38 protein-coding genes, 1 tRNA gene, 2 pseudogenes and 1 riboswitch (1 of these 42 running past the window's edge) are annotated in these 46,607 nt (G+C 55.2%); of the genes and pseudogenes, 23 read left to right on the top strand and 18 right to left on the bottom strand.

Features of this window, described 5'->3' with window-relative positions:
• Both KP707_RS12730 and KP707_RS12735 read left to right on the top strand, forming a co-directional pair.
• Positions 1-515: the final stretch of a PepSY-associated TM helix domain-containing protein gene (locus KP707_RS12730; RefSeq protein WP_211503222.1), read on the top strand. The gene continues 949 nt to the left of window position 1, outside the view; only the last 515 of its 1,464 coding nucleotides appear in the window; its start codon lies beyond the left edge, outside the window; it ends in the stop codon at positions 513-515.
• Entirely contained in the window at positions 512-805 is a 294-nt protein-coding gene (locus KP707_RS12735) for a hypothetical protein (RefSeq protein ID WP_211503221.1), read from the top strand. Before KP707_RS12730 ends, KP707_RS12735 begins: the two co-directional genes overlap by 4 nt.
• Before the next feature lie 2 nt (positions 806-807).
• On the opposite strand, the gene KP707_RS12740 is transcribed toward KP707_RS12735, so the two are convergent.
• Together KP707_RS12740 and KP707_RS12745 are read right to left on the bottom strand one after the other, a co-directional pair.
• Positions 808-2,124: a voltage-gated chloride channel family protein gene (locus KP707_RS12740; protein ID WP_249202958.1), complete on the bottom strand. Its 1,317-nt coding sequence runs from the start codon at positions 2,122-2,124 to the stop codon at positions 808-810.
• Between the two features lie 36 nt (positions 2,125-2,160).
• A riboswitch (Fluoride riboswitch) is annotated at positions 2,161-2,242 on the bottom strand.
• A gap of 105 nt (positions 2,243-2,347) precedes the next feature.
• Positions 2,348-4,732 carry a TonB-dependent receptor gene (locus tag KP707_RS12745; protein ID WP_211506885.1) on the bottom strand — a complete coding sequence of 795 codons (2,385 nt, stop codon included), beginning with the start codon at positions 4,730-4,732 and terminating at the stop codon, positions 2,348-2,350.
• A gap of 347 nt (positions 4,733-5,079) precedes the next feature.
• On the opposite strand from KP707_RS12745, the gene KP707_RS12750 reads away from it, so the two are divergent.
• The 4 genes from KP707_RS12750 (at position 5,080) to KP707_RS12765 (ending at position 9,287) form a co-directional block, all read left to right on the top strand.
• Positions 5,080-6,168, top strand: coding sequence for a purine nucleoside permease (locus KP707_RS12750; RefSeq protein ID WP_211503219.1), 1,089 nt, complete (start codon positions 5,080-5,082; stop codon positions 6,166-6,168).
• A 205-nt stretch (positions 6,169-6,373) separates the two neighbouring features.
• Entirely contained in the window at positions 6,374-6,853 is a 480-nt protein-coding gene (ybaK, locus tag KP707_RS12755; RefSeq protein ID WP_211503218.1) for a Cys-tRNA(Pro) deacylase, read from the top strand.
• Entirely contained in the window at positions 6,837-8,060 is a 1,224-nt protein-coding gene (locus tag KP707_RS12760; protein WP_211503217.1) for a DUF2075 domain-containing protein, read from the top strand. The genes ybaK and KP707_RS12760 overlap by 17 nt, the downstream gene beginning before the upstream one ends.
• Before the next feature lie 108 nt (positions 8,061-8,168).
• The gene (locus tag KP707_RS12765; protein WP_211503216.1) at positions 8,169-9,287 is read left to right on the top strand and encodes an SMP-30/gluconolactonase/LRE family protein; all 1,119 of its coding nucleotides are present in this window, start codon (positions 8,169-8,171) and stop codon (positions 9,285-9,287) included.
• A gap of 118 nt (positions 9,288-9,405) precedes the next feature.
• Here KP707_RS12765 and KP707_RS12770 read toward each other — a convergent pair whose 3' ends face one another.
• Complete coding sequence (locus KP707_RS12770; protein ID WP_211503368.1) at positions 9,406-9,657, bottom strand: hypothetical protein; 252 nt, start codon at positions 9,655-9,657, stop codon at positions 9,406-9,408.
• Positions 9,658-10,062: 405 nt separating this feature from the next.
• Positions 10,063-10,148 (bottom strand) — tRNA-Tyr (locus tag KP707_RS12775).
• A gap of 70 nt (positions 10,149-10,218) precedes the next feature.
• Between KP707_RS12775 and rlmB the strand changes: the two genes are divergently transcribed.
• Positions 10,219-11,025, top strand: coding sequence for a 23S rRNA (guanosine(2251)-2'-O)-methyltransferase RlmB (rlmB, locus tag KP707_RS12780; protein ID WP_244974466.1), 807 nt, complete (start codon positions 10,219-10,221; stop codon positions 11,023-11,025).
• 305 nt (positions 11,026-11,330) lie between these two features.
• The gene (locus tag KP707_RS12785) at positions 11,331-13,259 is read left to right on the top strand and encodes a Hint domain-containing protein (protein ID WP_211506868.1); all 1,929 of its coding nucleotides are present in this window, start codon (positions 11,331-11,333) and stop codon (positions 13,257-13,259) included.
• A gap of 59 nt (positions 13,260-13,318) precedes the next feature.
• Here KP707_RS12785 and KP707_RS12790 read toward each other — a convergent pair whose 3' ends face one another.
• A complete protein-coding gene (locus KP707_RS12790) occupies positions 13,319-14,392 on the bottom strand; it encodes an alkene reductase (RefSeq protein WP_086633970.1) in 1,074 nt (357 codons plus the stop codon).
• Positions 14,393-14,487: 95 nt separating this feature from the next.
• Here KP707_RS12790 and KP707_RS12795 point away from each other — a divergent pair, with 95 nt between their 5' ends.
• The gene (locus tag KP707_RS12795) at positions 14,488-14,820 is read left to right on the top strand and encodes a helix-turn-helix transcriptional regulator (protein ID WP_046900860.1); all 333 of its coding nucleotides are present in this window, start codon (positions 14,488-14,490) and stop codon (positions 14,818-14,820) included.
• On the opposite strand, the gene KP707_RS12800 is transcribed toward KP707_RS12795, so the two are convergent.
• The gene (locus tag KP707_RS12800) at positions 14,793-15,269 is read right to left on the bottom strand and encodes a TspO/MBR family protein (RefSeq protein WP_046900859.1); all 477 of its coding nucleotides are present in this window, start codon (positions 15,267-15,269) and stop codon (positions 14,793-14,795) included. The two genes, KP707_RS12795 and KP707_RS12800, sit on opposite strands and share 28 nt — an antisense overlap.
• 68 nt (positions 15,270-15,337) lie before the next feature.
• On the bottom strand, positions 15,338-15,706 hold the full coding sequence (locus tag KP707_RS12805) for a DUF6476 family protein (protein ID WP_211506870.1): 369 nt from the start codon (positions 15,704-15,706) through the stop codon (positions 15,338-15,340).
• On the opposite strand from KP707_RS12805, the gene KP707_RS12810 reads away from it, so the two are divergent.
• The 3 genes from KP707_RS12810 (at position 15,705) to KP707_RS12820 (ending at position 19,418) form a co-directional block, all read left to right on the top strand.
• Positions 15,705-16,691 carry an RluA family pseudouridine synthase gene (locus KP707_RS12810; RefSeq protein WP_211506871.1) on the top strand — a complete coding sequence of 329 codons (987 nt, stop codon included), beginning with the start codon at positions 15,705-15,707 and terminating at the stop codon, positions 16,689-16,691. The genes KP707_RS12805 and KP707_RS12810 overlap by 2 nt on opposite strands.
• A 224-nt stretch (positions 16,692-16,915) precedes the next feature.
• The gene (gene rpoH, locus KP707_RS12815; RefSeq protein ID WP_046900857.1) at positions 16,916-17,809 is read left to right on the top strand and encodes an RNA polymerase sigma factor RpoH; all 894 of its coding nucleotides are present in this window, start codon (positions 16,916-16,918) and stop codon (positions 17,807-17,809) included.
• Between the two features lie 172 nt (positions 17,810-17,981).
• Positions 17,982-19,418: a glycosyltransferase family 39 protein gene (locus tag KP707_RS12820; protein WP_211503214.1), complete on the top strand. Its 1,437-nt coding sequence runs from the start codon at positions 17,982-17,984 to the stop codon at positions 19,416-19,418.
• Positions 19,419-19,422: 4 nt separating this feature from the next.
• On the opposite strand, the gene KP707_RS12825 is transcribed toward KP707_RS12820, so the two are convergent.
• Positions 19,423-19,875: a hypothetical protein gene (locus KP707_RS12825; RefSeq protein ID WP_211503213.1), complete on the bottom strand. Its 453-nt coding sequence runs from the start codon at positions 19,873-19,875 to the stop codon at positions 19,423-19,425.
• A 197-nt stretch (positions 19,876-20,072) separates the two neighbouring features.
• Here KP707_RS12825 and KP707_RS12830 point away from each other — a divergent pair, with 197 nt between their 5' ends.
• Together KP707_RS12830 and KP707_RS12835 are read left to right on the top strand one after the other, a co-directional pair.
• Entirely contained in the window at positions 20,073-20,453 is a 381-nt protein-coding gene (locus KP707_RS12830; protein WP_211503212.1) for a hypothetical protein, read from the top strand.
• Complete coding sequence (locus tag KP707_RS12835; RefSeq protein WP_046900853.1) at positions 20,450-20,638, top strand: helix-turn-helix transcriptional regulator; 189 nt, start codon at positions 20,450-20,452, stop codon at positions 20,636-20,638. Before KP707_RS12830 ends, KP707_RS12835 begins: the two co-directional genes overlap by 4 nt.
• A 49-nt stretch (positions 20,639-20,687) precedes the next feature.
• On the opposite strand, the gene KP707_RS12840 is transcribed toward KP707_RS12835, so the two are convergent.
• Both KP707_RS12840 and gap read right to left on the bottom strand, forming a co-directional pair.
• Complete coding sequence (locus tag KP707_RS12840; RefSeq protein ID WP_046900852.1) at positions 20,688-21,902, bottom strand: phosphoglycerate kinase; 1,215 nt, start codon at positions 21,900-21,902, stop codon at positions 20,688-20,690.
• 3 nt (positions 21,903-21,905) lie between these two features.
• On the bottom strand, positions 21,906-22,925 hold the full coding sequence (gene gap / locus KP707_RS12845; RefSeq protein WP_086633965.1) for a type I glyceraldehyde-3-phosphate dehydrogenase: 1,020 nt from the start codon (positions 22,923-22,925) through the stop codon (positions 21,906-21,908).
• 144 nt (positions 22,926-23,069) lie between these two features.
• Here gap and KP707_RS12850 point away from each other — a divergent pair, with 144 nt between their 5' ends.
• Entirely contained in the window at positions 23,070-23,567 is a 498-nt protein-coding gene (locus KP707_RS12850; RefSeq protein ID WP_086633964.1) for a hypothetical protein, read from the top strand.
• A gap of 27 nt (positions 23,568-23,594) precedes the next feature.
• Positions 23,595-25,037, top strand: coding sequence for a glycosyltransferase family 2 protein (locus KP707_RS12855; RefSeq protein ID WP_211503211.1), 1,443 nt, complete (start codon positions 23,595-23,597; stop codon positions 25,035-25,037).
• Between the two features lie 3 nt (positions 25,038-25,040).
• On the opposite strand, the gene KP707_RS12860 is transcribed toward KP707_RS12855, so the two are convergent.
• Entirely contained in the window at positions 25,041-26,078 is a 1,038-nt protein-coding gene (locus tag KP707_RS12860) for an exodeoxyribonuclease VII large subunit (protein ID WP_211503210.1), read from the bottom strand.
• A 93-nt stretch (positions 26,079-26,171) separates the two neighbouring features.
• Here KP707_RS12860 and KP707_RS12865 point away from each other — a divergent pair, with 93 nt between their 5' ends.
• A complete protein-coding gene (locus KP707_RS12865; RefSeq protein WP_211506872.1) occupies positions 26,172-26,570 on the top strand; it encodes a DUF4186 domain-containing protein in 399 nt (132 codons plus the stop codon).
• Here KP707_RS12865 and KP707_RS12870 read toward each other — a convergent pair.
• Together KP707_RS12870 and KP707_RS12875 are read right to left on the bottom strand one after the other, a co-directional pair.
• Positions 26,552-27,865: an amino acid permease gene (locus KP707_RS12870; RefSeq protein ID WP_211503208.1), complete on the bottom strand. Its 1,314-nt coding sequence runs from the start codon at positions 27,863-27,865 to the stop codon at positions 26,552-26,554. The genes KP707_RS12865 and KP707_RS12870 overlap by 19 nt on opposite strands.
• A 25-nt stretch (positions 27,866-27,890) precedes the next feature.
• Entirely contained in the window at positions 27,891-28,352 is a 462-nt protein-coding gene (locus KP707_RS12875; protein WP_046900845.1) for an Lrp/AsnC family transcriptional regulator, read from the bottom strand.
• Positions 28,353-28,464: 112 nt separating this feature from the next.
• On the opposite strand from KP707_RS12875, the gene KP707_RS12880 reads away from it, so the two are divergent.
• The gene (locus KP707_RS12880) at positions 28,465-29,940 is read left to right on the top strand and encodes an aminotransferase class V-fold PLP-dependent enzyme (RefSeq protein ID WP_211503207.1); all 1,476 of its coding nucleotides are present in this window, start codon (positions 28,465-28,467) and stop codon (positions 29,938-29,940) included.
• 83 nt (positions 29,941-30,023) lie between these two features.
• A complete protein-coding gene (locus KP707_RS12885; RefSeq protein WP_211503206.1) occupies positions 30,024-30,923 on the top strand; it encodes a delta(1)-pyrroline-2-carboxylate reductase family protein in 900 nt (299 codons plus the stop codon).
• 49 nt (positions 30,924-30,972) lie between these two features.
• Here KP707_RS12885 and KP707_RS12890 read toward each other — a convergent pair whose 3' ends face one another.
• Positions 30,973-31,863 (bottom strand): transporter, encoded by an 891-nt coding sequence (locus tag KP707_RS12890; RefSeq protein ID WP_211503205.1) that lies wholly within the window; start codon positions 31,861-31,863, stop codon positions 30,973-30,975.
• A gap of 74 nt (positions 31,864-31,937) precedes the next feature.
• A complete protein-coding gene (locus KP707_RS12895; RefSeq protein WP_099213264.1) occupies positions 31,938-34,409 on the bottom strand; it encodes a membrane-bound PQQ-dependent dehydrogenase, glucose/quinate/shikimate family in 2,472 nt (823 codons plus the stop codon).
• A gap of 407 nt (positions 34,410-34,816) precedes the next feature.
• On the opposite strand from KP707_RS12895, the gene KP707_RS12900 reads away from it, so the two are divergent.
• Positions 34,817-35,722: a helix-turn-helix domain-containing protein gene (locus tag KP707_RS12900; protein ID WP_046900841.1), complete on the top strand. Its 906-nt coding sequence runs from the start codon at positions 34,817-34,819 to the stop codon at positions 35,720-35,722.
• 9 nt (positions 35,723-35,731) lie between these two features.
• Here the strand turns inward: KP707_RS12900 and KP707_RS12905 are convergent, their stop codons facing one another.
• A complete protein-coding gene (locus KP707_RS12905) occupies positions 35,732-36,091 on the bottom strand; it encodes an ArsC family reductase (protein WP_211503204.1) in 360 nt (119 codons plus the stop codon).
• A 394-nt stretch (positions 36,092-36,485) separates the two neighbouring features.
• Positions 36,486-37,598, bottom strand: coding sequence for a Fic family protein (locus KP707_RS12910; protein WP_211506874.1), 1,113 nt, complete (start codon positions 37,596-37,598; stop codon positions 36,486-36,488).
• Positions 37,599-37,973: 375 nt separating this feature from the next.
• Between KP707_RS12910 and KP707_RS12915 the strand changes: the two are divergent.
• The 3 genes and pseudogenes from KP707_RS12915 to KP707_RS12925 all read left to right on the top strand — a co-directional run bounded on the left by KP707_RS12915 (position 37,974) and on the right by KP707_RS12925 (position 45,981).
• Positions 37,974-38,821 (top strand): annotated as a pseudogene (locus tag KP707_RS12915) (tyrosine-type recombinase/integrase).
• 19 nt (positions 38,822-38,840) lie between these two features.
• Positions 38,841-40,031: an IS91 family transposase gene (locus tag KP707_RS12920; RefSeq protein WP_211506875.1), complete on the top strand. Its 1,191-nt coding sequence runs from the start codon at positions 38,841-38,843 to the stop codon at positions 40,029-40,031.
• A gap of 769 nt (positions 40,032-40,800) precedes the next feature.
• Entirely contained in the window at positions 40,801-45,981 is a 5,181-nt protein-coding gene (locus KP707_RS12925; RefSeq protein ID WP_215769420.1) for a DUF4011 domain-containing protein, read from the top strand.
• Between the two features lie 9 nt (positions 45,982-45,990).
• Here KP707_RS12925 and KP707_RS12930 read toward each other — a convergent pair.
• Positions 45,991-46,532 (bottom strand): annotated as a pseudogene (locus KP707_RS12930) (transposase).
• Positions 46,533-46,607: the final 75 nt, after the last annotated feature.

The raw sequence follows: 46,607 nt of genomic DNA on the forward strand, positions 1-46,607 counted from the left end.
CTTACACATTCCTGTATGGTCTTCACGTCGCACGTTTTGCGCCAAGTGTGACGCGTTGGCTTTATTTTGTATGCGGACTGATGCTGACGGCCGTCATCGGAAGCGGAATGCGCCTCTGGACGATCAAACGCCTGAGAAGCAACCCTCATCTCGGGCACGTGCTGACAGAACGCCTGAATGTGGGGGTTTTGGCAGGCCTTTCCCTGGCGTTTGCATCCTATTTCCTTGCAAACCGTATCCTCCCGGCTGGCCTTCCGGGACGAGAAAATCATGAAATTCAGTGCGTTTTCACCATCTGGGCTCTCGCCCTGATTTTTGCCCTGTTCCGTAAATCAGAAGCAGCCTGGACCGAACTTCTGGCTGCCTGCGCTTTGGCATGTCTGGCCGTAGCGGCATTGGGGGCGCCATGGCGTGATAGTGTCAGCGCCGCGACAAGTGTAACGGCCGCACTTTTTGCCGGGTCGTTCGCCTATGCCGCCATCAATACCTATCGCAAGAAAAGACTTTCCCCATGATGGGGGCGACGCTGCTGTGTGGGCAGATTTCCATTCTGTTGATGGCGGCGGGTTCTGCTCGTGGCAGCGGCATTTTCTTCAAAAAACACACGTCGGCGTCCTATCTGCTCGGCCTTAGACTGACAGGCTTCGCACTGCTAGGTTTAAGCCTGATGCTTCAGTTCCATGGATCGCAAACGCCCATCATTGATGTCATCACATGGCTTGGCCTGCTCAGCGTAGAAATGTTGCTGGCAGCCCTGCTCTGCACGACATTGAACGCCAAGAAAAATCCGCCGCGCCGGAAATAGCTTCAACGACTGCAGACATCTCGCAGCGACTGCCCCTGTTCTTTAGAGAAAAGAGCCAGTTTGGGCGTCCCGATCCTTTGGGAAAGATAGATGCCGGTATGGCCGGACACGAGATAGGCGATGAAACAACCAGTCGCGTAATAAATCACATCGGTCGCACCGAAGAGCTCCACCGCCATGAATGTACAAGCGAGAGGTGTATTGGCTGCTCCGGCAAACACGGCCACGAACCCCACCCCTGCCAGAAGATCAACCGGCACACCCAACAGAGGGGACAATGCGTTACCCAAGCCCGCCCCGATGAAAAAGAGGGGCGTCACTTCTCCGCCTTTGAAGCCGGTTGCCAAGGCGACAAGAGTGAACACCAATTTCCAGAGCCAGCTCCAGGGATAATATCCAGCCCCAAAGAAGTTCAGAATGCTCGCCCCGCCCTCCACATGTGAGACAGTGCCGAGGCCAAGGTAATCTCGCGTTCCGAGTATCCAGACCAGCAGCAACGTCAGCACCCCACCAATCGCAGGCCGTATCCAGGCTGATGGGCAAAGTCGCTGGAAAACGCCTGCAAGGCGATGAACACCGTCCGCAAATGCCCGGCTTGCCAGACCGAAACACACGGCAGCAAAACCGACCTTCACCAGCAAAACGGCGTTGACGTGAAACATCGAACCGTCTGCCGCGGCGATCCCCCGAAAGCCGACATGATAAACGGCATGATGGATACCCCATGCATGACACGTCCAGTCTGCGACAATCGAGGCCACCGCGACCGGGAGCAGAGCTGCATAATCAAGCCGGCCGAGCGTCAGAACTTCCAGTCCGAAAACAGCCCCTGCAACAGGCGTTCCGAAAACGGCACCAAAACCTGCGGCAATCCCCGCCATGAGCAACAGGCGCATGTCCTGCACGTGCAGCCGAAACAGGCGGCCAATGGCAGCAGCAAAGCTTCCTCCGATCTGAACGGCCGTTCCTTCCCGACCAACAGATGCGCCGAAAAGATGACTGACAACCGTTCCAAACAAAACCAAAGGCGCCATGCGGAAAGGGACGCCGCCGCCCGGCTTATGAATTTCATCAATAATCAGGTTATTGCCTGCGGCTGATTTCCCGCCGAACCACTGATACAGCAGCGCAACGCCCACTCCGGCCAGCGGAAGGCCAAAGATCAGCCAAGGGGTCTCAAACCGTATGTCCGTGGCCTGGTCCAACAACCAGAGAAACAGGGCACAAACAGATCCGACACTTCCGCCCAGCAGCAGAAGCAAAAAACCCCATCGCAATGTCGTCACAGCCACGCGGGGAAAATTATGGAAAGCAGGCATCGGACGCAGTTCTCCTGTCATGCTTCTGAAGAAGCGAGTTTGACAGGAATCATCAGCATCTCGCAGAGGAGAGCGGTTCGACCAGTATGGTCAGGCAGAATCCATTGCCGTTGTCGAAATGCTAGCGTTCAAAGCCAGCGCTGTCATCCTCGCAATACAAAAAAACGGCCCTCCCTGTTTCCAGGAAGAGCCGTCTTTCTCTCAAATGCGTGTTGCCGCCAGATCAGAACCCGACAGAGATGTTCCCCGTCACGCTGAAGCGCGGATAGAGGTAATAGGTTGGCGTTCCGCTGGCACTGATCGTGCTGCCATAAACACCCTTGGCTGCTTTGGCATTGGACACGAGGCTGTAGGCGCCAGTCCGGACGAAATCGCCGCCCAGATTGCTGAAATTCAGCTGGAATTTCGGTGCCTTGAACCGGCCGTAGGAGTTGAAGCGATAACCCAGTGACAGATTATCCGTCAGATACCCTGGGATTTTTTCGTCGTTCATAAACGTCGAATACTGGGACGATACGTAGCTGACGCTGCCATTCGCAAAGAAATGACCATCATCATATGTCAGGCCCGCACTCGCATGCACATGCGGAGACTGAACGGCCGTTTTACCCTTGGTCGGCAGCAGATCACTGACCGTCTGACCATTCAGGGTGCCCGTCGTGAGGATATTGGAATCCATCGTGGCGTTCAGATACTCGACGGAAACATACGGGCTGAGATGGTGCCACGGATGTGCCGAGATCATGAAGTCAACACCACGCGCGGTCTGGTTACCCGCGTTAATGGTGGAACTGATGGCCTGATTGTTGATGTAAACGCTCGTGGACAACAGACGGTTGGTAATGGAGTAGTTGAACAGCTCCAGATCCGTCATGAAGTAATCGTTATCAAAGCGCCAGCCGAGTTCTTCCTTGATCGAATACTGCGGCTTCGGGTTGTACGGATTGCCAACATAGCCACCCGTCTGTGCATCATAAACCTGCCCCAGCGATCCCGGATCTGGCATGCGGAAGTCGCCTTCGGCATTCACATAGATCAGGTTGTGCTGATCAATCCGATAGCTGATGCCAACCTGCGGCAAAGGCACAACCTGGTTCTGCTCGGTGCGCGGCGTTGAGGATGCGCCATTGACCGTCCAGCGATTGATCATGGCAACCTTGATGCCGCCATTCAGCGTCAGGCGATCATGCAGGAACTTGGCCGTATTCTGGAAGAACAGCGAATGGATCTTCCACCCGGCATCCCCCTGGTACGGCATATAGCGCGTTCCATTCACATACAGCCCCTTGGAGGTGTTGTACGGGAAGTACTGGCTGCCATTGGTCTGCAACACGGAATACATGTTGTTAACCTGATTATCCTGATAATCGAACCAGTATCCCAGTTCCATATGATCCCAACTGACCGGATCATAGTTCAGCTTCGCCACCGTCCCAGCGTGTGGACGATAAACGCTGTAGTAGGAGGCTGAGGGCACACTGCCAGAAATGGGCGTTCCACCCTGGCCAATGGTCGCGTTACGACCCGCTCCGCTGAAGAGGCTTCCGTTATAGGTATAGCCGCCGTTGTAAACGTAATATGGCTTGAAATCGAAAGAGAATTTCGCCGGCAGATGAATGTGGACAGGCAGCGTTACGAAGACCTGATCCCACATATTGCCATTCAGCATCCCGTATTTTGACGGGTTCGACGGATCATAGCTGGACGAGTAATTATACGTCCCGATCCCGTCTTTCTTGTCATAGAACTGCTTTGCCGTCGGCTTGAGCGGCTCCATCGTGAACTGGTGGTTCCATGAGACAAACAGGTTAACGGAAGAGCCGTCCTCAAAGTCCTTCGCGGCACCGAAATCGAGATGACGACGCTCGTTCGTTCCTGGCCCATTCCAGTTCCGGGCATGTGTATGGGAGAAGGACGCAAACGTGCGGATGCCGGAATTGCCGATGTCACCGCTCTCAACACGGAGGAACTCACGGGACATGTTGTTTGTGCCGTATGAGAAATCCATCAGGCCGCCGAACTTATGAGACGGCGTCATGGTCTGAGAGTCCATGATACCAGCGGCCGCGGACGTTACCGGCAGATCAATGGCAGACGATCCCGGCGTAACGGAGATCATGTTGACGTTTTCAGTGTCAACGTTCTGATTCAGGTAATACGCGGTCGCGACAGGCACACCATTCAACAGAATGCCCATGTCTGAATCGGTCAGGCTTCGGCTGTTGATCTTGCCACCAAGAATACCAGAGCTATCGACAGTAGAAACCGTGACGCTGGGCAGGTTCTTGATCATGTCCAGCGCCGTACTGGCCGGGCTCTGCATCTCGATATACTGGCGCGTAACGGTCTGAACCGAGTGCGATGCCATTTCGTGGCGCATCATGCCACCGCCACCATTCAGCGCCTGACGGGACACACGGACAGAAATTGCTTCCGCGTCCTTGGCATCAACAGCCGTGCGATGATGAACAGGTGCCACATGAGGATGAACTGGCGCAGCATGCTTACCCCGAGCCTGCGAGACCGCAGCATAGGCTGCTGCATCACAAAATACTCCGGCCAGCACAGTGGCTGTCAGCAGTGTGAGACGTCTGGCACCAAAATTCATCTTCACGCGATCCTAAGATGTGTCGTTTTGCGGCAGAAAATATTCAGAACGTCGATCAAAGCAAGTCAGGCGAAGAACTTACTGATCCTATATTTTGAATTTTATTCTGGTTTTTTATCGTATGTGTCTTTTAAATCACACATATAGACAATATATATTTTGATATAATTTATTTATACAACAGTAAATTATCAAATATTCCAATATATACTTTAAAATATTACTGTACCTATAAATGGCATCAATCCGTTGCTTATAATAGAACACCTATCGGAGATGAATATTTCTTTTCGACATCTTTCCTGTATGGTGTCCTCATTATGAGAGCGGAACGACGGTAGAAATACATGAAACTTATCTCTTTTGTGCAACAAATCATGCCACGCGCCCTTTCCATGGGCTGTCTGGCCTCACTCGCACTCACAACAGCGCCAGCCAAAGCCAAAGAACAGCCTTGGGATATCCGCGCCGTCGTACTCACCACATACGAAATTGGTGAAGATACCGGAGACCGGGCAGGAGAATTCCAGCCCTGGATCGAAGGAGAGCATCTCACAGAGAAGGTTCCGTTCCCTCTCGGCATTCATCCGATCTACACGGATGCGCAACATCATCTGTTAGTCGTCGTAACGGGAACACCGATTGCCCCGGCAACGACATCCGTCATGGCCCTCGCAACGGATCCGAGATTCGATCTGCGCCATGCTTACTGGATGGTGGATGGTATTTCCGGCTTTGACCCCACCGTCGCGTCCGTCGGTTCAGTTTCAATCGCGAACTATGTGGTTGGAGACATCACGCGTTACATCGACAAGCGGGAAGCACCGAAAGAATGGCCATACGGCTATTTCATGATCACCGCTCAAAAGCCCAATCAATATGCCCTCTCAGGCGGGGATGCGCCCGATGGCAGCATTCAGCATAATAATGCATTCCAGTTAAATCCGTCTCTGGTGCACTGGGCCTATGACCTGACCCAGACCGTCACGCTGTCTGATCCGCCGCAGCTCGAAGCCCAGCGCAAGCTCTACAAACCAACCGACATCGCTGCTGGACGCCCAGCTGTCGTGACGGGCGGAGACTTCGGCTCAGATACCTTCTGGCATGGCAAGATCATGACCGGTTTTGCTCGGGACTGGGTACATCTTCTCACACAGGGCAAGAGCCATTTTGTGTCCAGTGACATGGAAGACTCTGGCATCCTCGAAGCCCTGACACGCCTTGGGCAGGCCGGTCGCGTGGACAGCAGCCGTGTTCTGGTTCTTCGCAGCGCCTCAAATTACACTGAGCAGCCTCACGGCATGACAGCCGTCCAATCCATGAACAGCGGCTATGACGGAGAAAAAATTGCCTTGGATAATGGATACCGTGTGGGCTCCCGCATCATTCATGAACTCCTGCAACACTGGGACAAATTCGGCACCCAAACGCCCTGAAGAAGCCTCACCTTCTGTTGCTGGCATAATATTGCGAAGTCTTGCTGGAGGGTTCATACAGCATGTCAGACTCTCTTTTCCGTGAGAGAGCCTGACATGGAAGCGCCTATCCGCTTCAGCCGCCGACCGGACATGTTTATCGACTGATCGTGCCCCCCTTCGACGGCTCCTGCAAGGTGCTTCGCGGCCAGACAGGGGATCACACATGAGCCGAGAAACCAGCGCCACTCTTTTTCTTGAAAAACAGGGCGTACCGTTCAGTCTGCATGACTACGAATACAATCCAAATGGCGGCCTGATCGGTATGCAGGCGGCTGATGCCATCGGCGCTGATCCAAGCAGTGTGCTCAAAACACTTGTTGTCGAAATCGACAAGAAACAGCCAGCCTGTGTCGTGGCCCCTGCTCATCAGAAGCTGAATTTGAAGAAGGTCGCAGCCTTATTCGGCGGCCGGAACGCAAGAATGATGAGTCCGGAAAAGGCGCATGAACTAACAGGCTATCAATCCGGCGGGACAAGTCCTTTCGGCCAGAAATCTCCCATTCCAGTGGTCCTGTCTCAGGACGCCATGGGACAGGAAGCCGTCTATATCAACGCTGGCCATCAAGGGTTCGTGGTGCGCATTTCCCCTGCAGACGCTCAGCGTATCACCGATGCCAAGGTGGCCGATGTTGCCGCAGACTGAGAAGCTCTCTTCAGCACAAACAAACGCCGCAGTCACAAAATTTTCCCTGTCGCGTCACTTGTCCGCTGAGCAGAAGGATCTTTTAAACGACGTCCTCTCTTTCTGCTCCGCGCATCTGTCAGATCAGAGTGCGCTCCTCATCATTGAAGGCGCTGCCGGCACAGGGAAGAGCGTTGTCCTCAACGCAATTTTCAACGCAATTCAGACACGTGCACGGTCAAAGAACCCAGATGATCCCATGACGGGCACACGCAACATGCTGCTGGTCAATCATCCGGAAATGCTGAAGCTTTATCGTAATGTCGCTGCGGAGACGCCAACTCTTCGCAAGGCCGATTTCGATAGACCTACGACGTTCATCAACCGCCTGCACAAAACCAATCAGACGGCAGACATTGTTCTGGTCGATGAAGCCCATCTGCTGCTCACCCGGGCTGACCGGTACAATCATTTCCAGCAACAAAACCATCTCGAAGAAATTCTGGTGTTGGCCCGCGTAGTCGTTGTGGTGTTTGACCCGTTACAGGTGCTGAAATTCAAGAGTCACTGGTCTGCGGATCTGCTAGACCGTTTCAAAACGGGTCGAGCAACCAAGACCCTGCACTTAACCACGCAATTTCGCGTCGAGGCGGGTCCAGAAGTTCGGCATTGGCTAAACCAATTCGCAGAGGGACACATCGGAAAGCGCCCTGAAGACCCAGACTTTGATCTGCGCGTTTATGACGACTGCGCCCAGCTTTACGATGACCTGAAAGAGCGGAATAACGAAGTCGGCCTATGCCGACTGCTCTCAACTTACGACTACCCTTATCGGCTGGATGGAGAAGACCACTTCATCGAGGAAGGACGTTTCCATCTGCGATGGGATCGCTCAAAACCCGATGAAAAGCTTCCCTGGGCCGAACGCCCCGATACGATCGACGAAGTCGGCTCGGTCTATACAATCCAGGGCTTTGACCTGAACTACGCTGGCGTCATTCTAGGCCCTTCCCTGTCCTATGACGCTCAGACTGACAGTATCCGCGTCGATCCGGCCCGCTACGAAGACAGTGCTGCCTTTCAGGGACAGAGCGGCATTGTTGCTCCCCAAATGGCGAAAGAACGCATCATTCTGAATGCGCTGAATGTCCTGCTCACCCGCGGGATGAAAGGTCTTTACCTTTACGCGCATGACCCCGCGCTTCGAGAGCGACTACGAAACAGCTAGGGCCAGCCTGCTGCATGATAACTTTCCAGCCTGGAACTTTAACGCTCAACTTAACTTGAATTGTTACCCGTACAGCGTTCTGATCCAGTGCGGCAAGGAGATTGGTTCATGAAACTTCGCTATCCAGCCCTTCTTGCCGCACTCGTTGGCGCCCCATTAATTGCTTCCACTGCCCACGCTGCGGAAACAACAGACAGAGGTTTCACAGCGTCCGGAAACGTCGAAATCATCGGGCGCTTTACCGATGCGCAGCCCTCCGGCATTGCCGCACTGCCAGATGGCCGGCTCGTCCTTGGCTTTCCCCGGAGCGTCAAAGACCATTCCGGGCCACGTCTCGCCACATATGCTGACGGCCACCTGACGCCGTTCCCAAATGCCGAAACACAACAGGATTTCGTGTCCCCTCTCGGCATGACCGTTGATGCAAAAGGGCACTTCTGGGTGCTCGATGAAGGGATGCTGGCAGGCAAAGGAACGGTCACAGGCGCGCAAAAGCTGTTTGAAATCGATCCTACGACCAACAAGGTTTTGAACGTTATTACCCTGTCGGCGCCCACTCTTTTGCCAGACAGTCACGTCAATGACGTTCGGATTGACCTGACACATGGAAAGTCTGGAACCGCGTTTATTACCGACACTTCAACGGGTACTCATCCAGCACTGATCGTCGTGGATCTTGCCTCCGGGCACCAGCGCCGCATTCTGGCCAATACGAAACCCGTCATGCCCGAGAACGGTTTTGTCGCCGTCATGGATGGCAGAGCAGCCCGGTACAATCCAACCAAAGCTGAAATGCCCCAAGGGGGCGCCAATGGCATTGGCCTCAGCCCAGACCAGCAAACGCTCTATTGGCAACCGCAGACAAGCCGTCGCCTCTATGCGGCCCCCACGTCAGTTCTGTCAAACTGGAAAGCCACAGAAAAGCGCATCGAAGCCTCCGTCCTCGATAAAGGCGAAAGCGGGATGGGAGACGGCATGGCAACCGGACCTGACGGCTCTCTTTACATTACCGATGACGAACGCCACGCAATCCTGAAGCATGCTCCTGATGGCACATTATCAGTCGTGGCCCATGATCCGCGTATGATTGAACCAGATGGCCTGACCTACGGAAAAGACGGCCTGTACTGCACAATCGGCCAATGGGCGCGGTTGCCAGACTTCCACAATGGAAAAGACATGCAGGAATTACCGTATATTGTCGTAAAAATCACTTTACCTAAGTAACTCTTAATCCCGGGGCCGCATCCAAATGAAACACTGGGCTCTGCGGCACCGGCCTACTCGTTTTCCAGAAGCATAATGCGCTGGGACCGAGCTTATATTTGAGCAGTGGACAGAACAGCTATTCGCCTTTCCATCGCCACTTCCATCCGCCTTCCGTTTTAGCCGAACAGATCCAAAGCAGTCCGACGACCGACACAAGATCCACGATAAGAGAAGTAATAAGAACGGGAACGCTCTTGGCCCACATCATGACCATATTGCTCAGAAGGATTGTGCCGATAGACACAAGAATGGTCACACGTCCCTCCCATGTTATTGCGCGCCCTGCTCCATAACCATATTGCTTCGCCGCAAACCAAGGTCTTTCCATGAGTGGTGCCCCCTAAAAGAATATCCCGTGAAAAATTGGGAGTTCGCAGCAGCACACGTCAAGGCGAATGGCCTGTGTCACACAAATTTCGCAAGATCGCAGGAAATACTCGCAAACAATACCGGCAGAAGAAACCGACCGATGCGGACTTTGAAGTCCGATATGCAGGTTCAAACCAGCGGCGCTCAAAAAAACTTAATAACGCGCCACTGAATGTTGCCCACAGCGCCTAACCGGACGTCTGGATTTTATCGTCATGATGAAATGTGCAGTTGAGCGATTCAATGTGCGGTCTTTCGCACAGATCAACCCTCGACGAAGCTATACAGCCGTCAGACCTACGCACAGCGAGAACTGAGTGGGGTCCACGCTGCAAAATAACTGATTTTCTTGGAAGAAAAGACCTGGTGGAGAGAGTTGGATTCGAACCAACGTAGGCGTACGCCAGCGGATTTACAGTCCGCCCCCTTTAGCCACTCGGGCACCTCTCCGGGTCGGCGGTTGGAATATGGCGGATGAACGGCTATGTCAATCGCCTATCGTCGATTATATGATTTTTTCATGTCCAGACGACCAAACTCCCGATCCGCCGCCCCGTCCCACTCTGGGGACAGAGGCCCTCAACGTTCCGGCAATGCCGAGCGCTCCTCCCGTTCAGGCAAACCTGCCTCCGGATACTGGATCTATGGCCACCATGCCGTAGAAGCCGCACTCAACAATCCTGACCGAACCATTCTCGAGTTTCTCGCAACCCGGGAAGCCGCATCCTCATTCAGTCAGTCTCTCCGTGCCCAACCCCAGATCGTTGACCGCGAACGACTGGATCGCCTGTGTGAGCGTGACGCCGTTCATCAGGGCGTCTGCCTGCGGGTCGAAGCCCTCGAACCGCCAACCATTCATGAAGCACTTGAACGGCCCGGCCCAATTCTTGTGCTGGATCAGGTGACAGATCCTCGGAACATCGGCGCCATCCTGCGCTCCGCTGCCGCATTCGGCGCCTGTGCGCTGCTTGTTCAGGATCGTAATACCCCGCAGGAAAGCGGTGCCATGGCCAAGGCGGCATCAGGCGCACTGGATCTTGTTCCCATTATCCGGGAAGTGAACCTGTCGCGCGCGCTCGCAACCCTCCAGTCGCAGGACGTCTGGGTTGTCGGACTGGACGCCGGCGGATCAAGGCTCGACGGAAGCAGCTTTGGTACACGCCGTGTTGCTCTGGTTCTTGGTGCAGAAGGTGCAGGGCTACGCAGACTGACTCGGGAAACCTGTGACGAGATTTCCAGCGTTTATATGCCTGGGAACATGGAAAGCCTGAACGTGTCCAATGCAGCGGCTGTTGCTCTGTATGAACTGGCACGGCCTCAGAACTAACAGTACTATTCCGAAAATAACCTATAAAAATCAATCAGTAAGAGATCATCGACATCCTTACTGATTGATCGGGCCAAAGATAATATTTGTTACCAAATTGATAACGAATAATGTATTTTAACGAATTTGGCCACTTTCTAATCACGATCCTGTGAAAATGCCCCATTATCGTCAAATTTCATCACATTAAGGTTTGCATTAATAAATTTCTAACTGCTAGCTTGCGCATGTATCGAAAGCGACGACTATTATGTCGGCAGCTAATGTTTGCTCATGGAAATCATGAAACAAGCAGGAGAAGAAACATGGCCAGCGCTCAAGTTTATAAAACAAGTTCTGGAGTAACTTATACAGTTACAAATACTTCCTTACTTCCCTCTGTATATAACTCATACGATGTTACCATTACAGCGCCAGACGGCACAGAATTACTGAACGCAACTGATATTAACCGCGGCGTAAACATTCTTGGGCTTGTCCAGCTTCTTGCGTCTGGTGATGTCATCACCGGCTCATCAGATTCCAGTGTTCTCTTGAATCTTCTCAGTGTCGGAACATACGTCAGCGTACCGGGAGCAACGGGCGACTTCATTATTGGCGTAGGTGCCGCGACAGCAAATACTTATTACATTGGCGGCACAACATCTATATCCGGCCTGGCCAATCTCGTCACGGGATCAACCATTAACGTTGCTGGCGGTACCGCCACCCTTACTGGAAGCAGTGGAAGCGCACTTGTTGGCGCTTTGAATGGCTCCACTGTCAATATTGAGTATGGCGGTACATTCAATACTGGGGCCGCACTGGCGAGTGCTTTGGAAGGATCGACCGTCTCATTTGGAACTGGCGGCGGAACACTTATTCTAAACGGCGGCAAAACAGCTATTAGCCTACTGGCTTCAGGATCGCTGGCAGCGACAACAATCCAGAACTACGACCCATCCAAAGACACAATTGAGCTTCAGGACACCGTAGCTGCCATAACAAAGTATACAATTTCTGGAGATTCAACAAAAACTATAACATTGTATGGAAGCGATGGAACAGAAGTCGCTGAATATAGTGTTTCCTTAGCATCAGGCGTCACCCTTGCTAACGGCACATATAATTCCGTTAATTCAGCCGAGAATAACCCGCTTTCTGTTACCTACGATAGCGGAAATACTTATGTCGGTGTCTGCTTCCTTGCAGATTCCATGATTGCAACACCATCTGGTGACAAGGCCGTTCAGGATATTAACGTTGGCGATGTCGTGTTGGCCTATAACGGTCAATCACAAAAAATCGTTAAAGTTATCTGGGCGGGTCACACTCACGTTAATACGAAAGCCGATCTTCCAGACGATCAAGCAGGATATCCTGTCCGTATTCTGAAAAATGCCATTGCAGAAGGCGTCCCCTACAAGGATCTTCTCATAACGCCAGAGCACTGCCTGTTCTTTAACGGTAACTTTGTGCCTGCCCGCATGCTGGTTAACGGACGATCCATTTTCTACGACCGCAGCATCACCAGCTACACCTATTTCCACATAGAGACTGAAGACCACTCAGTCATCATGGCTGATGGCATGCTGACTGAGAGTTATCTGGACACCGGAAATCGCCGTCATTTCCGCCAGAATGGAAACGTGACTGTTATTTCAGGCCGAACGAAATCGGATCAACCCAAAGACTGGGTTAACGATGCAGCAGCCTCTCTGACGGTGGCACGCGGTTTCGTGCAGCCGCTCTTTGAGAGAATTCTACAGCGAGCGAAACAGCTCCGCATTCCAGGTCAAACACCACCTGTTGCCATGACGATGAATTCAGATTTTCATCTCGTTTCGGACACTGGCCTGCTCATTCATCAAACACGCATCACGGGTGGGCGTGTTCTGTTCATGATCCCTTCTGCCGTAACATCGGTACGACTGGTGTCACGCTCCAGCCGCCCTTGCGATACAGTCGGTCCATTCGTTGACGATCGGCGACAGCTCGGCGTTTGCGTTGGCGATGTCACCTTCTATGACTCCGGCAAATCAATCTGCCTGTCCGCCAAGAAGTCCGAAAGTGACCTTTCAGGTTGGTATCCTGTTGAAGAGGGCAACATTCGCTGGACGAATGGTAATGCTGTTCTTCCATTGGGAGAACGCTCAGCCAATAGCCTTGGGATGCTGGCTATCGAAGTCCTGGCAGGAGGACCGTATCTGCTGGAAGAACAGGACCCGCAGCGCGCTGAATCGCTTTTCGCCTAAGACATCATCTATTTCCGCCAAGATAGCCGGGACGACACGTCGTCCCGGCTTTTTCAGGATTACTCAGCGAACGAGTAATCCGTATATCCATGCTCCCCGCGGCTGTACCACGTCGCCATATCATCGGCCTGAAGCGGCAGACCTTGTGCAAAGCGCGTCGGCAGGTCCGGGTTTGAAATAAATTTGCGCCCAAAGGCAATGGCATCGGCCCGCCCCTCACGGACAGCATCCTGAGCGCTTTCAAACGTGTAATCCTGGTTCAACACCAGCGGACGTCGGAACACCTTCCGAATTTGCGGAGAAACCGGCGGTTGATCCGTCTTGCCAAACGTTCCGTTTGGCCCGGGTTCACGCAGTTCAAGCCACGCCACACCCAGACGCTCCAGTTCGGCAGCCGCTGGCACGAAGACGGTTTCCGGTGCGGAATCAAGGCATCCCTGCGTGTCTCCGTTCGGAGAAAGCCTGACCCCCGTTCTCTCTCCACCAATGGTCGAGATGATCCGTTCCGTTACCTGGGAGAGAAGCCGGATTCTATTTTCAGGCGATCCGCCATACTCATCTGTCCGATGATTGGTGCCATCTTTCAGGAATTCGTCAATCAGATAGCCATTGGCGGCGTGAAGCTGAATGCCATCAAAGCCGGCCTTGATCGCATTTTGAGATGCGCGCTCATATTCCGCCAGAATACGGGGAATTTCGTCCAGTCGCAGCGCGCGCGCCTCTTCATAAGGCTGCTTGCCATCATAGGTGTGAGACTGACCTGGCGCCGTGGTGGGTGAAGGTGCGACCGGCTGCAGGCCGGTAACGGATGAATGTACCATCCTGCCCATATGCCAGAGCTGGCAGACAATCCGCCCACCCCTGTCATGGACAGCCTTCGTGATAGGCTTCCACGCCTCAACCTGCTCGTCTGACCAGATGCCCGGCGCGTAGGGCCAGCCCAGACCTTCGCGGGAGATGCCTGTTGCCTCTGTGATGATGAGGCCGGCTTCCGCTCTCTGCGCGTAATACTTTGCCATGATCGCTGTCGGAACAGCGTCCCGGCCCGCACGCGCTCTCGTGAGGGGAGACATGAAGATGCGGTTTTTTGCCGAAAATCCACCAAGTTCAATGGGATCAAAAAGATCGGGCATGAAAGGGTACTCCCTGATCGAAACTTCTATAGTTCGATAACGATCGAACTATAGAAGTGTTGCGTCAATTCTTCAAGGAAGGGATAAGACGCCGTATGCCGTGCCATGACTCGCCCGATCTGAAGAAGCTCGATCTGATTACGGTCCTCAGGGCTCTGGCTGATCCCGTGCGTCTGGACATTGTTCAGCGTTTATATGTTCTGGGCGAGGCGAATTGTGCCGCCCTGATCGGGGCGCGCCCGAAGTCCAGCATGTCCCATCATTTTCAGGTTTTGCGAGAAAGCGGTGTTCTGCACACCCGAATTGAAGGCGTGCAGCACCATAACTCCCTCCGCCTTCAGGAACTTGAAGAACGCTTTCCCGGGCTGATGCAATCAATCCTCGGTGGGGCAGACGCTACTCAGTTGCGGCGCCAGACTTCTTCCTGAACAAACACCGCGAACGTCAGCCACACGAAAAACGGGATCTGGAGCTTAGCGGCAGACGGATCAGCTTTTTTTGCCGTCCAGATCGACGCGCCTGACGTCACGACCAGACCAATGCAGATCGCCAATCCTGCATCCAGACGCCGCTTCCGGAAAACTGCGAACGGAAAGCCAGCGACGCCAGCAACGCAGATAGCCCAAAGCCAAAGCGCTGCGGTCCGTGCGCAGGAACGTTCAGCTCGCAGAAGACGATACCCCGACCATGCCAGCAGGCCGTCCAGAAGGGTCCAGACCACGGCATACACAGGGGCTGGCGGCGAGAAATCTGGCTTGTTCAGATGGTGATACCAGCGCCGGGTTGAGCCATCTTCGGCCGGGCTGATCTCCCGGCCGAGATATTGAGCTCCGAAAACCGTTCCAGCAGCCAGAGCGGCGTCAATAATGCGTCCCATGATGTCTGTCCTGATATGATCTTGTCAGTAACAACGCATCAGGAACTGGAATGTTCAGCCGAAAGACCTTACGGGGCGCTGGGAGGCAATCCGAAATCGAGTTCTGCCATGACGCGACCTGCCTCAGGGCTCCACAAGAGAACGCGTTCAGCGCCCGGGCGCCCTAATGTTACAGCCATCATGCCGTCCGGCCGGGCGGTTACAGCCGTAATATGTTCCCCCCCTCCCAAGGGCAACGCAAGGCGCGTCGAAGACCCGGATGGCGGCGCGGAAATACTGACATCATGATGCTGATGCATGACGCGATGGGCGATCACACCAATCATGACCGCCACGCCGGCGACGATCATAACTCCCATGATAATGACGGCGCCGAGCAACGCTTTCGGTGTGCCTGACTCGCTGCCCGCTTGATCCTCGGCTAAACCCTGATTCATGTCAGATCCTGAAACCCCGTTCCGTCTTGTTGTTGATGCCAGCCTGGCCGGCCAACGCGTTGATCGCGCCCTTGCTGACGCCATCGGCACGATTTCCCGCTCCCGGGTCAAGACCCTGATCGAAGAGGGTCATCTGACCCGCAACGGCCAGATCGTCAATGAGCCCGCCGATACACTCCGTGACGGGATGGAGCTTATGCTTTCGTTCCCTACCCCACTTCCGGCTCGTCCCCTGGCGGAAAATCTGCCCCTGACGATCCTATATGAAGACCGTGACCTGATCGTTCTGGATAAGCAGGCCGGGCTCGTGACCCATCCTGCCCCCGGCAACGAAACCGGCACTCTGGTCAACGCCCTTCTCGGACATTGCGGCGAAGGGTTTGAAGGCATTGGTGGCGAGAAACGCCCCGGAATCGTACATCGGCTCGATAAGGACACATCAGGCCTGATGGTCGTGGCCAAGAATGCCATGGCTCATAACGCCCTGTCGGAAGCGTTCGCTGCGCGCGACATAGATCGTGCTTACATGGCCCTTGCCTGGGGTCTACTGCCCTCATCGGGCGAATTTGACGGCGCCATTGGGCGGGACAAGAAAGACCGTAAGCGCATGGCGGTCGTTCAGTCAGGCGGAAAAACCGCTCTCACGCGCTTCAAGCTTCTGGAGCCGATCCATGCAAGCGTCTCTTTGATCGAATGCAAACTGGCCACTGGGCGAACCCACCAGATTCGTGTTCATCTCTCACAGGCAGGACACCCTCTGCTCGGAGACCCCGTGTATCTGCGTCGTATTCCGGCCGCAGCCCGCGGTTTACCTCAGGATGCGAAAGAAGCGGCCCTCGATTTCCCACGTCAGGCTCTCCATGCTGCCCGACTCGGCTTCATTCATCCTCGGACAAAAAAGCCACTTTCTTTCGAAACTGCGCCTCCTGAAGACTTCCAGACCTTGAAAATGCGCCTGACAGGCTCAACCTCTGAAAGTTCTTGACCTTTTCGGTTCCACCTGTCATAAACACGCTTATCCGACGAGCTGACGCGCCGCCGGAACGGATCGTACCACCGTGCACTGCCCAATCTGGGGGTAAGCGGCTGGGGACGTGATAGTCCTTCCCAATGCGTCACCTGGGTGTGAGGAACTTTGCCTCTGCCAGTTCGTATGAGTCTACTCCTCATCGAGCCAGGCACACCCCCGGGCGAAAGGAATCGAAGACCATGGCATCTCCAGCTGTCATCTCCGTGGGTCCTGAAAACAACCTGACCCGTTATCTCCAGGAAATCCGCAAATTCCCCCTTCTGACGCCGCAGGAAGAGCTCGATCTCTCCCGTGCCTGGCGCAAGAATGAAGACACCAGTGCGGCACACCGCCTGGTGACGTCTCACCTTCGTCTCGTGGCCAAGATTGCCATGGGCTATCGCGGCTATGGTCTCCCGGTGAATGAACTCATCAGTGAGGGCAACATCGGTATGATGCAGGCTGTCCGCCGCTTCGACCCGGAGCGTGGCTTCCGCCTTGCAACCTATGCCATGTGGTGGATCCGTGCCGCCATGCAGGAGTATATCCTGCACAGCTGGTCATTGGTTAAAATCGGTACGACAGCTTCGCAGAAAAAGCTGTTCTTCAATCTCCGTCGCCTGAAAGGGCAAATGCAGGCGATTGATGATGGTGATCTGAAGCCCGAGCAGGTGAATTCCATTGCCACCACGCTCGGCGTTCCGGAACAGGACGTGGTGTCTATGAACCAGCGTCTCGCCGCCCCGGACCATAGCCTGAATGCGCCCCTGCGCATTGATGGCGAAGGTGAGTGGCAGGATTGGCTGGTGGACGATAACGAAAACCAAGAGCAGACTTACGCGGCGTCCGAAGAGTTCAGTGGTCGCAAAGCTCTTCTCGATCAGGCTATGATGACCCTGAATGAGCGCGAACGTCACATTCTGGCCGAGCGTCGCCTCAAGGAAGAGCCATCTACGCTGGAAGATCTCTCTCACCACTACAACGTGTCACGTGAGCGGATCCGTCAGATTGAAGCACGCGCCATGGAGAAGCTTCAGAAAGCCATGTCGGCCGAAGTTGAGCTTCGTCGTCGGGAGAATGGCCTTCAGGCCTGAACAGACAAAATACTCTTCAGAAAAGCTGCCAGATATGTTTCTGGCAGCTTTTTTTGTGTCGGCTCTCTGAGAGATTGATCAAAAATAGAAATAACTAATTTATTACAATAAAATACACAATTAACCTGTAATGGAATGAAGTCTCATAAAAATATAACCAGAAAATTTTCCTGTGACCAAAAATCGAAACGAATTTTTATTAAATGTAAGTTTATTAGTTTTTATCATACTCTGCAGAACGCAGACATTCGGAAATCCTCTCATCTATTCCGACGAGGAATTTTATCTCTTCGGAGGCGGTAGAATTCTACATGGAGATCTTCCCTACCTTCAATTCTGGGATAGAAAACCGGTTGGAATATTTCTGCTTTACGCATTTTTCCACCTTTTCGGCTCTTACAGAATTTTCGCCTATCAGTTCGGCGCGGTGATTGCCGTCTGGGGTACGGCCTGGCTTCTGTTTCGCATGGGGAAAACCATTGCTTCCACGAAAGCTGCTTTCCTTTCAGCCTTGCTCTATCCAGCCCTCTTCAATCTCTCACGGGGAGAAGGAGGTCAGACCCCGATTTTCTATAATTTCCTCGTAACAGCCGCCATCGCTCTTGTTTTGCATGATCTTCTGCAGCCCGATGGAAAAATTCGAAGAAAAACAGCCCTGTTCGCCATATTTCTGTTCGGCCTCGCTATGCAGATAAAATACACTGTCGTCTTTGAAGGGGCGTTCGTTGGAATTTACTATGTCGTCAGGCAGTATCTAACTTCCCGATCCGTCTCCGAGGCCCTGAAAGACACTGGTCTTCTGGCCCTTATCGGCCTTCTTCCTACATTTCTTGCTTTTTTCTTCTATGTCATGATCGGGCATCCAGGAGCGTGGATTTTCGCCAATCTGGATTCCATTTTCCTGCGTGGTCATTTTCCAGACGGAGAAGCGCACTACCTAGAAATTCGAATGCTGAAATCGGCCCTTCCTCTCCTACCGGGGCTGATAGCCACGATACTGATCGCACGTGCGAAATCATGGCCTGCCCATTATGTCTTTCTCATACTCTGGGCCGGAGCCGCGTGCTTAGGGATCATCGCATTTGGGGGATGGTACCCTCATTACATTTTGCCACTTTATGCCCCGCTAGCACTGGCCTGCGTATCGCTCTGGACCTGGAAAGCCGGTCGGATATGGCTCGTTGGTCTTCTTTGCACCGTCTCAATTGTCGGGCAGCTTAGTCTGCACAGACACCGCATAAACGACGGCGATCAGCGAAGTTTTCAGGCCATGTTGGATGTCTTCAAGCAAAAACCGGGTTGTGTTTTTGTTTATCAGGGGCCACCTGCCCTGTATGACACACCTTATTGGTGCTCTTTGACCAACCATCCTTTCCCAGGCCACTTCAACACAGCAGTTGAAGCCCATGCGACCGGGATGAATGTTCTTCAGGAACTCGATAGAGTTCTTGCCAGAAAACCTGAATATATCGTCACGGAAGATGCCTCTCCCTTACGGGAAAATATTGCGGCACGGCGTGAGGTCTTTAAGGCTATCAAAGCAGACTACACGCCAGTATATCGCTTCACGAGCGTGAATGACTTACTCTACATCTACCGCCACAAGTGACTTGTTACTGGGAGAGAGGCACGGCCAGAGCTAGCCCGCCCGCCATTGCGCCGCCGCCTTTACGATGTTGGTCGGGATGATTTTCCGCAGCGGCGTCGTTGATTTCGCCAACTTTATTCGAAAAGAAATCGGGCTTCACATAGGCGTCAGGCTGCGCTGAATCCTGAGGGCCTTCAATATTCTCATCGGGGACTGGAGCTGCGCCGAAGCCCGAGGTCATTTGCTGAGCCACGACTTCTGCCCGATGATGGTCCAGACCACGCATCAGGGCCGCCCCTTGCCGCGGGTCAGCCGACACTTCCTGTGACAACAAGGCGTTGAAAGGATGCGTAAACGCTGAGAAGGGCTTCTTTGCCGCCGAAACTGGCTGCACAGGCTCTGCAGCCAATGCACTACATGTCCCTACTGCCAGAGCGAACAGTGGAAAAGACTTCATCAGCATAGGCAGAAGGCGCATCAGGCGGATTCCAGCACGACAGGGAGCTGAAAGCAGTGTGGTGGGTCAAAGCCTCAAATTACAATTGAAAAAGTTAGAAAGTTTCGTGACGTCACAAAACGTGATCCGCGCAGGCGTTTAAAACGAGCATTTTGTAAAGCTTACTTGACATTTCAGCCCAAAAAGTAAAGCCTGCTTTACATAAGGAGGGCTAAGACATGCTGTATGGTCGTCAATATCTCATCGAACTCGGTAGCGCGCTCGCGCTGTATCTTGTGCTGCTGTTCGGAGCCAATTATCTGCAACTGGCGCTCCACCCGGCACCTTTAACAAGAATAATACTGGCACTCACACCCATGGTGGGAGCGGTGACAGCGGCATGGGTCATCATGCGTGCAATCTGGCGAATGGATGAATTACAACGTCGGATTCAGTTAGATGCCATTGCAATGTCATTTTTGGGAACCGCTCTACTGACCTTTGGCTGGGGCTTTGCCGAAAGTGCAGGGTTACCAAAGCTCAGGGCCTTTGCGGTCTGGCCGATCATGGGAACCCTCTGGTGGATCGGTGGCGTTGTCGCTCAAAGGCGCTATCGATGAACAACTGCCTCAAGGAACTTCGGGCAGAACGAAGCTGGAGCCAGGCCGATCTGGCAGCAGAGCTGGCGGTTTCAAGACAGACAGTCAATGCCATTGAAAAAGGGCGTTACGACCCCAGCCTGCCATTAGCGTTTACGATCTCACAGCTTTTCGGCCGCAGTATTGAGGAAATTTTCTTCCCGTGAGCCGGCCATAAAAAAAGCGGGGAGTTTGCCCTCCCCGCTTTTTTAGAACTCAGTCCAGACCAAGCTGGTGTCCGGTTGTGCGAAGCACCTCGATGCCTGGAAGAATTTTTCCTTCCAGCCATTCCAGGAACGCACCACCCGCCGTGGAAACGTAGCTCATCTGGCCAGCAACCCCGGCGTGACGTAGCGCGGAAACAGTGTCTCCACCGCCAGCCACAGTGCGAAGCTTGCCTTCCTGCGTCAGGCGAGCAGCTTCCTGTGCAACCTCAACCGTTGCACGATCAAACGGCTCGATCTCAAACGCCCCGAGTGGGCCGTTCCAGACAAGCGTTTTCAACGTAGCCAGACGCTCGTTGATCAGCGCCACAGTGCGCGGACCAGCATCAAGGATCATGGCGTCGGCAGGCACTTCGCCAATCAGGCAGGTTTCGGTTTCTGCACCGGCCTTGAACTCGCGCGCCACAACGGCATCCACTGGCAGAATGATTTCACAGCCCTTTTCCTGCGCCAGATGCGCAATCTTGCGAGCTGTTTCGTGCATGTCCGCTTCCTGAAGGGACTTGCCGACATTCATACCTTCTGCCGCCAGGAACGTGTTGGCCATAGCACCCGTGATGAACAGTGTGTCCACCTTAGCGATGACATTGCCAATCAGATCCAGCTTCGTGGAGATCTTGGAGCCACCGATAATGGCACCAACCGGACGCTCCGGATTCTCCAGCGCAGCCGACAGAGCCGATAGCTCAGCCTGCATCAACCGCCCGGCGAAAGACGGAAGATCATGCGCCACACCTTCGGTAGACGCATGGGCGCGATGTGCTGCCGAGAAGGCATCATTGACGAAAATATCGCCATTCTGCGCAATCGCCTTGGCGAATTCCGGATCGTTGGCTTCTTCACCCGCATGAAAGCGCGTGTTTTCCAGAACCAGCACTTCCCCATCATTGAGAGCCGCAACAGCAGCTTCAACAGTCGGGCCTACGCATTCCGGAACGAAACCAACCGGCTTGCCCAGAACTTCCCCAAGCTTTTCAGCAATCGGACGCAGGGACATGCCAGGAACGACCTTACCCTTCGGGCGGTCGAAATGGCTGAGGACCACAACGCGCGCGCCCTTACCGGCAAGCTCATTGATGGTCGGGGCAACGCGCTCGATGCGCGTGGCGTCAGTGATGACGCCGTCATGCATCGGCACGTTCAGATCAGCCCGGACGAGCACGCGCTTGCCGCGTGCCTCCAGGGTGTCGAGCGTGCGGAAAACCATGGGTCAGAGGCTCCCGAAAGCAGCAGCCGTGTCGGCCATGCGGTTGGAGAAACCCCACTCATTGTCATACCAGGCACAGATGCGAACGAGCTGGCCGCCATCGACCAGTGCCGTCTGTGTTGCATCAAACGTGGAAGACGCAGGGGAGTGGTTGAAATCCGTACTGACCAGCGGCGCCGTATTATACTCCAGAACGCCCTTGAGCTTACCTTCGGACGCAACGCGGATTGCTTCGTTCACGGCTTCAGCGGAAGCAGGAACGGTCTTCGGCACGAAGTCGAGCGAGACAAGAGAGACGTTCGGCGTCGGAACGCGGATCGCCGTGCCATCCAGCTTGCCCTTCAGGTGTGGCAGAACCAAGCCAACAGCCTTGGCAGCACCCGTGGACGTCGGGATCATGTTCAGAGCCGCAGCGCGGGCACGACGGGGATCCTTGTGCAGGGTATCCACCGTGCGCTGGTCACCGGTGTAGGAGTGAATCGTGACCATGTAGCCGCGCTCGATGCCGAACGCTTCGTCCAGAACGTAAGCGACAGGAGCAAGGCAGTTCGTGGTGCAGGATGCGTTGGAAATGACCTTCATGTCCGGCGTCAGAACGTCGTCGTTCACACCGAAAACAATGGTGGCATCCACATCCGTTGCAGGAGCGGAGACGATGACGCGCTTTGCGCCAGCTTCCAGCAGGGCAGCGGCCTTTTCACGCGTGGTGAAGAGACCCGTACATTCCATGGCAACATCGATGCCTTCGAATGGAACCTTGGACGGATCACGCTCGGCAGAAACGGTAATCGGACCGTAGGTACGGCCGTTTGCTTCAATGATGAGCGTATTGCCTTCAGCGCGGACCTTGCCCGGCAGGCGGCCATGCACGCTGTCATAGGCCAGAAGGTGTGCGTTTGCTTCGACCGAACCAAGATCGTTGATGGCTACGACCTCAACGTCCGTACGACCGCTCTCAATGATGCCGCGCAGAACGAGACGTCCGATACGTCCGAAACCGTTGATTGCGATTTTTACCGCCATGCCTGCCTACTCCGCTATTCTGACGAAAGGGCTTCTTCCATAGCACCGCCACAGCGAAGCAACAGGGGGTTGGCATAGTTTTTCATGAACTTGATGCGCTTAATCTTGCCGAAACCCTCCGTTCCTGCGACGGTCCCGCGCAATATGGCTGCATTTGTCCGACATTTTCGTTCGCCCCGAGGCATCATGGCTCCACGCGCTCTCTCTCTGGCAGGTTGCATCCTGCTGGCTACGCCCCTGCTCGCGGGCTGCAAACTGGTTGATCAGCGCACGTTCAACCCGCAGGCAGGCAAACCGCCTCAGCCGTACATCCCGCCACCGCCCCCGGCCCCGAAAGCGAAACCGCCATTCCTGCAAATCGAAGGCGGGACTCCGGAATCCGAATACGGCCCTGTCGTGGATCAGGCTGTTAAGTCAGCGTTGGCCCGCAAGGAAAATGTCCTCTTTATCGTCAGGCTTCTGGTCCCGCTTCAGTCTGATCCGGCCGCCCAAACCAAAGCCATGACAGAGGCGACACAAACGGATCTGGAGCCTGTTGCTCACAGGATCAGCGCGGCCGGTGCCCAGCCTATCCAGATCGAGATGCATGCTCTCACTGATCCATCGGTCCAGCGTCCGCTGATCCGTGTGGATGTTCGCTAAAACAAGACACCACGGAAACATCACTTTATGCCAAGTGCAGCCTGTGCCGTCCTGACCCATAATGCCGCTCCTCTTCTAAAGGAGTGGCTGCTGTGGCATCTGGCACTCGGTTTCGAGCGTATTCTCGTTCTCGATGCAGGGTCCACAGACGAGACGCAGGCTGTTGCACTCGCAGCAGAACATATTGGCCCGGTTGAACTTCATGAGTTCATCAGCGGCGATGAACTCTCTCCTGAAGAGCTCCGCGAGACTTTAACGGCCGAGGCGGCTCGTCTGGTAGGTCAGGAACAGGATTGGCTCTTGGTTCTGGACGTTGATGAATTTCTCGATGCGGACACAACGCTGGAGAACCTGCTGGCGACAGCGGGAGACGCTGACGCTATCGCCATCAACTGGTGCATCTACGGAAAGCCTCTCAAGCCTGTTCCGGCCTCTTCTGTCATTCAGGCATCCCCCTATCGGAGTGCCGTCACTTTCCCCGACAACCGGATGGCCCGTCTGTTTGTTAGGACGAAAAAACTCCCAACTTCGATAGACGTCCTGTCTCCGGACTTATCCCGTGAATGCATCGTCCATCCGAATGGCACGCCAGTCGATCGGATCGGCCCTGGTGTCGCTGTCTCCTGGAAAGGCGCGCGCATTCTTCATTATGTCTGGGCAGGAGATCCAGATATGCCTCATCATCTTGCAGATCATTATTTCTGCCGGGATGAGGAAGATCTATCCCCAAGACGACGACTGCCTGACGTCTCCATGATCCGGCACGATCTCATGGATACGCAGGCCTATCGGGGATTGGAAAATCTTCTTCAAAGCCTGACGCAAGAACCTGCCCTGGCACTCCCTGAACTGCCGGATGCAGGAAGCTCCATGCCGGACCATCGTCAGCATGAGCAGTTTTCCTTCCATCGTATCCGGCCCTCCGCCGAAGAGCGGCTGCTTTTAACGCCTCAGAGTGCTCCTCTGCCAACGCGCACACGGGCCTGTTTCATTCAGGATGTAACAGGCGATTTTCTGGTCGTAGGGACAGATGGATCTCCCCGCTTTTCCAGCGATCCGAATATAAAAACGACAGACAAACTGGTCGGCATTTATCAGGATAGCCATCCTGAAATCCTGATGCTCTCGTCTCTCAATGGGCATCCTGTTCAACTTGCGAACCAGTCTCTTCTTCGGCCTGTTCTGAAAATACGCTGGATTGAGGCCGACACATTCATTTTCGCGGATGATAGCGGGTTTGGTGACACCCTGTTCCAGTTCGTACCGACCGAGGAGACAATTTCTTTGGATCTGCCGGCCCTTCCAGCCCCCGACACAGCGGAAGGTCTGTCTTTCAAAGGATTCTGCGCGTGGTTTATTCGCCACTCTCACTGCGCATTGAGAGATGTAGCGCGCGTGATAGCTCTGCTCTCTGAAATGGGACGGAAAGATCTGGGAAACGCTGTACCAGAATTGCAAACGTTCCTCTGACTTTCAGAGAATACGTGACAGTACCAGACCGGCCAGCGTTCCCAGAACCAACAAGATCAGGCCATTCCGCAGACGGGCGCCAAACGGTGCTCCGGCCGGGAGCGCTGCCATAGACGTTGCGCTCTCCCGCAGCGCGACAATTTCTTCCTGTTGCGCACGCTCTTCCTCCTGCCGCTGCCAGACACGGCCGCTCATTCTGCGAATGTAATGGCCCGCATCAGCGGGCGTCGTTGCGGAATGATCCACCAGCCGCTCCGCCAACGTCCGATTGGCGGTATGCCCAACGCCCAGAACACGATGTGCCACACAGTTGGAGAGCGCCTCCAGCACCAGCGGATGCTCAAACACTGTGAAGTCGGAAACATCTCCGCCGCCACGGATCAGAACGATAATATCTTCCCGGCACGTGCCTATGGCATCCGCGATACGGTGCGGATCGGTCATGGCCACTGGAAGTGCGCGGACACGCTCTGAACGCCAGCCGCCCCCCAGCGCCTGAAGGAAGTCTTCTGAGACTAATGCGCTCGAGGACGCAGAATGAATCAGCAGCAGTCTGGCGTCCCGGCGGTCAGGGTAGGGCTGAAACTGCCAGCTCAATCCTCTCAGAACATCCAGCAGAGATCGCTCTGCCCGGTCCACTTTCTGACGGCCGGGATCATGTGGTTCAACGGTGAGCACTTCAAACCGGAGAGCAACCTGTCCCCGCAGATGGCGGGCTCGCAGACACCCTGTCACACGGACATAATCTCCGGCACGCACATCTGCTGCCGCCAGAACCAGCTTGGTCGCTTCCAGCGAAATGGACGTCCCAAGCTGCGGATCGACCAAGGGCAGCTGATAATATTTCTTGTATGCGTTAGGCGCTACGTCACCCAGCTGCCCCTCAACCGCAAGCGGGAAACCCCACTCTTCGAAGTGGGCACAAATCTCATCCAGCCGGGCCGTGAACAGATCCTGAACCTGAAGCGGTGACAGGACTGGCATGGCAGCCATATCACTGGCTGAAGAATCAGTTCGGGTGCGTCTCGGAAAAGCGTCCATGCCGCACCATATGGAGTAAGAACAGATGTTCTCACAGAGGGTGCAGCAGCCCTCACAACATTTTTTTATGTATTTTCAGAAGGTTGGTCCGTCTTGACCGGTTCTGCTCCTCAGGATCTTCTCCTCCGACTTCAAAAATCCAGTTTTCGGGCACGGTTTCATCTGGATGAACAGGCACGCCTCTACCTGGAAAGTCGCGGCCTGAATGCTGTCATGGAACATGGTGCTGCTTTCATCCGGGATCGTCTGGCACCTGCATGGCCGGCACAGGACGGAAAGCAGACGCCGATGCGAGGGCATCCGGTTTTCATCGCACAGCATGCAACGGGCTCATGCTGCCGGGGATGTCTCGCGAAATGGCATGGTATTGCCGCAGGAAAGCCTCTGACCAGCGAAGATCAAGAGGCAATTCTTGCCGTGTTACGAGCCTGGATTCTAAAGGACATGGGGACAGATGTTCCCAGTACGCCAGCTCAAGGTGTGTTGTTCTGAATTTTCTTACCCCGTGGCAAAAACCGCTCCGCCAGCAGAATAACAACAATCGCAAAAGCACCCATTTCGATTTGCGAACGGGTTTCCGCCTGAATCATCATGGCAATGATCGCAAGGGCAATCAGCGCAAGCGCCACGTATGCCCCAACGGCCTTCTGGGGCATGAGCTTTAACCGTCCCAGAACAAGCAGGGCGTTATTAAAAAGCATAAATCCGCCCGTCAGGCTGACAAGAACAGCAAAAATAACGCCCGGCGAGAGAACGGCCGTTACCGCAACCAGAATGGCACTTCCAACACTGGCGAGAAGCGCGCGCCGGGGAAGCTGCGTTTTAGGCTCAACCGCCAGAAAGACCGCGGGAGCATCTCCCTGTTCAGCCAGTTCGAACAGGATGCGAGAGGTGACGTAAATCCCGGAGTTCAGGCTGGAAAGGGCCGCTACGAGGATGACAATGCCCATTGCCAACCCGGCGAAAGGCACATGAAACCGGTTCAGAACCAACAAAAATGGTGACTGTCCCGGTACGATGTCACTCCACGGCGCCAGGCACAGGATCATCGAGATGGTCACAAGGTAGAAGCCACCAATACGAAGAGGAATGGTCCGTGTTGCGCGGGCAATGTTCACTTCCGTGTTGTCGGACTCGACCGCAGCCACCGTCGCAATCTCACTGCCGCCCATTGAGAACAGCACTGTCGGAATGACAGCAAGAAGTGCCATCAGTCCGTGGGGCATGACACCGCCATGCGCAAACAGGTTTTCCTGCACGGGGATGGAATGTGCCCCGAATGCCCAGATACCAATTCCGATGAAAAGTACGATAGCGGCCACTTTGATGGCCGAAAACCAGTACTCGAACTCCCCATACCCTTTGACGGAGAGGAGATTAATGGCGGTCATCACACCCAGAACGAGAAGTTCTAAAACGGCATAAGGAACCGGAATGTAGGGCGTGAGCATGGATGTTACGGCAATGGCTTCAACGCCAATGACCGTCACCCAGGTCAGCCAGTAGGTCCAGCCCGCGACGAAACCGAAGCGATCCCCAAGAGCATGGCGGATCTGTCCGAGAAATGACGCACGCCCTGGTGTCTGTGAAGCAAGGTCTCGCATCATGCCATTCACAAGCCAGACCAGAAGTCCCGCCAGAACGTATGACACGATGACGGCCGGCCCACCCATCGACAGGGCAGCCGAGCAACCGATGAAAAACCCAGCACCAATCACCCCGCCCAAGGCAATCATGACAACATGTCTCGTCCGGAGACTTTGGGCGAGTTGATCTGTCTGGGTCATGAAGTGTCCTTGTCCGTGGTCTGTGTCAGACTGGAAGATCCCTGTTATCTGCCAGGGTTTCCATGGTCATGTATGAGGTGATGGCATCCAGCTCGACCTTGCTGATGATCTGCTGATAGACACGATCGAAATCGTTCATGTCGCATGCCACGACCTTGAGAAGATAATCATACTCACCGGCAATCCGGTAAAAATCAACGATGTTTGGGATCGAAACGACCACTTTGCGGAACGTTTCAAACCATTCGTGTGAATGATGACGCGTCCTCATCAGCACAAAGACCGTCAATGTCAGGCCAAGCGCCTGAGCATTGAGACGGACGGTATCGTGGCTGATGATTCCACTTTCCCGCAGGGCGTTCAGGCGCCGCCAGCAGGCATTCTGGGAAAGGCCAACCTGTTCGGCCAGTTCGCGCTGGGACGGCGTCCCCTGCTTCTGGAGAATGCGAAGGATGGCACGGTCCGTTTGATCGATGATTCTGCTCATAATGATGTAAATGACAACAAAAAATCGGTTTTCGTCTACAAGAAAGAGACAGTTTCCTATCCGCCATTGAGATATTTTCCTCTGACGAGATCAGGTAAGAGGACAGGGCATCATGGAAACGATCGGCAGTCTCGACAACAGTGCAACAGCGCTGGAGCAATTTGAGAAAATGCTCCGTGCAGGTGGTCGCGACGCCCTCCGTAAGGGCGTCCTTGGAGACGGCACGAAGTTCATGAGCCCCTTTGGTGTTCAGTCGCTTCTTTATGCAGACTATGTCGCTTCAGGCCGCGCGCTTGTTCAGGTTGAGACATTCGTCATGAACGAAGTTCTTCCCTACTACGCCAACAGCCACACTGAAGCGTCTTTGTGTGGGGCATACATGACGCGGATGCGGAATGCGGCGCGTGATGCGATTGCTCGCCTTTGCCATGCCCCCAAGGATCGTTTCACGACCATTTTCATGGGCAACGGCGCGACGGCAGGCCTGAACCGTCTCGTACATCTGCTGGAAATCCCTGCCCGCTGTGCTGCTGGAAATCGCCCGATCATTTTCATTGGCCCGTACGAGCATCACTCCAATATCCTCCCATGGCGGGAAAGTGGCGCCGAGATCATCGAGATCCCGGAAGCTGAGAATGGTGGTCCAGATCTTGTCATTCTTGAACATGCACTGACCGCCTGCGACGAAGGCCGCCTGAAAGTCGGCTCTTTCTCCGCAGCATCAAACGTCACCGGCATCATGACGGATGTAGATGCCGTAACGGAACTTCTGAAAAAGCACGGTGCTCTGGCGATCTGGGATTATGCCGGTGCCGCTCCGTATCTTCCAATCGATATGAAGCCTGGCACGCCTTTCGAAAAAGATGCCGTGGCGGTGTCCTGTCACAAGTTTATCGGTGGCCCGGCAGCCTCAGGCGTTCTGATCGTCCGCAATGACGTCGTGACGCGATGCGGCCCGGTTCTCCCAGGCGGAGGAACAGTACGGTTCGTTTCCCCCTGGAACCATGACTACACCACAAGCCTTGCGGCTCTCGAAGAGAGTGGAACACCCGATGTGGTGGGAGACATCCGCGCGGCACTGGCCTTCATCGTCAAGGACGTCATTGGCCAGACTTTCATAAGCGACCGCAATGCGGAGCTTCGCGCCCGCGCTGTTGCCCGTTGGAGCAAAAACCCGAATATCCGCATTCTTGGTCACGCCACAGCTGAAGCGCTACCTATCTTCTCTTTCCAGGTCCGGGATGCAAGCACAGGTGGCTTCATCCACCAGCAGCTTTTCACGCGTATGCTGTCGGACCGCTATGGCATTCAGGTGCGTGGAGGATGTGCTTGTGCAGGACCATATGCCCATCGCCTGCTCGACATTGACGAAGCGGCCTCGGATGCAATTCGTCAGGCCATTCTGTCTGGGCAGGAAATCGAGAAGCCCGGCTGGACACGCCTGAATTTCAGCGTGCTGATGGATGATGCCAAAGTCGAACGCATTCTCGATGCTGTCGATGATCTGGCGCTCGACCCGCATTCGGTCGCAGCCGCTTACGAATGCGACATCTCGACAGCCCGGTTCCGTCCAAAAGCGGCTGCTTAACCCGGACAGGGACGCTCTCTCGCCATCCCTTCATCTTCAAGCCAAAACGGGGCATCTTCCGGACAACAGCAGGAAGATGCTCCATGAAGACTTTGACCGCCGTCGAAACGCGAAAACTGCTTCCCTTTCCCGCTCTCGTGGAAACACTTCGGAGAGCAGCTCAGGACTATCATGCTGGACAGATTTCCTGCCCTGAACGCATGGTTGTGCCAACGCTTGATCGCTCCGGAACGGTCATGTCGATGGTTGCGTGTGCGCCTGATATTCTCACGACAAAACTTCTGACCCTTTATTCTGGTAACTCCGCACGCAGCCTTCCTGCTATTCAAGGGCAAGTCATGTGCATGGATGCTGTCGATGGGCAGTTTCTGTTCGCATTAGATGGCGTTGCTACGACAGAGCGACGGACCGCTGCCATCTCTATGCTGGGGTTGGACTGCTTTCGCCCAGACATTCTGGAAACGGTTCTTCTCATTGGTACCGGCGTACAGGCCAAAGCTCATCTGGAAGCGCTGAATGTGCTTTATCCGGGCCTCACGGTTTACATTCGTGGCCGCTCCCGTGAGAGCGTAGCCGCGCTGACAGGAAGCGACGCATACCCTGCCCTGAGACTTCGCAACGATGACGAAGCCTGTGACCCAGATGTGGTCATCACCGTGACCAGCAGCCAAAGTGTTCTGTACAACGCGCGCCCAAAGTCTACGCGGTTGATTATTGGGGTGGGGGCTTATCGACCGGAAATGATTGAAATTGGTCCGGCCCTCGTCAACGGAAGTACCTGTATTGTGGATGATCCCGTTGGTGCACCGTCAGAGGCGGGAGACATCGTTCAGGCAGGGAAAAACTGGGAAGAGGTCCAACCTCTGGCCGCTTACCTATCCGGCAAAGAAAAACCGGAAGGTCCGGTATTTTTCAAGAGTGTCGGCTGTGCTGCGTGGGATCTGGCAGCGTGTCGCCTCGCCCGGCAAACACTGGGCCTCTAGGAGGCGGCACCCCGCCCGAGAATACTGCTCGGACGGGAGAAGCTATTTTTTACCAAAGATAGACCAGCTTCATGTAATACGCATTCGTCTCAGGCACGTTTCTGCCATCGACAGAATGAGAATACCGCCCGGTTAATGAGACGCGCTTGGAAATATTGACCATGGCGCCCACACCCAGTGCGACTTCACGCCCACTGGATTCACTTACCCAACTGTTGGCAGTGTTGTCCCGGATTCCAGCCGTGTTCTGCCAGTCGAATGCAAAGAACGGCTCAACAATCTTGCTCGCTTTCCAGCTGAAACGCAGGTTGGAATGAAAGACCGTCCCGGGCGAATAGCTGTGCTCGCCTGTCTTGTGCTTCGTGGATGCTACAATCGCACCCAGATCCCCATCGAAGCTGAAATGCTTCCATTCATAATCGAACATGAAGCTGGACAGGTTTGACCAGTAGCTCGGGGACAACGCATCCCGTGTGCCAACCGGCGTCTGCATGAAGGTCTGGATACCGAAGGTGCTGTGAGCATTCGGCTTGAACCAGACGGCAGGGCCCACGATTGTCGGACCGAGGCCACCGTAATCCTTGCCCTGTGCCAGAACGAAACTTTCCGACTGAATGACTTCAAACGCAAAACCGACATGCGGCAGAGCGTCGAAGCTGCGGAAGTGCACGTACTTCGTCATACCCGCCCAGGTGTGGCTTCCCCCAGTGGGCTGACGCCGGCCACCACTGTCATAAGTGTTTCCCGCGACATTCCCATCTCCGTACTGCACGAGCACGTTGAACGGTTTGAAGTCCACCGGCAGGTCGTATTCATGCGGGCCGATGATGGCCAGAGGAATATCAGCAGCATGTGCCGCAAGGGCTGGCAGGAGGGAGGAAGCGGGCAATAGAATGCTCAGGGCCCGGAGACACCCTCCGGACCAGATTTTGCGAACCATGACTTTTATTTCCGTAGAACAAGAAACTGGAGCGCCTCCAGTAAAGAAAGCGCTCCAGTAGTAATAAGGCCAGATCAGTGCGCGGCTGCGCCCTGCTGTCCGTCAATCGTGTAAGCGATGATATAGTCACCGCTGCGGGTGCCAAGGCCCCCATGACCGCCAGCGGCAATCAAAACATACTGCTTCTCGCCGATTTGATAGGACATCGGGGTTGCCTGTCCACCAGCCGGCAGACGGTCACGCCAGATAACCTTACCGGTCGAAACATCAAAGGCACGCAGGTAATCGTCAGCTGTCGCACCCATGAAGGATACGCCACCCTTTGTGATGACACTGCCACCGATGTTGTACATGCCGGTCGGAAGCGGAAGGTTGTTGTGCGTCCGGAAAGGACCGGTGTCGCGCGTCGTACCAACCGGGTGTTGCCAGACAATCTTTTTTGTCACCAGATCGATAGCGGTAATCGTACCCCAGACTGGTCCCTTGCAGGGGATCTGAAGCGGGTTCAGCCACGGGCTGGTGTAAGCGATGTAAGGCGTACCGTAGTCAGGAGAGACACTAAGCGCATCGCCCTTGGCTTCTGGCTTGTCACCCTTGCCATCCCACTTCGGCAGGATACCACTGGTTTCAGCGTGGTTACGCTTCTCCAGACGGATGCGGAACGGCAGGTAGCTGGCGTTGGCGATCAGCAGCTTGCGCTGCGGGTCGATGGACGCACCCTGCCAGTCAACCACACCATAGAATGCCGGATAGACGATCGTCGTCTTGCCAACATGCGGCGGCGTGAACTGACCTTCATAAGCAGACTGACGGAACTGGATGCGGCAGATCATCTGATCCAGCAGCGTCGCGCCCCACATGTCGCTTTCTTTGAGGTCTGGCGGCGTCAGAGACGGCAGACCAACAGCGAAAGGCTGCGTCGGAGAAACATGGTCGTCTGCGGCAACGCCAGCAGTTGGAACCGGACGTTCCTCAACCGGGTAACCCGGAACAGGCTTGCCTGTGCGACGGTCCAGAACGAAGAACTCACCGCGCTTCGTGGTCTGGATCAGAGCCGGGACGGTTTCACCGTTCGGGCCTGGCAGATCAACCATCGACGGGCCAATGGCCAGATCCATGTCCCACAGATCGTGATGCACGGTCTGGAAAGTCCAGCGACGCTCACCGGTTTCGATGTCGAGGGCAATCGTTGCACTGGAGGTTGCATCGTCGAACGGACGGCGTGAACCACCCCAGTTGTCCGGCGGGGAGTTACCCATCGGCAGGTAAAGCAGGCCGAGGTTCTCATCTGCCGTGTAAACGCCCCATGCATTCGGGGTGTCACGCGTCAGCTCGTCGTTCGGGCCAGGCTTCCAGTTTTCCGGGTTGTGACCGGCATCCCATGCCCACTCGATTTCACCGGAAATCGGGTTGAACGCACGGATTGCACCGGACGGCTCGAAGTTCGCCTGGTTATCAAAGATCCAGCCACCAAGAACCACACGATCCTTCACCACCAGCGGCGGAGACGTCACGAAGTGGAAACCATGCGGCACATGACCAAGATACTGGCGCAGGGAGATGAAGCCGTGCTCGCCGAAGTCTTCACAGGGCTTGCCTGTTTCAGCATCGACAGCAAGAAGACGAACGTCACCAACCGGGGAGAAAATACGCTTCTGGCAGGCCTTGGAGCCATCAGGAGCGGTATAGTCGTCCGGAGCCTTGTAATAGGAGACGCCGCGGCAGGCGAGATAGACGTTGGCAGCCAGATCTTCAGCAGCAGGCTTCGGATCGAACTTCCACTTCACCTTACCCGTTGCGGCATCAAGGGCCATGACCCAGTTATGCGGCGTGCAAAGGTAGAGCGTGTCATCAACCTTGATCGGGGTAACCTCGAGGTTGAACTCGTGGCCTTGATCCGGACCGGCCACAACACCTTCGTCAGCCTTCTGGACGTCACCCGTCTGGGTAACCCAGGCGCGCTTCAGGTTGCTGATGTTGGCAGGCGTGATCTGACCCAGCGGGCTGTAACGATCACCGCCGACCGTACGGCCATAAGCAGGCCAGTCAGCTGCGGGCGTGCCCTTGCCGGTTTCGTCAACCTGGCCAGATGCAGCCATACGCTCGGCCGGAAGCGTGCCATTGATGGAATAGGACGTGAAGCAGCTTGCAACGATCGCCACAACGGCGATGGCTGCAGAACCAGCCAGTTCGCGCTTGTCCGCAGCCCAGGACGCATTGGAGCGCCAGACCCACGGCAGAAGCATCCAGCAGGCAATGCCAACCAGAGTGAACAGACGAACTTCCAGCCCCCAGATGTTGAAGCCGACTTCAACAACAGACCAGATCGTGGCAACCAGCAGCAGACCTGCATAAATACGGCCTGCCTGAGACGGGTTCTTCAGGCTGACGGCAGCCGCCGCAAGCATGACGAGACCAGCCAGCGCATAGAACCAGGACCCACCGAGCACGAGCAGATAACCGCCCCCACCCAGCAGGAACAGCCCAACAAGCGCGAGCAGGATAGAGGTTACTGGAGACAGCACCCTCTGGAGAGAAGAAGACATGACACCTCGTTTTTCAAAAATATGGAAAACCACTTTTTCTGAAATATTTTGTCTCTCTTAATCGCTTAAGGAGCAGGATATGATCCGTCCCCCATATGACTGTGCGAGGGCAGAAAACTGCTGCGCAGGTCTGTCCCTGCCGGCCGGATGATTGTCTTGAAAAGCTTGTTTCTCATCCATGCATCCAACCCCTCGCCAAGAGCGTTACAACAGAAAGGTGAGAGCTACCGGTGGACGAAACTTTCGTCTGAAAGATACCGGCACCAGTCAGTCACGCACTCTGACTGCCTTGTTCCTTCCACAACCCGCGCGACGCTATCCATGATCGAAGCTCTTTCACCCGATTGTGACTACATCGTCGCCACCTGTCGCAGTTCTGAGACACATCTGAAAATCGAGAGACACTCATGACCGGCATTACGCCACAAACCGGTCTGTCCGAGTCATGGATCCGGTGCTCCACCAGCTATAATCTTGATCCGGCAGAGCGGTGGGAAACACGTCTTCTGAGCCAGCCGGAGTTGCGTTTTATCAGCAACCGCACGCGTCTCCTGATCCAGCATGCGCTGCCAGAAATGGAGCGCCTGCATACGATGGTGATGGCGCTCGGCTTTACCGTGATGCTGGCTGATGCAAATGGCGTTGTACTGTCACGCCAGACCAGCCGTGACGACCTGACAGGATGCCGTCGGTGGGGTTTTCAGGCTGGTGCACTCTGGGACGAAGCGAATGCCGGCACAAACAGCATCGGAACATGCCTTCAGGAAAAGAAGCCTGTCATGGTGCTTCAAAGCCAGCACTGGCGGCTATGCTTCCGGGGCCTGACGGGCATTGCGGCCCCTCTTTATAATGCTAGTGGAAAACTGGCAGGTGTTCTGAACATCTGTTCCTTTGCGGGAAACGATATCCTGCCATTTGCAGGTTTGCTGATGGAGACCATGACGACCACGGCTCGTAAGATCGAAGAAAGGCTGTTCCGGGAATTTTTCCCCAACGAGACGATCATTACGCTGGGTCTGGCTACAGCGAGTTCAACACCGCTAGTTGCGCTAAATACTGATGGACATGTGCAAGGCGCCACACATGCGAGCCGGGAACGCATGCACTGGCCGGAAGGCGAGCTGGAGCACCTGCCTGCTCTGATGAACTTTCTGGACTCAGAAGATGAGCTGAGTTTCCGAAAAGCCGAGGTCCACGTCATCCGCTCAGCCCTAGCCACTACGCAGGGCAATGTCAGCGCAGCAGCTCGGACGCTTGGCATCAGCCGCTCTACGCTTCATCGCAAAATCAAGATGCTAAACCTCATGCCGTAAGCATGAAGTTTAGCTTGCAAATAGCTCTTCGTACTCGGCAGCCTTGAAACCTACACACACGATCTTGCCCTCACGTTCCAGAACAGGTCGTTTGATCATGGAAGGTTGAGCTAGCATCAAGTTGATAGCTTTCTCCTGGGTCATATCTTCCTTCTGCTCTGGTGGCAGCTTGCGAAACGTCGTGCCAGCCTTGTTGAGCAATATCTCCCAACCGACCTGACCGACCCAACCGTCAAGAACCGCCCTTGAGATCGCATTCTTCTTGTAGTCATGGAATGCGTAATCAATACCATGATCAGTCAACCAGACCTGGGCTCTTTTCATAGAATCACAGGCTTTGATGCCATAAAATATGATCAGATTATTCATCCTGTTTTCCTCACAATCTTTCTGCCCTAGGTAGCTATATTCTTCAACCGATTGGTGGTTCGGGTCTTCGAGTGATTTGTGGTGTGGTTCGGTAGAGCAAAACGCAAAACCCCCGCTGTCTCGATGAGATAGCGGGGGTTTAAAACTGAATCACTGGTTGCGGGGGCCTGCAACCAAAGAAAACTGCTGCTTGTCAGCGGGTTCGTTGAACGATTGGCAGCATAGTTAAGCGACTGAAACATTTGAAGCTTTTTTCTTCACTTTCGTTTGGTCCTTGACCGCCCTTACTCCGAAAGACCCGGACGGCCCCTGCCCTACGTCCAGTCTCTTACTGTGATAGAGACGATGGATCTCCTTTCCCGCGATCAGGAAGGCACCAGTGCGGATCTTCGGTTCACACCTCAGGGAAAACCAGCCTGTAGCTGGTGCTTCTTCCTCCCGCAGCCTCCCGAACCAGAATATCGCGTGATACGAGATCATTAATATCTCGCAGGGCGGTATCCGGGGACGTCTTTGCAAGCTTTGCCCATTTGGATGAGGTCAGCTTACCTTCAAACCCGTCGAGCAGACGGTTAAGCATGAGACGCTGCCGATCATTGATCGATTGACCGGCCAGATTGTCCCAAAACCTAGCCTTCTGGATGACTTTTCCTAAGACCAGCTCAGCACGGTCAAAGGCGCGATCCAGAGCGCCCAGAAACCAGTGCAGCCAAGGCGTAATGTCTATATCTCCCTTCTGGGTGACCTCAAGGATGGCGTAGTAATCCTTCCGTTCCTGACGGATCTGGGCCGACAGGCTGTAGAAACGCTGCTCTGTCTGTTCCGAACACGCCAGCATAAGGTCGCCGATGGCCCGGGCCATGCGCCCGTTTCCGTCCTCGAACGGATGAATGGTGACAAACCACAGATGAGCAATGGCTGCCTTCAGCACGGGGTCCAGCGTCTGCGTTCTATTGCACCAGTCGAGAAAGGCCTGCATCTCCGCGGGCAACCTGCTGGCTATCGGCGCCTCATAATGAACCTTCTCCCGTCCGACGGAACCTGACACGACCTGCATGGGGCCCGTTCTGTCATCACGCCACTCTCCGACCAGAATGCGTGCCATGCCGTTTCGCCCGGTAGAAAACAAAGCCGCATGCCAGGCGAACAGCCTTTCTTCGGTCAAAGGCTCAGCGTAATACCGGGTTGCGTCCAACATCATCTCTACGACGCCTTCGACATCCCGATCCACCGATGCCAGCGCGCCAATATCCATACCCAGTCTCCGGGCAATGGAAGACCTTACCTGCTCACGATCAAGGTTTTCACCCTCGATCTCGCTCGACTTGATGACATCGTCCGTCAGGGTCTGAAGCACGGCTTCTGACCTGAAATCGAAGCCGAGACTTTCCATACGGCCCAGGAGGCGTCCCTGCCGATGACGCACGGCGGCCAATTCTTGGGAGATGGCATCATTGTCCCACCGGAAATTCGGCCAGTCTTCATGCTGATGAATGTATCGCGCCATATTTTCTGCACTCCATGCGGAGAATATGGCGCGTAATCACCGCAAGCTGCAATGCCATATCCGCATGAGACGCGGCGAATATGTCCGTTATCCCCACATCTGTTGGTCGAGTAGTCAGCAGAGAAGTCACTCTGCCCTGAAAGGCCATACCCACCTTTATTATTTCGACAGCAATGGGGGGGGAAGAACGAACCCGCTACGCGGGATTGGTGCGGTGTGCAGGTCTGTCACCACGGCGTGAGCGATCTGTTTTATTTGGAACTGTCCTGATCGGGCCAAGCACTCTGGCTTCTTCCCACCAGAAGGAGCCGGATGATGACAGAGTCCCTGTGCATTGCTGCAATCAGTCCCCTTCGCCAGCGCCTGCTTGATGACATGGCGGTGCGGCGGTTCTCCCGGGAGACGCAGCGCAATTACCTTCGCGATGTCGGCCGTTTCGCCACGTTTCTGGGCCGCTCACCCCATACGGCAACAGTCGAGGATGTGCGCCAGTTCCAGATTGCGCAGAACGCGGCTGGCATGCCGACACCGACCATGAATGCCATCGTGCCGGCGCTGCGGTTTTTCTTCACCCAGACGCTCGACCGCCCCGACCTTGCACGCAGGCTGGTCCGGGTAGCGCAGCCCCGCAACATGCCCGTGGTGCTGAGCCGCGATGAGGTTGCCCGGCTGCTCAACGCGACCGTATGCCTCAAGCATCAGGCCGCCCTTTCGGTCGCCTATGGGGCAGGCCTGCGGGTGGCCGAGGTCGCCGCTCTCAAGATCAGCGATATCGACAGCGAGCGTATGCTGCTCAGGGTCGAGCGGGGCAAAGGGGGACGATATCGCAACGCCATGCTTCCGGCAGACCTTCTGCCCCTGCTGCGGGAGTGGTGGAAGGCCGGACGCCAGCAGGGCGTGATGCATTCCGGTGGCTGGCTTTTTCCCGGCCAGGACACCATAGGCCCATCAGCACACGGCAGCTCCATCGTGTGGTTGTCGATGCCGCGCGGGCTGCTTCGACCACCAGACGTGTGGGGCCTCATACCCTGCGGCACAGCTTTGCCACGCACCTGCTTGAGGATGGTGTCGATGTCCGCGTAATCCAGGTTCTGCTGGGTCATTCCCGTCTGGAGACCACGGCCCTTTATACAAAAGTTGCGACACGGACCGTGCGGGCCGTCATCAGTCCGCTCGACAGACTGGGTATGCTGGCGACAACGCAGGCGAGGCCCGACGGCTGATCCCCGGGCGGGGGCGGTCATGTCTGCCTCCCTCGAACTGGGGGACATCTTCCGGGCTGCCGGCCCTGCCTGGCGGTCAGCCCATGCCGGCCGTCTCCCCCTGCAGCAGCTCAAGGTCATGTCGGCGATCGAACATTGTCGCACCGCGGCCCTTGGTGGTCATGTCGCGGCCTGCGGGGACTGTGGACACTGGCGGATCGCCTATAACAGCTGCCGCAACCGTCATTGTCCGCGCTGTCAGGGGAACGCCGCGCGGACATGGCTGGCCGAGCGGGAGGCCGATCTGCTGCCGGTCGGGTATTTCCATGTCGTCTTCACCCTGCCAGCGCGGATCGCCGACATCGCGCTCCAGAACAAGGCCGTTCTCTACGCCCTGCTGTTCCAGGCCGCCTCGGAGACGATGATGACGATCGCCGCCGATCCCCGGCATCTGGGTGCCCGCATCGGCATTACCGCCGTGCTGCACAGCTGGGGTTCGGCGCTGACCCACCATTCCCACGTGCACATGATCGTGCCGGGTGGCGGTCTCTCGCCCGATGGCCGGCGCTGGATCTTGTCACGCCCTGCCTTCCTGCTGCCCGTTCGCGTGCTGGGCAAACTGTTCCGCCGCCTGTTCCTGACCCGGCTGCGCGCACTTTTTGCTGCCAACCGGCTGGTCTTCCGGGGACACCTTGCTTCCCTGGCAGAGCGTCGTGCCTTTCTGCAGTATCTGGCGCCTGTGCGCAACAGGCGCTGGGTCGTCTACGCTAAACCCCCTTTTGCCGGTCCCAAAGCGGTACTGGCCTACCTGTCGCGCTATACCCACCGCGTCGCCATATCAAACCGCCGCCTCCTGGCGTTCAACGAAAACGGTGTGACGTTCCGCTACAAGGACTACCGGCGGGACACGGCCCACCAGCAGCAGGTCATGACACTCACCACGGATGAGTTCATCCGCCGCTTCATGCTGCATGTCCTGCCACGGGGATTTCATCGCATCCGCCATTATGGCCTGCTGGCCAGTTCCAGCCGCAAGGCCAGCCTAGCCCGGGTGCGGGAACTGCTGAAGGTCATATCCACACCCGCGCTAGAAGTCCCGGAAGCCGAACCGGTCACGCCACCGCCGTGCCCATGCTGTGGTGGTCCGATGGTCGTCATCCAGATCCTTCCCCAATGGTGCCAGCCCCGAGGGCCACCACGGGCGACTGATCCGGCCGGGGGATCACCATGACAGCCCCCAGAGACCACAGCATGACCGATCCCGATGCCGGAGTGGCTCCGCCCCGGCAAACCGGGGCTCCTGTACGCATCACTGGAGAATCCGGGAAAATCGCCGCCTGCACCGCAAGTTCTGTCATCGCGTCATGCAGATCCGATCACAAAAACCCGTTCCAGTTCCACAAACGCACCTGTATGCTCAGGCTCAGGCTCTCCCCCGGGTAGCGCCAGTTGCAAATTCCCCATAACTGAGTCCCGGTGTCGCGGGTTCGGTCTTCCCAGACTTTCGTACGCCTCTCGGCGTCCGAAACCCTTCAGGGAAGCAGAATGTCAGCTTTTGGGAGTCATGACCAGCGAACTAGACACTCACGTAAACGACTTTCTTGACGGCTTCGCGGATACTTGAGCGCAATTGCAGTCCGGACGACAGGTGTAGTGCGGCTTGCGGAGAGATATAATATATTAGCCGTCAATCTAGTATTTAAAGTCAAATTGGGGAGCCTAGGCCGGGATAACGAAATATAATCGCATCCCGGTGACTTTTCGCAGCGCGACTGTGATGGCCGGTGAGGAGTGAAAAGACCGCCAAATTCGATCAGATGGCATGACGTTCCAATTTTAAACATCACTCTATTGCCTGGTCGCTTTGTTATGGACAATAACAGGGCTTGGTGAAGAATGAACCTGTGCCTATCGCTGATGTCTGATTGAAAGATCTATAGATGAATGATGTTCGCACCCAGGCTGCCCGTGGCCTTTTAGCATCGTTGCGGACGCGCCTCTTGGACCTGACAGCGACAAACCCTCTTATATCGTTCAATCATACGAGGAACACCGGCAGCAGGACTCATCTGAGAGCAGTAGATATCGACATCAATGCGCTCGTCCAAGCTTTAATGGAGGGCCAGGATGTGACACTGTATGCCCTCCCGCCTCTGGACGATATTCAGACCGATGCTTTCGAGGATCTCGACGACGAATTTTTGGCCATCGAAGGTGCCACCCATGAAGAAACGGGTGGGGATGGGGACACGGACGACGCTGCTGGAAAAGTAGCAACAGGTGGTCGCCAGAGTCCTGCACAAAAGAAGAAGCGCAAGCCAGCGGTCACGCGCGCCGCCATAGAGGCACATGCTATCCGGTCGGGCATCGATGTTTCCTACGAGATGTGCAGGGCCCCCAACAGGGATGCGTCTGGCGTCAGCTTTCAGACGTTGCTCTGGCCTGAGTCTTTTCAGAAAACGGCTTCTAAGATTTACGATACCGTAAGAGGCCATCAGGAAGAGACCGGGATTAACACGTTACATCTCGCCCTTGGTTCTTTGGAATGGTACGAAACCGAATACTCGGACAAGGCATTCACAACTCCACTTGTGGTCCTTCAAGTTGTCCTCGAGCGCAAGGTTATTCATGGAGTTTACAAATACAGCCTATCATCCGCCGATGTATCTCCGCAGGTCAACAGGACTCTATCCGAGAAATTATACAACCAGTTCAGGTTCCGATTGCCGGACCTGACTGACGAAACGGATATCTGGGAGTACTTCGACAGAGTCGCGGAAATCATTTGTGCATCACGTCCAAGGTGGTGTGTAAGGCCCTATGTGACACTGGCCCAGTTTCCATTTGCTCGGCTAGTCATGTTCAATGATCTCAGTGAGGAAGCTTGGTCATCTGAGCTCGCAGAAAGACCATTGATTAAGGAAATTCTCGGGGGAAATGAAGGTGACGGCCCGGTCGCGCAGCGGTTTGCCGCCGAGCATGATGTCGACGGGAGCGAGGTTAGAGGCGTGGTGCCCTTTATTGCTCTAGAAGCGGACGCCAGCCAGCATAGCGCTATCTATGACGCCATGAGTGGCAAAAACCTGGTTATCCAGGGGCCTCCTGGAACGGGCAAGTCGCAGACCATCACCAATATCATCGCTGCCGCCATGGCAGCTGGAAAACGCATCCTTTTCATTGCTGACAAGCAGGCAGCGCTCCAAGTCGTCAAAGCTAGGCTCGATGAAGTGGGGCTTGGTGACTTCTGCCTGGATCTTCATTCTGGCAGGAGCAGGAAATCCATCGTCATGGAGGATATGGCCAGACGCATGGATCTCCATATGACGTGGAGAGACCAGAGGGCCCTGGATACCAGTCAAGCAGAGCTCGATAGGCGTCGATCTGCGCTCAACGACTACGCGTCAATCATGAATCGCCCTTTCGGTCAGACACAGATGACTGTTCATGACATCCTCTGGTCCGACCGACGCAGAAGGACCAAGGCGGGGAATGTCTCATGCGGGTTGGAAAAGGTTATTATCCACAACGCCGAAGCCATGACGACAGTCACGGTCGAGAATACTCGCGCTAGATTGAGACGCTTCGAGTATCAGGCCACACCTATGAAGGCCGCCTGGCCAGATATTGCTGCTCATCCATGGTTCGGCATGATGAATACAGGCATAGCCAGCGTCGAATTCGGGTCAATTATCCGGGCGGTAGAAATGGCGGCCGAGAGTGCGGAACGAACGGTCGAGGCTTCCAATGCACTACTTTCGATAGGTTTCAACAAGGAGACTTTTCACGCCCAACTGATGACCGGGGCCAAGTCCCTTATCGATCTGAACGTCCCGTTGGATCTGCCCTTTCCTTATTACAGTGCACTTCGTTCTCGCCATCTGCGACAGGAAACAACGGAGTGGTTATATAAATGTGAGACATGCGCAGACAGCCTTCAGAAGGTCGTCGCATGGGGATTCGAGGAAGCGACAGGGGACTGCGCCGCGGACGCCACGAAATATGAGAAGATGGCAGACCGGATCGCCGCTGCCATAAGCCTTGTGGGGCGCAGCTTTCCGCCCGGCCTGACAGTGGGCGGCATGCAGGAATGGGCCGACGCGCTCATGAAGGATGGCGAAAGGCTCCATGAACTCGTTGACACTGCGCTCCTGATTTCCAAGTCGGCTGGTGACACGGATCCGGTATCCCGCGAGGACATAAGGGCACTCCTCACTTTTACCGGCTGCCTTCATACGCTCGACCTCTCATGGATTGACAGGCTTGGCCCCGGCCTGACAGGACGTAACGCGCAACAGACCTTTGATGCTGTGAGACGCGATTGCCAAGCAGTTCGCGCACAGGCCGACGATTTGGCCGCGACCTATCATATGGCCGCCATCCCAGAGGCCGCGACCCTAAGAGAAGCGGCCACGGCCCTGAGGGCGGCGGGCCTCATGGCATTCATGAACTCGGCGGTGAGACAGGCGACACGTATTTATCAGGGACTGAGAAAGATCCCCTCACCCGCGTCTCGGACCGAGATGGCCGCCGGACTGGATGTGTTGGCCGCACATAAGGAGAAGGTTGTTGGTCTTGCCTCGAACAGTGACTACAAGACTCTGATCGGACCGAATTATCGGGGCTTCGAGACGGATTTCGAGCTTGTCGAACCACCCTTCGCATGGGTGGTCTCCGTCAGGCGTCAGATGCTCGAATTCGGTGAAAGGGGAACTCGCCTGAGAGATGTACTGCTCACCGGTGGCCCCGATGCTCTTGAGCGGCTATATGTCAGCCTCCGAAGCGTCCCCCTTGAAAGAAGTCTTGAGCATCTATCCCAGCTTAATGGCATCTCTAGTCCTCCGCAGGAGGCTACCGCCATAAGGGTCAGGGCGTCCCAAGTACATGCCGCAGCCGATCAACTGCGCGACTGCGGGATTGGTCAGAGCATCGGACTTTCGGATATCCACACCATTGTCTCGGATCTGCGGTGCGCGAGCCAATGGTTAAAGAAAGTCATGCCGCCGGATCTGCTGCTCTCCGCTGTAGGGGAAAGGATCATTCAGCCGTTGAGGGACAGCCCCGCCATAAAGCAAGCCATAGATGTAGCGGAAGACATCGCGAAATTGTCACTGCCGGAAGAAGTGACGGACTACGTTTTTCGATCGTCACCGGACCAGCTTGCCAACCATGTAAAGCCTCTCGCGGAAGCTTTTTTGGATGCGGTCCTGAAGATGCAGGAAGATTCCAATTTCGCCCGCAAGCTCCTAGACATCGATGACAGAAATTTTTTCGGAGAACCCAGCGACAAGCTTTCCCCCCAAGTCATCGCTAAACGTTTCAAGAAAGCCAGTGATGCCGCCCATGACATGGGCGAATGGGTGGCATTCAACCGCGAACGCCAGGCTCTCGTCGTGGAAGGGTTGGGAGAACTTCTCGTTTACTGGGAGAACACGTCTTCGACACTATCCATGGTCGAGATGTTCGAACTGGCCTACCACCATAATCTGGTGAAGGCCGCGTTTTCGGCGTACCCCGTGCTGGAAGAATTCAGCGGCCTGTCGCAGGAGGAATGTCGACAGCGTTTTGCCGACCTGGACCGCCAAGCGACCGTTTTAGCAAGAAAGAAGCTAGCCTACGCGCTGAGCTGCCGTGAGCCTCCCGCCGGCAATCGTGCGGGACGGAGGTCCGAGTGGACGGATTATGCGCTTTTGCAGAATGAAACGAACAAGCAGAAGAGGCATATTCCTCTTCGCAAGCTTTTTGACCAGGCGGGAGACGCGATTCAGGCTCTCAAGCCCTGCTTCATGATGTCGCCCATTTCGGTGGCGCAATACCTCAAGGCGGAGGGGCTAACCTTCGATTTGCTGGTTATCGATGAGGCGTCGCAGATGCTGCCCGAAGATGCGATGGGAGCAATAGCTAGGTCAGCACAGATTGTCGTCGTCGGGGACCATATGCAGCTTCCACCGACTAATTTCTTCGGCGCGGCCAAAGAGGATATAGGCGACGATGACGAGGATGAAGGAACTGTTGAGGCGGAATCTATCCTGGATCTTGCCAGCAGTACCTATCAGCCAACACGTCGCCTGCGCGTGCATTACAGGTCCCGTCATGAAAGCCTTATCGCCTTCTCCAACCGCCGTTTCTATGATGATGCATTGATTGTTTTTCCATCACCAGGAGACGCGAGCGCCACTGCCGGCGTTTCGCTTCTCAACGTCGACGGGATCTATTCGGGCAACGTTAACCCTAAGGAGGCAGATGCCGTCTGCGCTGCGGCTGTCCGCCATATGCACGATTTCCCCGAGCGCAGCCTGGGCATAGGGACCATCAATAGCAAGCAGCGCGACCTTATAATGGAACAGATGGAACTGCTGCAGTCCCAAGATCCAGTAGTCGCCGAGTTTTGCGCCCGGGAGAACTGGGGGACCCGGATTGAGCCCTTCTTCGTGAAGAACCTGGAGACTATTCAGGGAGACGAACGCGACACAATACTTGTCTCGACGCTCTTTGGTCCACCGTCCGAGGGCAAGAAGCCTTTTCAAAGGTTCGGCGCTATCAATCGTGCCTCTGGTCATCGTCGGCTGAACGTCCTGTTCACACGCGCTCGTCATCAGCTGGTCGTCTATACCTCTTTGAAGCCGACTGACATCAACGCCGACACGAATCTCCTCAAGGGCACCCAGGTCTTTAGAGACTATCTTACCTTCGCGGCAACAGGGCGTCTGGACACAGGATTCGAGACAGGGCGCGAGCCCGACAGCGATTTCGAGATTTTCGTCAGTGAGCGTCTTCGTCAGGCCGGATATGCGGTCGTGCCACAGGTTGGTGTCGCGGGCTTTTTTATCGATCTCGCCATTCGTCACCCCGAGATCCCGGGCACATTTCTTCTTGGCATCGAATGCGACGGCGCGACGTACCACTCAGGCCGCTCCGCCCGCGATCGAGACATTCTCCGTCAGCAGATCCTCGAAGGTCTGGGGTGGAACATCTACAGGATCTGGTCGACCGACTGGTTTCGGGATCCAGAAGGACAATCGCGCAAAATGTTGTCAGCTATTAAGGATCTGGAAATCACGGCTCGCCATGGGCAGAAATTTAGGTCGGCTCCCTCTTCGTCACAGCTGCACCCTTCTGCAGCAGATTCTCCGGGGGATGTGGGTAGGGTGGAAGGCGGAGAGACCGAATGCAGCGAGGCTTAGGCTCAGGACTCATTCTTTAAGATAGAAGATGAAGCTTGCTGCGATGTGGATTGCAGACATGAATGTATGAGCGCAGCGATCGTATCTGGTTGCAACGCGTCGCCAGTCTTTCAGCTTTGCGAACATGTTTTCGATCAGATGGCGCTTTTTATACAGATGCCAGTTGTAAGGTGGCTTTGATTTCCGGTTCTTTTTCGGGGGAATACAGGCAGTGATATTGCGTTCTGCGAGCGATAACCTGATCCCGTCCGGTGCGCCTTGAGATGTGTTGCATCGATCATCAAGCGCTTTGAACGGCCAGCCTGTTCTGTCAGGGCGACAAAGATCCTGTCAAAGACACCCAGGCGGCTCCACCGGATGAAGCGATTATACAAAGTCTTGTGCGGGCCATATGCTTTCGGGGCGTCTTTCCACTGAAGCCCGTTGCGGATCACATAAACGATCCCGCTCAGAACACGCCGGTCATCCACGCGTGCTACTCCATGTGCCAGAGGGAAAAATGGCTCAATCCGCTCCATCTGGCTCTCAGACAGCAAAAACATGTCACTCACAGCCTCACCTCCATCGGTAACCCTGTGAATCACAACGTCTCGCTCAGTTCAATAAATTAATAGGTCCTGAGCCTA

This window comes from Gluconobacter sp. P5E10 (assembly GCF_018812145.1).
Lineage (GTDB): Bacteria > Pseudomonadota > Alphaproteobacteria > Acetobacterales > Acetobacteraceae > Gluconobacter > Gluconobacter cerinus.

Bases quoted from the DNA above. Each gene is read 5' to 3' on its own strand.
- KP707_RS12735 (WP_211503221.1), top strand. From the start codon at position 512: ATGATGGGGGCGACGCTGCTGTGTGGGCAGATTTCCATTCTGTTGATG.
- KP707_RS12740 (WP_249202958.1), bottom strand. From the start codon at position 2,124: ATGCCTGCTTTCCATAATTTTCCCCGCGTGGCTGTGACGACATTGCGA.
- KP707_RS12745 (WP_211506885.1), bottom strand. From the start codon at position 4,732: ATGAATTTTGGTGCCAGACGTCTCACACTGCTGACAGCCACTGTGCTG.
- KP707_RS12750 (WP_211503219.1), top strand. From the start codon at position 5,080: ATGAAACTTATCTCTTTTGTGCAACAAATCATGCCACGCGCCCTTTCC.
- ybaK (WP_211503218.1), top strand. From the start codon at position 6,374: ATGAGCCGAGAAACCAGCGCCACTCTTTTTCTTGAAAAACAGGGCGTA.
- KP707_RS12760 (WP_211503217.1), top strand. From the start codon at position 6,837: ATGTTGCCGCAGACTGAGAAGCTCTCTTCAGCACAAACAAACGCCGCA.
- KP707_RS12765 (WP_211503216.1), top strand. From the start codon at position 8,169: ATGAAACTTCGCTATCCAGCCCTTCTTGCCGCACTCGTTGGCGCCCCA.
- KP707_RS12770 (WP_211503368.1), bottom strand. From the start codon at position 9,657: ATGGAAAGACCTTGGTTTGCGGCGAAGCAATATGGTTATGGAGCAGGG.
- rlmB (WP_244974466.1), top strand. From the start codon at position 10,219: ATGTCCAGACGACCAAACTCCCGATCCGCCGCCCCGTCCCACTCTGGG.
- KP707_RS12785 (WP_211506868.1), top strand. From the start codon at position 11,331: ATGGCCAGCGCTCAAGTTTATAAAACAAGTTCTGGAGTAACTTATACA.
- KP707_RS12790 (WP_086633970.1), bottom strand. From the start codon at position 14,392: ATGCCCGATCTTTTTGATCCCATTGAACTTGGTGGATTTTCGGCAAAA.
- KP707_RS12795 (WP_046900860.1), top strand. From the start codon at position 14,488: ATGCCGTGCCATGACTCGCCCGATCTGAAGAAGCTCGATCTGATTACG.
- KP707_RS12800 (WP_046900859.1), bottom strand. From the start codon at position 15,269: ATGGGACGCATTATTGACGCCGCTCTGGCTGCTGGAACGGTTTTCGGA.
- KP707_RS12810 (WP_211506871.1), top strand. From the start codon at position 15,705: ATGTCAGATCCTGAAACCCCGTTCCGTCTTGTTGTTGATGCCAGCCTG.
- KP707_RS12805 (WP_211506870.1), bottom strand. From the start codon at position 15,706: ATGAATCAGGGTTTAGCCGAGGATCAAGCGGGCAGCGAGTCAGGCACA.
- rpoH (WP_046900857.1), top strand. From the start codon at position 16,916: ATGGCATCTCCAGCTGTCATCTCCGTGGGTCCTGAAAACAACCTGACC.
- KP707_RS12825 (WP_211503213.1), bottom strand. From the start codon at position 19,875: ATGCGCCTTCTGCCTATGCTGATGAAGTCTTTTCCACTGTTCGCTCTG.
- KP707_RS12830 (WP_211503212.1), top strand. From the start codon at position 20,073: ATGCTGTATGGTCGTCAATATCTCATCGAACTCGGTAGCGCGCTCGCG.
- KP707_RS12835 (WP_046900853.1), top strand. From the start codon at position 20,450: ATGAACAACTGCCTCAAGGAACTTCGGGCAGAACGAAGCTGGAGCCAG.
- KP707_RS12840 (WP_046900852.1), bottom strand. From the start codon at position 21,902: ATGGTTTTCCGCACGCTCGACACCCTGGAGGCACGCGGCAAGCGCGTG.
- gap (WP_086633965.1), bottom strand. From the start codon at position 22,925: ATGGCGGTAAAAATCGCAATCAACGGTTTCGGACGTATCGGACGTCTC.
- KP707_RS12850 (WP_086633964.1), top strand. From the start codon at position 23,070: ATGGCTGCATTTGTCCGACATTTTCGTTCGCCCCGAGGCATCATGGCT.
- KP707_RS12855 (WP_211503211.1), top strand. From the start codon at position 23,595: ATGCCAAGTGCAGCCTGTGCCGTCCTGACCCATAATGCCGCTCCTCTT.
- KP707_RS12860 (WP_211503210.1), bottom strand. From the start codon at position 26,078: ATGGACGCTTTTCCGAGACGCACCCGAACTGATTCTTCAGCCAGTGAT.
- KP707_RS12870 (WP_211503208.1), bottom strand. From the start codon at position 27,865: ATGACCCAGACAGATCAACTCGCCCAAAGTCTCCGGACGAGACATGTT.
- KP707_RS12875 (WP_046900845.1), bottom strand. From the start codon at position 28,352: ATGAGCAGAATCATCGATCAAACGGACCGTGCCATCCTTCGCATTCTC.
- KP707_RS12880 (WP_211503207.1), top strand. From the start codon at position 28,465: ATGGAAACGATCGGCAGTCTCGACAACAGTGCAACAGCGCTGGAGCAA.
- KP707_RS12885 (WP_211503206.1), top strand. From the start codon at position 30,024: ATGAAGACTTTGACCGCCGTCGAAACGCGAAAACTGCTTCCCTTTCCC.
- KP707_RS12890 (WP_211503205.1), bottom strand. From the start codon at position 31,863: ATGGTTCGCAAAATCTGGTCCGGAGGGTGTCTCCGGGCCCTGAGCATT.
- KP707_RS12895 (WP_099213264.1), bottom strand. From the start codon at position 34,409: ATGTCTTCTTCTCTCCAGAGGGTGCTGTCTCCAGTAACCTCTATCCTG.
- KP707_RS12900 (WP_046900841.1), top strand. From the start codon at position 34,817: ATGACCGGCATTACGCCACAAACCGGTCTGTCCGAGTCATGGATCCGG.
- KP707_RS12905 (WP_211503204.1), bottom strand. From the start codon at position 36,091: ATGAATAATCTGATCATATTTTATGGCATCAAAGCCTGTGATTCTATG.
- KP707_RS12910 (WP_211506874.1), bottom strand. From the start codon at position 37,598: ATGGCGCGATACATTCATCAGCATGAAGACTGGCCGAATTTCCGGTGG.
- KP707_RS12920 (WP_211506875.1), top strand. From the start codon at position 38,841: ATGTCTGCCTCCCTCGAACTGGGGGACATCTTCCGGGCTGCCGGCCCT.